We start from the raw sequence: 56,732 nt of genomic DNA, 5'->3' as shown, positions 1-56,732 counted from the left end.
GCCAGGTAGCCGGAGGTCCGCACGAAGGCGTAGTTGTCGAGCACGTCGAGGATGCCCGCGACGGGCTGCAGGACGTCGTCCTCGCGGATCTCGAAGTCGCGGGCCTCGCCGCCACCGGAACCCGTGCCACCGTCGCGGTCACGCCCACGACGACGCTCACGGAAGCGACGGCCCCGGCGACCGCGGCCGCCTTCCTCGTCGTCGCCACCACGATCACGGTCGTCGCGCGGGCCACGATTGCCGCCCGCGTTGCCGTTCTGGTTCTGGTTGCGCTCGCCGCGCTCGTTCTGGTTGCGGTCGTTCTGATTACGCTCGCCACCGGCATTGCGCTCGCCACCGGAATTGCGGTCGTTGCGCTCGCGACGACGCTCGCCCTGCTCGCCACCCTCGGCCTGCTTGGGCTCCTCGGTGCGAGTCTCGGTGCGATTCTCGGCGGGGGCGTTCTCGCCGCCACCGGAACGAGCCTGGTCACGACCGCGACGCTGCCTGCCACGGCCACGCTGACCGCTCTCGCGACCGGACTCCTCGCCCGCCTCGGCGGGGGCTTCGGTCTTGGCCTCGACCGGCTTGGTCGCGGCGGTCTCGGTCTCGGCCTGCTTGGTCTCGGCGGCCTTGGTCTCGACCGGCTTCACCTCGGCCGTCTTCGCCTCTGCCGTCTTGGATTCGGCGGCGGGCTTCTCGGCCTTGGCCGGGCGCTCCCGCTTGGCGGGGGCCTCGGCGGCGGCAGGCGCGTCGGCCGTCACGGCGGCGGCTTCGGCAGGCTTGGCACCCTTGGCAGGCGCTCCGGCCTGGTTTTCTTTGATTGCGGCGATGAGATCGCCCTTGCGCATACCGGAGGTGCCTCGGATACCGAGTTCCCCAGCGAGCGCACGCAACTGCGGCAACAGCATTCCAGTCAGCCCCGATCGTGCGACGTCGGTGTGTTCGCTCATTTTCGAAATCTGTCCGGATTCACTTTCGCGGCCGCCCGAATTCGTCGGGTCGGTATCCACCCCGGGTGTCGCGAGCAGGTCCGTTTCTGTCACGGAAATCCTTTCCTTCCCTCGAATGCCGTGTGCTGAGTCGAGGGTTCGTTCCGCAGACCCGGCAACATATGCCGAGCTCGGATTATGCGTCCCACAGGACGCGTGTGCCGTACTACCCGCCCCGCCGGACCGGAGGCTTCGCCACCAGAAGAAAGTGGTAAGGGGAGCGATTGCCCTGATGAAGCACCGGCGTCTGATGCGCACGATGTACGGACCACCCCAGAATAGCCGCCTACCACGAACAACGGCAAGGCAGGCACGCCGTCAGTCGATCGACACCCCGTCGGCGATACCGGGCTCGACCACGCGCAAACCGTCTTTCTCAGCCAGTTCGCGCAGGTCAGCGGGGAATTCCGTGGTCGCAAGCGCGAGGATGGTCGGGCCCGCACCCGAGACCGTCGCGGCGATTCCGGCGTCACGCAGCCGCTCGATCCAGGCGGTGGTGAGCGGTAGCGCGGGGGCACGCTGGGTCTGGTGCAACCGGTCGGCGGTGGCGGGCATCAGCAGGTCGGGACGCTCGGTCAGCGCGACGACGGCCAAAGCCGCCCGGCTCACGTTGAACGCCGCGTCGCCGTGGGGCACCTGCTCGGGCAGCAGCCCGCGCGTATGCGCCGTGGACGAACGCTCCTGCGGAATCAGCACCACCGGACGCAGCGCCCGCGCGGGATCCAGGCGCACAGCCCGGTAGGCGCGGGCCTCGGCGTCGGTCTCGGTCCACGAGACGACGACACCGCCGAGCACGCTGGCGGCGGCGTTGTCGGGATGGCCCTCGAACTCCGAGGCCAGCTGTACCAGCCGGTCACCGTCGAGGCGAAGCGCCGGATCGAACTTCGCGGCGAGTCCGGCACCGGCGGCCAGGCCACCGACCACGGCCGACGCGCTGGAACCGAGTCCGCGTGAATGCGGAATCACGTTGCGGCACACGACATCGAGGCCGTCGGCCCAGACGCCGAGCGATTCGAGGCCGCGCTCGATGGCGCGGACGACCAGATGGGTCGGCCCCCACGGCACGTCGTCGGCGCCCTCACCCTCCACCCGGATCGCGAGACCGGATTCGGTGGTACGCACGACGATTTCGTCGAAGATGCCCAATGCCATTCCGAGACAATCGAATCCGGGTCCGAGATTGGCGGTGGAGGCCGGAACGCGCACGGTCGCTTCGAGACCGGCGGGCAGGGTCGCTGTCATCAGCGTCGGCTCACGTGCGGTCAACTCAGGCCAGCTCGAGTTCGCGGGCGATGGCGACCGGATCCACCGCGATCGGCTTGACCTCGGGCATTCCGGCCAGCGCGTTGTCGGGGTCCTTGAGGCCGTTGCCGGTGACGGTGCACACGACGGTCAGGCCCGAATCCAGCCAGCCCTCCTTGCGCGCGGCAAGCAGACCGGCCACGCTCGCGGCCGACGCGGGCTCGACGAACACGCCCTCGGTCGCGGCGACGAGACGGTAGGCGGCGAGGATCTCCTCGTCGGTGGCGGCGCGGAAGGCACCACCGGACTGCTCCTTGGCCTCCATCGCACCGTTCCACGAGGCGGGTGCGCCGATGCGGATCGCGGTGGCGACGGTCTCGGGGTCCTTCACCGGAGCACCGTTGACCAGCGGCGCGGCACCGGCGGCCTGCACACCGAGCATGCGCGGCAGCACCGAGGTGATGCCGTCGGCGTGGTATTCGCGGTATCCGCGCCAGTAGGCGGTGATGTTGCCCGCGTTGCCGACGGGCAGCACGTGCACATCGGGCGCCTTGCCGAGCACATCGCAGATTTCGAAGGAGGCGGTCTTCTGCCCCTCGATGCGGGCGGGGTTCACCGAGTTCACCAGTCCGACCTGCGGAAATTCGGCGGTCACCTTGCGGGCCAGCTCGAGGCAGTCGTCGAAGTTGCCCTCGACCTGGATGATCTTGGCGCCGAGCATCACGGCCTGGGCCAGCTTGCCCATCGCGATCTTGCCCTGCGGGATCAGCACGGCGCATTCCATGCCGGCGCGGGTGGCGTAGGCGGCGGCCGAGGCCGAAGTGTTGCCGGTCGACGCGCACAGCACGGCCTTCTGACCGCGGTACTTGGCGTCGGTCATGGCCATGGTCATGCCGCGGTCCTTGAACGAACCGGTCGGGTTGGCGCCCTCGACCTTCAGGTACACCTCGCACCCGGTGAGTTCGGACAGGTGCGTGGCGGGGACCAGCGGAGTACCGCCCTCGAACAGGGTCACCGGCTCCCAATCGGCCGCACCGGCGAGGCGGTCGCGGTACGCCGCGATCAGGCCGGGCCAGCGCGAGTGCACACCGGCCTGGGGCGCGATGCCAGTGGAGTTCATGATTCTTCGGTGCCTTCCAGTCTGAGAACGCTGGTCACAGCGGTGACGGAATCCATTTCCGCCAGTACCGCGACAGTATCGGCCAGCGACGACTCCACCGCATGGTGGGTGACGACCACGAGCCGGGCGCCGTCGCCGTGACCCTGCTGACGCACGGTGGAGATGCTCACCCCGTGCTGGGCAAAAGTGTCGGCGACCGCGGCGAGCACGCCGGGACGGTCCTCCACCTGCAGGTTCACGTGGTAGCGGGTGGGGGTGTCACCGATCGGCGCGATCGGCAGCTCAGCATAAACCGATTCGCCGGGTGCGCGACCACCGTAGAACTTGTTGCGGGCCGCCATCACCAGGTCGCCCAGCACCGCCGAGGCGGTCGGCGCGCCGCCCGCGCCCTGCCCGTAGAACATCAGGCGACCGGCGTTGTCGGCCTCCACGACCACGGCGTTGAACGCGCCGTTGACCGAGGCGAGGGGGTGCTTGCGCGGGATGAGCGCCGGGTACACGCGCACGGAGACGCGGTCCTTGCCGCCTTCGGCCGCGCTCGGCTCGCCGGGGACGCGCTCGCAGATGGCGAGCAGCTTCACCGTGCAGCCGACGGCCGAGGCGGTCTCGAGGTCTTCGGCGGTGATCTTGGAGATGCCCTCGCGGTACACATCGGCGGCGGTGACGCGGGTGTGGAACGCCAGCGAGGCCAGGATCGCGGCCTTGGCGGCGGCGTCGTAGCCCTCCACGTCGGCGGTGGGGTCGGCCTCGGCGTAACCCAGGTCGGTGGCCTCGGCGAGCACGTCGTCGTAGGCGGCGCCGGTCTCGTCCATCGCGGAGAGGATGAAGTTGGTCGTGCCGTTCACGATGCCGACGACCTTGTTCACCCGGTCACCCGAGAGCGACTGGATCAGCGGACGCACCACCGGGATCGCGCCGGCGACCGCGGCCTCGAAGTACAGGTCGGCGCGGCTGCTCTCGGCGGCGGCGGCCAGTTCGCCGGTGTAGTCGGCCAGCAGCGCCTTGTTGGCGGTGACCACGGACTTGCCGGCGGCGAGGGCGTCGCCGATGAGCTTGCGGGCCGGGTCGATACCGCCCATGACCTCGACCACCAGGTCCACATCGTCGCGGGCCAGCAGCGCCTCGGCGTCGGTGGTGAGCAGCTCGGCGGGCAGCCCGCGGTCCTTGGACAGGTCGCGCACGGCGACACCGCGCAGCACCAGCGGCGCGCCGACGCGCGAGCGCAGGTCGTCGGCGTGATCGCGCAGTACGCGCACCACCTCGGTGCCGACGGTGCCCATGCCGAGCACGGCTACGCCGAGCGGGCGCCCCGCGTCGTTGGTGCCGTTCATCCTTCTACCTCCAGGCTGAGCAGGTCCGCCACCGTTTCCCGGCGCAGAATCAGTCGCGACTCCCCGTCGCGCACCGCGACCACGGCGGGCCGGGTGAGCAGGTTGTAGCGACTCGACATCGAATAGCAGTACGCCCCCGTCGCCGCGACCGCGACCAGGTCGCCCGGTCCGGCGTCGGCGGGCATCCACGTGTCGCGGATGACGATATCGCCGCTCTCGCAATGCTTTCCGACCACGCGCGCGACCACGGCGTGCGCGTCGGAGCTCCGCGAGACCAGACGGCAATCGTAATCGGCCTGGTAGAGCGCGGGGCGGATATTGTCGCTCATCCCGCCGTCGACGCTCACGTACCGGCGCCGCGCGCCACCGTCGAGCTCGACGTCCTTGATGGTGCCGACCTCGTAGAGGGTGACGGTGCCCGGTCCGGCGATGGCGCGGCCGGGCTCGACCGCGATGATCGGCTCGGGCAGCCCGGCGCGGGTGGCCTCGGCGGCGACCAGGTCGCGCAGCTTGGCGGCGAACTCGTCGAGCTCGGGCGGGTTGTCGCTGGGCAGGTAGGCGATGCCGAGGCCGCCGCCCAGGTCGAGGGTGGAGATCTGGGCGGTGCGTTCCACACCGAACTTGTCGATCGCCTCGCGCAGCAGTCCGAGCATGCGGCGGGCGGCGATCTCGAAGCCGTCGAGCTCGAAGATCTGCGAGCCGATGTGGCTGTGCAGGCCGACCAGGCGCAGGTTGTCGGCCTCGAAGACGCGCGCCAGGGCTTCCATCGCGTCGCCACCGGCGATCGAGAAACCGAACTTCTGGTCCTCGTGGGCGGTGGAGATGTACTCGTGGGTATGCGCTTCGACGCCGACGGTCACGCGGACCAGCACGTCCTGCACCACGCCCGCCGCACCGGCGACGGCTTCCAGGCGTTCGATCTCGTAGAGCGAGTCCACGACCACGTGGCCGACGCCCGCCGCGACGGCGGCTTCCAGCTCGGGGACGGACTTGTTGTTGCCGTGCAACGCGATTCGCTCCGCGGGGAAGCCCGCGTTGAGCGCGATGGCCAACTCGCCACCGGAGCACACGTCGAGCGAAAGGCCCTCGTCGCGGATCCAGCGGGCGATCTCGCCGCACAGGAACGCCTTCGACGCGTAGTGCACGCGCGCGGCGGTGCCGAACGCGGCGACCATGTCGCGGCAGCGCGAACGGAAGTCGTCTTCGTCGATCACGAACAGCGGGGTGCCGTACTGCGCGGCCAGCTCGGTGACGGGAATGCCCGCCAACCGGACCACGCCGTCGTCACCGCGCGAGGCATTGCGCGGCCACACGTGCTCGGGCAGGTCGATCATCTCGCGCGGATCGGTCGGCCGCTCGCCGAGCGTCGGGGCGTGCGGGATCTCGGCGTGCCGAGGCCCGGCGGGGTGTGCACTCATCGAGCGTCCTTCCTGAAAAAGTCTGCGGAGCTCACATGCGCTCCGGTGCGCTCACGCCTAGCAGGGCCAGGCCGTTGGCCAGCACCTGACGGGTCGCCTTCACCAGTTCGAGGCGGGCGGCGTTGAGCGGGCTGACGGCGTCGTCGCCCTTGGGCAGCACGCGCATGTCGTCGTCGGACTGGAACGGGTGGTACACCCCGGCCAGTTCTTCGAGGTAGCGGGCGATCCGATGCGGTTCGCGGGTCTCGGCGGCGGTGGCGACCACGCGCGGGAAATCACCGAGGGTACGGATCAGGTCGCCCTCGCGACCGGACGTCATCAGTGCGAAATCCGGTGTCACAGTGGCGAATTCGGGGTACTTGGCGGCATTGCCGATGATGCTGTTGGTGCGCGAGTGCGCGTACTGCACGTAGTACACCGGGTTCTCGCTGCTGGCCTTGGTCCACAGGTCCAGGTCGATGTCGATGCTCGAGTTCACCGAGGACCGCACCAGCGAGTAGCGGGCCGCGTCGACACCGATCTGCTCGACCAGGTCGTTGAGCGTCACCACGGTGCCCGCGCGCTTGCTCATCTTCACGGCCTGACCGTCCTTGACCAGGTTCACCATCTGCCCGATCAGCACCTCGACGGTGTCGGGATCGTCGCCGAAGGCGGCCGCGGCGGCCTTCAACCGGCCGATGTAGCCGTGGTGGTCGGCGCCGAGCATGTAGATGGCCAGGTCGAAGCCGCGCGAGCGCTTGTTCTGGAAGTAGGCGATGTCGCCGGCGATGTAGGCGGCGGTGCCGTCGCTCTTGAGGACCACCCGGTCCTTGTCGTCACCGAACTCGGTGGAGGCGATCCACCACGCGCCGTCCTTCTCGTACAGGTTGCCCGAGTTCTTGAGCTGCTCGACCGCACGCTCGACGGCGCCCGAGGCGAACAGTTCGCTCTCGTTGAAGTACACGTCGAAGTCGGTGCCGAAATCGTGCAGGTCCTGCTTGATCTGGGCGAACATCTGCTGCACGCCCTCGCGCCGGAACAGCTCGTGCCGCTGGTCGGCGGGCAGGGTGAGCGCATCGGGATGCGCGGCGACGATGCTCGCGGCGATCTCCTGGATGTACTCGCCCGCGTAGCCGTCCTCGGGGGTCGGCTCGCCGAGCGCGGCGGCGACCAGCGACTTCGCGAACCGGTCGATCTGGGCGCCGTTGTCGTTGAAGTAGTACTCGCGCGTCACGTCGGCGCCCTCGGCGGCCAGGATGCGGCCGAGCGCGTCACCGACCGCGGCCCAGCGGGTGCCACCGAGGTGGACGGGACCGGTCGGGTTGGCGGAGACGAATTCGAGGTTGATCTTGGTGCCGGTCAGCGCCGAGCCGGTGCCGTACTTGTCGGCCGCGGTCAGGATCTGGGTGACGATCGCGCCCTGCGCCGACGCGGCCAGGCGGATGTTCAGGAAGCCGGGGCCCGCCACTTCGGCGACCTCGACACCTTCGGTGGCCGACAACGCCTCGGCCAGCCAGCCGGCCAGCTCACGGGGATTCGTTCCCACCCGCTTGGCCACCTGCATCGCCACATTCGTGGCATAGTCGCCGTGTTCGGGGTTGCGCGGACGCTCCACTGTGACCTGCTCGGGCAGGACCGACGAGTCCAGTCCACGTTCGACAAGCACCTTCGCCGCGGTGGTGCGAAGGAGATCTGCAAGGTCAGCTGGAGTCACGAGTCTCTATCCTATTGGCTGGGCGCCTCGCAACCACGACCGCCCGCCACGAACGCACCGATCCATACGTCGAAAGAGCTAACCGAGCGATGCCGAGCAGGACAAGCGCAACATCAGCCAAGGCCGTCCGGGCCGCGGGGAAGTCGTCTCCGTCCCGCAAGCCGGGCAAGGGCAAACTCCCGCACAAGAAGCGTGAAGTGCCCTGGGGCCTGCTCGGCGGCGGCGTGGTCATCGTCGCGCTGATCGGCCTGCTGGCCTACAGCATCGTGCCCAAGTACATGGACCAGGCCGCGATCCGCGAAGCGCAGACCGACCTGTCCGAGTGGGCGCCCAGCGAGCAGAACCAGGACCCGGCGGCCAAGATCGAGGGCGTGGTGAAGCAGGAGTATCCGGCGGCACTGCACGTCACCGAGACACAGCGCGTCGCCTACGACAAGTCGCCCGCCTACGGTGGCCCGCACGATGTGGCCTGGGCCAACTGCACCGGCACGGTGTACGCCAAGCCGATCCGCATGGAGAACGCGGTGCACTCGCTCGAGCACGGTGCGGTGTGGATCACCTACAACCCCGACAAGGTCGACGCGGCCGGGGTGGAGAAGCTGTCGAACTTCGTCAAGGACCGGCCGTACACGATGATGTCGCCGTACCCGGCCCTCGACACCCCCATCGCGCTGCAGTCGTGGGGCCACCAGCTGAAGCTGGACTCGGCCGAGGACGCGCGCATCAAGCAGTTCATCTCCGCGCTGCGCACCAACCCGTACGCGCACCCCGAGGTCGGCGCCAGCTGCTCGAACCCGATCTTCGACGCCAACAACCCGCCGCCGTTCGACTCCTCGCCCTACGGCCCCGACGCCATCCCGATGGACGGCACCGGCGCCAACCAGGACGCGAGCGAACTCGGCGGACTCGGTTCGGGTGTCCCCGGTCTGCCGGGCATCCCGATGCCGGGCGCCCCGGCCGGTCAGTGATGAGTGAGACCACCGACGAACCCACCGGCAGGCGTCCTGCCGGTGCGGTGCTCGTACTCGGCGCGATCGGCCTGCTCCTGCTCGGTGCCGTAGCGGGTGTGCTGCTGCGGATGCCGCTGGAGAAGGCCGAGTCGGCCGCACCCGGGCCGGTCGACATCGGTTTCAACCAGGACATGTCGGTGCACCACGCCCAAGCCGTCGACATGGCCGGCATCGCGCTGATCGGTTCCACCGACAACGATGTGCGCCGCCTGGCCTACGACATCATGACCACCCAGTCGAACCAGATCGGCCGCATGCAGGGCTGGTTGCAGCTGTGGGACGCACCGAGCCAGAGCGTCGAGGGTTTCATGGGCTGGATGAGCGACACCGGCGGACACGGTCACGGCGCGAGTCCGACGACCGAACACCACGGCCCGGTGTCCGCGATGCCCGGCATGGCGAGCCAGGAGGAGATGACGGCCCTGCGCCAGGCCACCGGCCCGGCCCTGGACACGATGTTCCTGCAACTGATGCTGCGCCACCACCAGGGCGGCGTCCCCATGCTCGACTACGCCGCCGAACAGGCCTCGACCACCGCGGTCCGCTCCCTCGCGGCCACCATGTCGAAAACCCAATCCGGCGAATCGACCCTGATGACCACCATGCTCACCACCCGAGGCGCCACCCCCCTCCCCCTCGGCTGACCCCGGTGCCGGACCGGGATCAACCCCCCGGTCCGGCACCGTTTTTGGCGCACCGCACCCGATGCGATACGCTGTCGCTGCCCGATCGCCCCACCGGCGACCGGCATCTATCCCGCCCTCGTAGCTCAGGGGATAGAGCGTCTGCCTCCGGAGCAGAAGGCCGCAGGTTCGAATCCTGCCGAGGGCACATCGCGTTCAAGGCCCCGTCCGTTCGGTCGGGGCCTTGTTCGTTCGTCGCAGTTGTTCATCTGGTTGTACGCACGGTTCCACAGGTTTCGGGGCCTGTCCCCGGTGACAGCAGGAGCGGGCATGACTGATCCATCAGACGGGTTCGGACAACAGCCCCAGCCGGGGCAACCTCAGCAGGGGCAACCGCAGGCTGGGCAGCCGCAGGGCGGGCAACCGCAACCCGGGCAGCCGCAGGCGGGGCAGCCGCAGGGCGGGCATCCGCAAGCCGGGCAGCCGCAGGCGGGGTATCCGGGGGCGGGTGGTCCGCCGCCCGGCGGGTTCGGGGCGCAGGCGGGGCCGCCGCCGAAGAAGAAGCGGACGGGGCTGTTCATCGGGTTGGGGGTGCTGGCGCTGGTTGTGCTGGGGCTTCTTGCGGCGGGGGTGGTGCTCACCGTGCAGGGGCGCACGCCGCTGGCCTCGGACGACAAGAAGATCGAGGTGGCGATTCGCGACTTCTACGACACCCTGGACTCCGACGGGTTCATCGCGGCGTCCGAACTCGCGTGCGCGGCCGACCGCGCCGAGATCGAGAACCTCACCCCGGAGCAGCGCAGACAGTTCGACACCGCGACGGTGTCGGTGCGCATCGATGACGTGCGCGACATCGTCATCACCGGCGACGACGCGGAAGCCACCGTTGTCGGTCAGCTGACCCTCTCGGTCGAAGGCGAGGAGCCCGACACCGAGGACAGCACCGAGGAACACCTCACCAAAGAAGACGGCACCTGGAAGATCTGCTCGGCCCCGGCCAACAAGCACTGACATTGCGATCACCGTGATCGCAACCCTGGGCACACCCGCCGCGCACCGGCATCATCATTGGCGAGGCGGGCGTGGCTGAGAGGTTTAGGCGACGGTCTGCAAAGCCGTTCACGTGGGTTCGATTCCCGCCGCTCGCTCTATGCGGAACGCGGCCCGGTTCGTGACATGATCGAAAACATGTCACGAACCGGACCGCTACCCCGAGACCCGATCGCCGAGGCACACCGGCAATGGATCGAGCACGGCTGGGGATCGGTCGCCGACGGCATGGCCCTCGTCACCTCCCTGGTCCGGGCCCAGCAGATCGTGATGGCCCGCGTCGACGAGGCCCTCAAACCCTCGGGACTCACCTTCTCCCGCTACGAACTGCTGCAACTGCTCAGTTTCAGCCGCACGGGCGCACTGCCGATGGCCAAAGCCAGCGCGCGCCTGCAGGTGCACCCCACCAGCGTCACCAATACGGTCGATCGGCTGGAAGCGGCCGGACTTGTCGAGCGCGTGCCGCATCCGAGCGACCGCCGCGCCACCCTCATCGAAATCACCGCTGCCGGAAGGAAATCCGTCGCCGAGGCGACCGAGGCGTTGAACGCGCAAGTGTTCGCCGAGCCGGGCCTGGCTCCGGGCGAGAGCAAACAACTGCTCGAGCTGCTCGCCCGGTTCCGCCATGCCGCCGGGGATTTCGACGACACGGCAAACCTCGCATTCCACGCGACCTGAGGGACAGAGCCGCGAATCGCGGGCCGACTCGCTTGGCAGGTAGCGCGAAAAGGTCCACCATGTAGCGCATGGTGCTGGTCCTCGGGGTGTCGGCAGGTGCGGGTGGTGCCCGCGCCGTGCTCAACCACACCGACCAACCGCATCTACCGCCGCTCGATCGGGTGCGCATCCCGCGCCGCGCGGGCGCCTCGGTGGAGGAATCGGTACTCGCGGCGATCCGCCGGATGCGGGTGGCGGCCCTCGCCCGCGACGAGTGCGTCACGGCCACCGTCGTCACCTGCCGCAGCGACCTGCACGGCGACGCCATCCGCGCGGCAGCGGGCCCCTCGGTGACCATCGTCGACGAACCGCTCGCCCAGCTGCGCTACCTGCGTTTCACCGGCCTGCTGCCCGACACCGATTCGGTGATGCTCTACGACCTCGGCAGTTCCGGCCTCACCGTCACCCACGCCGACTGCCGCACCGACACCATCCTCGCCAGTCAGCGCAGCACCGTCCTCAGCGGCGACGGCTACGACGCGCTGCTGCGCTGGCAACTGGCGCGAGGCGGCGTCGCGACCGACCGCCGCACCACCCGCACCCACCGCGAAATGCTCAGCCGCGCAAGAGTTGTCACCGCTACCGACGCCGACACCGGCGAACGCGCCGTGGTCACCCGCAGCGATCTGGCCGCGTTGTGCGAAGCGGGACTGCATCATTCGGCATCGTTCGTGCGGAAGATGATCGAGGACACCGGCGTACGGCCCGGTGCGCTCGTCCTGCTCGGTGGATGCGTGCGCAACCCGGCACTGCGGCACGCCGTGGGTCAGCTGGTCGACCTGCCGATCGTGTACGACCCTGAGCCGGAATATGTTTCGGCACGCGGCGCGGTGCTGCTCGCCGCACGGAAACCCTCGCGCCTGCGCATGCCACGGTTGCGGGCGGGCGCGACGGCCGACCCGGTCGCACGGTCCGGGCCCGGTCGGCGCAAATTCCTCGCCGCCGTCGCGGTGACCGCGACCCTGGGCGGCGCGGTCGCCGGGCTGCTCGGCACCGATGACCGGGCGGACGAGAAGACCCCGCCCACGCCCGCCCAGTTCATCGACGGCTCGCTACCCGCGAAATAACTAGCTGTTGGTGAAGTTCGGCGGCCGCTTCTCGGTGAAGGCGGCCATGCCTTCCTTCTGATCGTCGGTCGCGAACAGCGAGTGGAACGCCCGGCGCTCGAACAGCAGGCCTTCGGCCAGGCTGGTCTCGAAGGACCGGTTCACCGCGGCCTTGGCGAGCATGGCCGCGGGCAGCGACATGCTCGCGATGGTCTGGGCCGCCTCGAGCGCGGTATCGAGCAGCTGGTCGGCGGGCACGATGCGCGATACGACACCGGCCCGCTCGGCCTCCTCGACGCCCATGTTGCGGCCGGTGAGGATGAGGTCCATCGCCTTGGCCTTGCCGACCGCGCGGGTGAGCCGCTGCGAACCGCCCATGCCGGGGATGACACCGAGCTTGATCTCGGGTTGACCGAACTTGGCGGTGTCGGCCGCGATCAGGATGTCGCACATCATCGCCACCTCACAGCCACCGCCGAGCGCGTAACCGGCGACGGCGGCGATGGTCGGCTTGCGGAAGTTCGCCAGGCGGTCCCAGCCGGCGAAGGTGTCGGCCAGGAACATGTCCATGTAGGACTTGGTCGCCATCTCCTTGATGTCGGCACCGGCGGCGAACGCCTTCTCCGAACCGGTGAGGACGACGGCGCCGATCGAATCGTCGCGCTCGAGCTCGTCGAGCGCGGCGGTGATGTCCGCGAGCACCTGCGCGTTGAGGGCGTTGAGGGCCTTGGGACGGTTCAGCGTGATCCAGCCGACCCCGCCCTTGCCGTCGCTGCCGCCCTTGCGTTCCAACAGAATCGTCTCGAACTCGCTCATGGTCTGCAGACGATACCGAGCGGCGCCGCTACCGGACTACACGGGCAAACCGAGTTCACGCTCGCCGAGCGGGGCGAAGTAGGCGTCGACGTGGGCGTCGGTGACCTCGGCGAGGGTCGCGGGCGACCAGCGTGGCGTGCGGTCCTTGTCGATCACCTGGGCGCGGATGCCCTCGGCCAGGTCGTGGGTGCTCAGCGCGGCCACGGTGATCCGGAATTCGACGTTGAGAGCGGCGGCCAGGCTGAGCCGACGGGCGTTGCGCAGGGCGCGCAGCGTCGCCTTCACCGCGACCGGCGACTTGGCGAGGATGTCCTCGGCGGCCTTGGTCGCCTCGGGGAGGTCGGCCGCGCGCAGGGCCGCGATGATCTCTTCGACCGTGTCGGCGCGGTAGCAGCGATCGATCCAGTCGGCGTGGGCGGCCAGCTCGGATTCGGGTGCGGGCGTGGCGAATCGCGCGATGGCCTCGTCGGCGGGAGTGGTGCGCAGGGCGTCGAGGAGCGCGGGCAGGTCGGCCGAGGGCACGACGGTGTCGGCGAAACCGGCGACGATCGCGTCACCCGCGCCCATCCGCGCGGTGGTGAGGGCGACGTGGGTGCCCAGCTCGCCGGGCGTGTGCGAGAGCAGGTAGGTGCCGCCGACATCGGGCACGAAACCGATGCCCGCTTCCGGCATGCCGATCTGCGAGCGTTCGGTGACGATGCGATGGCTGCCGTGCGCCGAGACGCCGACGCCACCGCCCATCACGATGCCGTCCATGATCGCCACATACGGCTTGGGGTAGCTGTCGATCATCTCGTTGAGCAGGTATTCGTCGCGCCAGAACGCGGCCGCCGCGGTGTCGAGCGGGGCGGGCGCGCCGGGGCCGCCGTCGTTGATCGCCTTGGCGTCGCGATGGATGGCGACGATATCGCCGCCCGCGCACAGGCCACGTTCACCCGCACCGACGATGGCGACGGTGTCGACGGCCGGGTCGGTCGCCCAGGCACGCAGGGCATCGGTGACGGCCAGGCTCATCGCGTGGTTGAGCGCGTTGATGGCCCTCGGCCGGTTCAGCGTGATCAGACCGAGCCGGTCGCGGACCTCGAACAACACTTCGGCTTCACCCATGTCCGTCACCATAAAGTCGGATGTCCGAGTACCCGCAGCCGCGAGGTGCGAGTTGTGACCCATTCCACGGCGGTGCGTGGGGCAGAATCGGCGCATGGGCACCGACAACTTCGCACGGATATCCCGGCTGCGCGCGCTGATCGACCATGCGAACACCGGTGCGGGCGAACGCGCGACCGCCCAGCGCATGCTCGACCGGCTGTTGCGAAAAACCGGTGGCGGCAACGCTTCTCGGCCTTCCGACCGGGTCTACGGTGAGCGGCACCACCGGCCGGGCAGGCACGCGACAACGGCCGCCATCGTGGAGTCGGTGCGCGAGGACATCTCCTTCGCGCGCACCTTCGCCCCCGGTGCGCCCGGTGAGGTGATCGTGCACAGCCCACTGGCCGCGGCGCCGGCCGAACTCACGGTCGCGGTGACCACTCCCTTCGCCGACCAGATCGTCGTCACGATCGACGACATCCCGCCGCAGTGGGGCTGGGAATCCGACGAGTTCGACCGCATCGTCGCCACCCGCGACCTGCGCGCCCTCGCCGACGAACTGGCCGAGATCATCGACGCCTACAACCACTACGGCCCCGACGTGGGCCCACGCTTCTTCCGCACCATCCGCGCCCAGCAGACAACCCTCATCCGCTGATCTACCCGCCGCCGTGGAAGGTGGCCCGGTACGCCGAGGGGCTGGTGCCAAGTGTTCGCGCGAAGTGCTGACGCAGGGAGGCGCCGGTGCCGAACCCGGCCCGCTCGGCGATCTGGTCGACGGTGAGTGTGGTCTGTTCGAGCAACTGCCTCGCCCTGATCAGCCGCTGTGCGGCGAGCCAGGCCCCCGGCGACATCCCGGTCTCGCGTCGGAATCGGCGGGTGAAAGTCCGCGGACTCATGGCGGCGCGCTCGGCGAGGACGCGCAGGGTGAGCGGTCGATCCAAGTGGTTCAGTGCCCATGCCCGGGCGCGGCTGGTCGTCGACTCGTCCTCGGCCGGGAGCGGTAGGTCGATGAACTGGGCTTGGCCGCCTTCGCGATAGGGCGGCACAACCGTGCGCCTGGCGACGTCACCGGCGACGGCCGCGCCGTGGTCGGTGCGGATCAGATGCAGGCACAGGTCGATGCCCGCCGCTTCGCCCGCCGCGGTGAAGATGCCGTCGTCCTCGGTGAACAGCACGGCGGCGTCGATACACACTGCTGGGAAGGCCGCGCGGAACCGGTCGGCGGACAGCCAGTGGGTCGTCGCGCGGCGCCCGTCGAGCAGGCCTGCGCGGGCGAGCACGAAGGCGCCCGTGCAGATCGACGCTATCCGGCGCCCCGCCGCGCGGGCCAGGCGCAGCTGCTCGGCGATCTCGTCCTGCGCGGGGTCGCTGACCTCGTCGAGTTCGTGCGAGGCCGGAACGACGATGGTGTCGGCGGTGGCGAGCGTCGCGCTGCCGTGCTCGACGGCGACGGCGAAATCGGCGTCCGTGCGCACGAGGCCCGGTTCGATCGCGCAGGTCAGCACCTCGTAGAGGCGCTCACCGTCGGCGGAGCGGGCCGAGCCGAAGATCTGGTGCACGATGCCCAGCTCCATCGGCATCACCCCGGTGCGAGCCAGGACCGCGACCCGATGGACAGCCATGGCCCGATCCTTTCACATATCGGCTTTCCGGCCACTGGTGCGCGTGTGCCGGACTCGGCAGCCTGAGAAGGACGAACGAGCTACCGAAAGGACTGCGACCGATGCGAGTGCTGTGGGTGTTCGCCCATCCGGAACCGCGATCGCTGACCGCCCAGCTGCGCACCGCCGGGATCGCCGCACTGCGCGAGGCCGAGCACGAGGTGATCGAATCCGATCTCTACGCCATGAACTGGAACCCCGTGGTGACGGCCGGGGACTTCGCGCATGACGGCGTCGAGCGGCTGGACGTGGCCGATGAATCCGAAGCGGCCCTGCGCACCGGGCGGCTGGCCGCCGACATTCGCGCCGAGCACGCGAAGCTGGCCTGGGCCGACACCGTGGTGCTGCATTTCCCGCTGTGGTGGTACGGGATGCCCGCGATCATGAAGGGCTGGCTGGACCGCGTGCTGGTGCAGGGTTACGCGTACGGGGTGCGTGATCCCGAGTCCGGTCGCACCCGCCGCTACGGTGACGGCGGCCTGGCAGGCAAGCGCGCCACGGCGGTGGTTTCGGTCGGCGCCCATGCCGGGCTGGGACCGCGCGGCATCCACGGCGACCTCACGGAAGTCCTCTTCCCCCTGCTCCACGGCACTTTTTTCTACACCGGCATGGAGGTGATCGAGCCGGTGATCATCCCCGGCACCAACCGGGTGAGCCACGAACGCTTCGCCGCCATCACCGCCGACCTGCGCGCCCGGCTGCTCGCCCTACCGACGACACCGCCCATCCCCTACCGCCACCAGGACAGCGGCGACTACGACGCCGACTGGAACCTGCGCCCGGCCGAGCACCCGGGCGGGTCCGGCCTCGGGATCCACCGCCTCGACAGCGAATCCCGTTGGACCGCAGCGGCTTCCTAGCCGAGCCCCTGGGCGAAGCCGCCGTCGACGACGAGTTCGGTGCCCGTGGTGAAGGTGGCGTCCACCGCCAGGTACAGCGCCGCGGCAGCCACCTCCTCGACCGTGCCCGGACGCGCCATCGGCGTCGTCGCCTCGCCGTCGCGGATGAACTCGGCGCGCTGCTCCTCGGTCAGCTCGGCGACACCCATGCTCGGCGTGAGGATGAATCCCGGAGCCACCGCATTGACCCGGATACCACGCGGAAGCAACTCGGCGGCAAGCACTTTCGAGAACGCACGCACTGCTTCCTTCGCCGCCGAATACGCGCTGAGCCCGGGGAAGATCCGGTCGTTGGACACCGTCGTGTACACGATGGCACCGTGGTCGCGGATCAGGGGCGCCAACCGCTGGGTGGTGAAGAACGCGCCCTTGGCATTCACGTCGAAGACGCGATCCCACTGCGCCACAGTCGCTTCCGGGAGGGTTTTGAATTCCGCGATGCCGTGGTTGACGAAGAGGTAATCGATGCCGCCGAAGCGTTCCTCGACGATCCGGCCGAGTTCATCGATGTCGTCGGGATCTGTCGCATCGGATCGAACGATATGGGCGGCGTCGGAATCCAATGTCGCCCTTGCCTTTTCGATACCGGTCTCGCTGCGGCCGGTGAGCACGACGTCGGCGCCCCGCGCGACGAGCGCCTCGACGATAGCCAGGCCCATGCCATGGGTGCCACCGGTGACGACGGCCGTCTTGCCCGCCAATGTTTTCGGAGCTGCTGTTTCAGTCATGCCACGACGGTAAAGTTTTACGTTGACGTGAAGGTCAAGGCAGTGAGGCGGGCATCACATGCGGATCGGCGAACTGGCGCACAGAACGGGACTGAGCACCCGCGCGTTGCGCTATTACGAGGAACAGGGTTTGCTGCGCCCACGTCGACAGCCCAGCGGCTACCGGGAATTCGACGAATCCGCCGTCGAGGCGGTGCGGCGCATCCGCCTTCTGCTGTCCGCGGGATTGCCCACCAGGGTGATCGTCGAGGTGCTGCCCTGCATGACCGCAGCAGGCACCTATCTCGCGCCGACCTGCCCGGAGATGGCCGACGACCTGCGCACCGAACTTGACCGGATGCGGCGCGACATCGCCGAACGCGAGGCGGCGACCGAGATCCTGGCATCGATCCTGGCAAAGGCGCCGCATGAGCAGCTTGCTGGGTGAATCAGCTGGGACGTTTCGGCCCGACGACGGTGGCGATCAGGCCGCCGGTCAGGACGATTGCGCCGACGGCCAGGACGGCGCTGGCGACGGCGGGGCCGCCTGACGTGTTGTCGGCGACCACCTGACCGACGCCGATCGCGATGCACGCGGAACCGCCGAGGACGAGGACCGGTTCGCGCCGGAGCAGGTAGGCGCCGAGAAAGATCACGCCGACGAAGCCGGTGAGCATGGGACGCCAAAGAGATTCGCCGAGGGTCACCGATTGCGCGCCTGTTGTCGCGATCAGTCCACCGAGCAGGAATCCGGCCCAGTCGAGGACGAGCAGCCGCGCCCACGCGAGCCCGAACCAGACGGCCCCGAAGACCATGAGCGCGATGCCCTGCCACAGCCAGCGGTGCGGCCCGCCGGTGAGCTCGACGATCGTGGCCACGCCGAAACCGGCGATCGCGACCATCCCGAGCAGGCTCGGCACCATCAGGTAGCCGAGCGTCGCCACCAGTAGCCCCGCGCACAGCGCCGCGATCTCGGCATCGCCACCGCGCTCACCGAACGCGATCGCCACTGTTCCGCTGGTCGCCATGGCCGCCAGCACCAGCAGCGCCGACGCGAGCCTGGTTCGTACGGCCGTGGCGATGGGCACGCGGCGGAACAGGCCGGGCCGTCCACCTGCCAGCACCACGGCGCCACCGAGCGAACATCCGGTGACGACGGCGAGCAACACCACTCGCCCGGTGTCGGCGACATCGGCCCACGCCCGGTCGAGGAAGAGCCCGAGACCCGCCGCGACGAGCCCCGCACCGAGGTAGGCGACGATCTCGGCGAGCACCCGCCCGGTCGGCGCGCGACCCGCCCGCTCCTGTTCCTCGACAGCTCGCAGCACCGCGTCGCGCTGGTCACCACTGATGACCCCGCCCGCGACCAGCCGCTCCAACGCCACGCCCACCCCGTGTTCGCGAACCATCCGTCGAGTATGTCGGCCGAGTGCCCGAACCGGCCCCTTTCGCCGTGACGCCGTTCACAGTAGGATTAGTTTGATGTCCTAGTATCGGGCGTTCTACAAAATGGCGGAGGAAGTCATGAGCACCTCATTGCACGTTCCTGTCCATCCGGTGCGGTTCGTGACTTCGGCCGCCCTGTTCGACGGGCACGACGCGGCGATCAACATCATGCGGCGCATCCTGCAGGCCCAAGGCGCGGAAGTGATCCATCTCGGACACAACCGGTCGGTGCGCGAGATCGTCGACGCGGTGGTCGAGGAGGACGTGCAGGGTGTCGCGGTGAGCTCGTATCAGGGCGGGCACATCGAGTTCTTCGAGTACCTGGCCGAGGCGCTGCGCGAGGCCGGGGCGGGCGACGTGCGCATCTTCGGTGGTGGTGGCGGTGTGATCGTCCCCGAGGAGATCGAACGCCTCGCCCGCTGCGGCGTGCGCATCTTCTCCCCCGAGGACGGCCAGCGCCTCGGCCTGCCCGGCATGATCAACGAGCTCATCCGGCTGTGCGATGTGGACCGAGCCACCGTCGCCCCCGATCTGAACGCCCTCTACACCGGCGACCGAATCGCCCTGGCCCGCACCATCACTTGTCTGCAGCAGGGCGCTCTGCCCGAAACCGATCGCGCCGCGATCCTCGCCGCGGCGGACGCGCGCGAAGTACCGGTCCTCGGCATCACCGGCACCGGTGGCTCCGGAAAGTCCTCGCTCACCGACGAATTGGTGCGCCGGTTGCGTACCGACCAGCAGGACAAGCTGCGTGTCGCGGTGCTCGCCGTCGACCCGACCCGGCGCCGCGCCGGTGGCGCCCTGCTCGGTGACCGCATCCGCATGAACGCGCTCGACGGCGAACACGTGTACTTCCGTTCGCTGGCCACGCGCGGCAATCACGAACTGCCCGACGACATCGACACCATGATCGCCGCGTGCCGGGCAGCGGGCTTCGACCTGGTGATCCTCGAGACGCCGGGCATCGGCCAGGGTGACGCCGGCATCGTCGACCACGTGGATGTGGCGCTGTATGTGATGACGCCGGAGTTCGGTGCCGCCTCCCAGCTCGAGAAGATCGACATGCTCGACTACGCCGATGTGGTCGCGGTGAACAAGTACGAGCGCCGCGGCGCGGCCGACGCGGTGCGCGATGTGGCGCGCCAATTGATCCGCAACCGTGCGGAATTCGGTTCCGACCCCGCCGATATGCCAGTGTTCGGCACCAGCGCGGCGACCTTCGACGACGACGGTGTCACCGCGCTCTACCAGCATCTGCTCACCCGGCTGACCGAGCACGGCCTCACGGTGGAGCCGGGCGCGCTGCCCCGCGTGGAGACGAAGGTGTCGACCAGGTTCGCCCAGCTCATCCCGCCGTCACGGGTGCGCTACCTGGCCGAGATCGCCGAGACCGTGCGCGCCTACCACCAGGACACAGCACGGGAAATGACTGCGGCACAACGTGTTCAGCGGTTGCGTGCGGTACATGAGGAACTGCCCGACGACACCGCCGTCGGCGACCTACTGGAGGCGGCCACCGGTGATCTGTCGCCCGCCTCGGCAGCCCTGCTGGACGAATGGCCCGCGCTGGCCGAGAGTTATCGGGGCGAGGAGCAGGTGGTGCGGGTACGCGACCGGGAGATCCGCACCCCGTTGCGACGCGAATCGCTCTCCGGCACAAGTGTTCCCCGGGTAGCGCTGCCCCGCTACACCGACGCGGGCGAACTGTTGCGTTTCCTGCGCGAGGAGAACCTGCCTGGCCGATTCCCCTTCACCGCGGGCGTTTTCCCGTTCAAGCGCGACAACGAGGACCCCACCCGCATGTTCGCGGGCGAGGGCGATCCGGCGCGCACGAACCGGCGGTTCAAAGCACTCAGCGCCCACACCGACGCCACTCGCCTCTCGACGGCCTTCGACTCGGTGACCCTCTACGGCCACGAACCGGCGCAGCGGCCCGATATCTACGGCAAGGTCGGCACCTCGGGTGTCTCGGTGGCGACGATCGACGACATGCGCACCCTGTTCGACGGTTTCGACCTGTGTGAACCGACGACGTCGGTGTCGATGACCATCAACGGCCCGGCTCCGACGATCCTCGCCTTCTTCCTCAACGCGGCGATCGACCAGGCTGTGCGACGCTTCACCGAATCCGAACGCCGGGAACCGACAGAGCAGGAGGCCGCCGAGATCAGGGCGCGCACGCTGTCCACCGTGCGCGGCACCGTGCAGGCCGACATCCTCAAGGAGGACCAGGGCCAGAACACCTGCCTGTTCTCCACCGAGTTCAGTCTGCGGATGATGGCCGATGTGCAGGAGTGGTTCGTCCGCAACAATGTGCGCAATTTCTATTCGGTGTCCATCTCCGGCTATCACATCGCCGAGGCCGGTGCCAATCCGATCAGCCAGCTCGCCTTCACCCTGGCCAACGGATTCACCTACGTGGAAACGTATTTGGCGCGCGGACTGGCGATCGACGAATTCGCGCCGAACCTGTCGTTCTTCTTCTCCAACGGGATGGACCCGGAGTATTCGGTCATCGGACGGGTGGCACGGCGCATCTGGGCCGTCGCCATGCGCGACCGGTACGGCGCGGGTGAACGCGCCCAGAAACTGAAGTACCACATCCAGACTTCCGGTCGATCGCTGCACGCCCAGGAAATGCAGTTCAACGACATCCGCACCACCCTGCAGGCGCTGATCGCGGTCTACGACAATTGCAACAGCCTGCACACCAACGCTTTCGACGAAGCCGTCACCACTCCCACCGAGGAATCGGTGCGCCGGGCGCTGGCGATTCAGCTCATCATCGCCAAGGAATGGGGCCTGGCGGTGAACGAGAATCCGCTGCAGGGCAGTTTCATCATCGACGAGCTCACCGACCTGGTCGAAGAGGCGGTACTGCTGGAATTCGAGCGGATCAGCGAACGCGGCGGCGTGCTCGGCGCCATGGAGACCGGTTACCAGCGCGGCCGCATCCAGGACGAGTCGATGCGCTACGAGCAGCGCAAACACGACGGAACGCTGCCGATCATCGGGGTGAACACCTTCCGCGGCCCCGAAAGCGAGGCCGCGGCGCCGACGGTGGAATTGGCCCGCGCCACCGAGGACGAGAAACGGTCCCAGCTCGAGCGGGTGCAGCAGTTCCGCGCCGAGCACGCCGAGGAATCACATCGCGCGCTCGCCCGCCTGGCTGAGGTCGCCCACACCGACGGCAATATTTTCGAGGTGCTGATGGACGCGGCACGGGTATGCACTTTGCAGCAGGTCACCGATACCTTTTTCGCCGTCGGCGGACAGTATCGGCGGACTGTCTGAGGCGACCGAATGCGACCATCGCCGCAGCCGACGTGTGACAATTCCCGGAGCAATGCCGGCGCGGCGATGGGACGTACATGGATCTGACCGGGCTCGACATCATCGATGCGCATATCCACCAGTGGGATCCGCATACGACACCTCGGCTGTTCAGCAAGCACGCCAAGCTGCTGCGATATGTGCCGCTGCCGGTCGACCTGGCCGCGAAATTGACCCCGCGCCGCGACCTCCAGTTCGTCGGCGATCCCACGGCCTACCTCGGCCCGTATCTGCCCGCCGACTACCGCACCGACCAGGGCGGGATCGCGGTGCGCGGGCTCGTGCACGTAGAGGCCGAGTGGACCGGTTCGGCGCCCGACGAGACGCGGTGGGTGGCCAGCCTGCCGTTCGGGGTCGATACACCCGCTCTCGCCGCGATCGTCGGGGCGGCCGACCCCGCCGCCGCGGATCTCGGCCCCACGCTCGACGCGCATCAGTCGGCCTCGCCGCTGCTGCGCGGGATCCGGGCCAACGTGGCCCACCATCCCGATGCGGGGGTGAAATCGTTCGCCGCGCACGACGGACTGCTCACCGCGCCCGCCTTCCTCGACGGTTTCGGTCAGCTCGCCGAGCGCGGGCTCGGTTTCGACGCCTGGCTGTACTCGGGTCAGCTGCCCGAGGTGACGGCGCTGGCCGAACGCTTTCCCGAGGTGACGATCGTCCTCGACCACCTCGCCACCCCCGCGGGCGTCTTCGGTCCGGTCGGCAAACACACCGGCAGGACCGCGGGCGAGCGACGCGACATCTTCGACCGCTGGCGCGACGACATCACCGATCTGGCCGCCCAGCCCAATGTGGTCGCCAAGGTGAGCGGCCTGATGATGCCGGTACTCGGCCACCCGGTCCCGCCGCGCGGGTTGTCGACCCAGGTGTCGGTGCTCGTCGACCGGCTGAGTCCGATGCTCGCCCACGCCCTGTCGGTGTTCGGCCCCGACCGGCTGATCTGGGGCTCGAACTTCCCCGTCGACAAGCCGATCACCAGCCTCCCCGTGGCCGTCGACGCCGTCGCGACCGCACTCACCAAGGCCGGTGCGTCGACCGAGGACCTGCGGAAGATATTCGGCGGTAACGCGGTTCGCGTTTACCGCATCGACCTGGGGTGACGGGTTTTGTCGGGGCCCCGGTTTAGCATCACGGAATGAAGACGACCGGCACGTTCGAACTCACCGCCTTCGACCCGACCGATCTGCAGCCGCAACCGCCGATCAGCACCGGCCTGCCGGTCGGCATCGCCCACATGACCAAGGTCTACGCGGGCGACATCACGGGCACCTCGGCCACGCTGTTCACCTCGGCGTTCGACATGTCGACGGGTGCGGGCACCTACATCGCCATGGAGTCCTTCGAGGGCAGCCTGGCTGGCAGGTCCGGTACGTTCAACTTCGTCCATTCCGCCACCACCGGCGGCACCGATCGGACCGACGAGTTCTTCCACATCGTCCCCGGTAGCGGCACCGGCGAACTCACCGGCATCACCGGCACCGGCGCCCTCTACGTCGACACCACCGGCGGCCACCACATCTGGTTCGAGTACGACCTGCCCTGAGGACGGTGGTTCCGGTCGCCTCTCTCGCCGTGGCACCCGCTGAACTCAGCTGTCGAATTCGGCGTAGAGGGAACGTAATTCGCGGAGGCCGGTGGCGGCGGTCTGCTCGTCTTCGGCCGACATGCGTAGGGCACGGCGCAAGGCCATGGCGTCGAGGTCCTCGATGACGGGGTGGAATTCGATGCGTGGTAGGTCGGGGAGGGCGAGGCGGTCACCGTAGGGGTCGTCGGAATCAGCTCTGCGAGTGGACCTTTCGACCCCACCGATGAGGGTGTCGAGGTCGAGTCCGCGCAGGGTGAGGATTTCACCCGGCTGCTCGTCGAGGCGTTCGGCGAGCAGGTAGCAGACGGCGGCCACATGCTTGCACGGCCAGCCCATGTCCGGGCAGGTGCAGGAGAAGTCCAGTTCGGCGGCGGTGGTCGGCAGCAGGTGTGGGCCGAGCGCGGGTGGTAGTGCGCCCGAAGCGATTTCGGCGAGCATCCCCGGCGCTTCGCGGATCTCGGCCAGCAGGAGCTCGATCTCTTCCTCGCGCAGCGGCCGCACCGACAACACGGAGGTGAACGGGCTCGGCTGGCTACCCTGCACCTCGGCCGTGACCGCACCGCGCTCCACGCGATAGTTCACCACCTGCCCGACCCGCGCGTAGGTGCGCCCGCGCGAGAGCCTGCCCGCGTCGGCCACCTTCTCCACCGCCTCGAGCAGCGACTTTCCCCACCACGTGCGACCGAAACCACCGCGCGCCTGCGCACCACCGCGCACCGGCTTGCGCGGACCGAACTGACTGAAATCGGCCATCAGTCACCCACCGCCTCGGCCCCGAGGGTGAACAGTTCACGCAACTCGTCGGTGCCGAGTTCGGTGATCCAGTTCTCCCCCGCCCCGACGGCCAGGTCGGCCAACGCCTTCTTGCCGCTGATCATTTCGTCGATGCGCTCCTCGATGGTGTCGACGCAGACGAGTTTGCGCACCTGCACCGCACGCTGCTGGCCGATGCGGAACGCACGGTCGGTGGCCTGGTTCTCCACGGCCGGGTTCCACCAGCGGTCCAGGTGGATCACGTGATTGGCGGCGGTCAGGTTCAGCCCTGTCCCGCCCGCTTTGAGCGAGAGCAGCATCAACGGCGGGCCGCCCTCGGCTTGGAATCCGGTGACCATGTCGTCGCGACGCTGCTTGCTCACCCCGCCGTGCAGGAACGGGATGGGTGTGCCGAACCGTTCGGTGAGGAACGGCAGGATCAGGTCGCCGAACTCACGGAATTGGGTGAACAGCAGGGCCTTCTCGCCGTCGGCGAGGACGGCGTCGAGGATGTCCTCCACCAGGGCGAGCTTGCCCGAGCGATGCCCGCCGCGGCGCATGATGGGCGAGGCGTCGCCGAGGAAATGCGCGGGATGATTGCAGACCTGCTTGAGTCTGGTCAGCGCGCCGAGCACCGCACCCTTGCGCGCCATGCCCTTGGCGTCTTTGAGCTTCTCCAGCATGTCGTCGACCACGGCCTGATACAGCGCGGCCTGCTCGACGGTGAGGTTGGCGCGCACCGTCATCTCGAGCTTCTCGGGCAGATCGCTGATGACCGCCGGATCGGTTTTGAGCCTGCGCAGCACGAACGGTTCGGTGATGAGCCGCAACCGGTCGATGGCGTGCTGGTCGCGTTCGCGTTCGATGGGCACCGCGAAGCGGGCGCGGAAGGACTGCGGGCTGCCGAGCAGCTTGGGCATAGCGAAATCGAACAGGGCACGCAGTTCTTCCAGCCGGTTCTCCACCGGCGTTCCGGTGAGCGCCAAGCGATGCCGGGCCCGCAAGGCGCGGGCAGCCCGTGATTGCCTGGTGGTCGCGTTCTTGATGTGCTGGGCCTCGTCGAGAACCACCCGCGCCCAGTGCTGTTCGCTCAGCAACGCCGCATCGCGCGCCAGCAGGGCATAGGTGGTGACGACCAGATCCGCGTCCGCGACCGCGGCGGCGAAATCCGCGCCCTTGCGCCGATCGGTGCCGTGGTGCACGAGGACGCGCAGGTCCGGGGCGAACCGTTCGGTCTCGCGCTGCCAGTTGCCGACCACCGACATGGGGCATACCAGCAGCGTCGGCCCTACCGGACCGACGGCCTCGCGTTCGTGCACGAGCAGCGCGAGTACCTGCACGGTCTTGCCGAGACCCATGTCGTCGGCCAGGATCGCGCCGCAATCGAGCCGGCTCATGGTGGCCAGCCAGCTAAGGCCGCGCTCCTGATAGGGGCGGAGCTGGGCTTTCAGGCCGATCGGCACCGGAACGGGCTCGGGATGGCCGTGTCCGGTGAACAGTTCGGCCGCCCAGCCGTCGGCGGTGACCTCGGTGACCGGCACATTGTCGACCCGTTCGGCGGCGAGTTCGCCGATCATGTCGGCCAGGGTGACAGGGGTGTCGTCGGCGTGCAGCGCCACGTACCGGGCGGCGGCCGCCAGCGCGCGATGGTCGGCCTGCACCCATTCACCGCGCAGCTGGACGAGATCGGATTTGCTGCGCACCAGACGTTCCATCTCGGCCGGGGTGAGCACCATGTCCCCGAGCGCCAATTCCCAACGGTAGGAAAGCAATCCGCTCAGACCGACGGTGGATTCGGCGGCGGCCGGGCTGCTCACCCGCAGGCGCATGCTCGGTTCGGCGATGTTCCAGGCGCGCGGCAGCAGCAGGCGAATCCCGGCCTCCTGTAGCGCATGCGCGCCGTGGGCGACCAGGTCGGCGACCACCTGGGTCGGCAGCAGGAGGTCGAGTCCGCGCGGGTCGGTCGGCAGGTCACGCAGACGCGGGTAGGCCTTGCGGGCCTGGCCCAGCTTCTCGGCGGCAGTGCGCACCAAGACCGGATCATCATCGAGCACAACGGGTTTCGGTGCGTCGTCGACCGGACGCAGACACACCTGCAGTCGCCACAGCGCCACCGAGTCGTCGTCGGTGGTGAATTCGCCGTCGGGTTCGCACAGGCGAAGGACCAGCTCGGGTTCGTCGGCGGCGTATCCCTCGCGCCACTGCGACAGGGTTTCGGCCAGCCGGTAGGAGCCCTCGTCGAGCGGGGTGTCGCTCATCAGCGCCGCCAGCAGCGGGTGCGTCATCGAACGGTGGCTCAGGTATTCGCGGGCGATCGGGTCGGTGAGTTCGGTGACCAGGTCCTCGAGCACCCCGGCGGGCGACCCGGCCACCCGTAACGCGGCGGGCATGGCCGTGGCCAGCTCGGCGAGCCACGCCCGCTGACGTTGCCCGCCGACCAGCCGCCACCGCACCCACCACTGCCCGTCGGCGCGATCCACCTGCGGCACCACCCGACCGGCCCGCACCCAACGCTCGATGCCACGGGCGACGTGCGCGAGGAAACGCAGGTCGCCGGAGATGTGCTCGCGGGGCAGCCTGCTGCGCAGCACGACGGCGGCCGTCGGCGGCGCGAGCGCGTGCGCGCGGACCTCGGCTCCACCCGCTGCGCCCGCCTCGTCGACGACGAGCACCTCGGCGCGGTGCCGGAACCGCGCGCGCTCGAGAATGTCGCCGAGCACCGAACCCACCGCAACGGGTTGCCCGTCGTGCCACAGCAGCAGGCCCGAACCGGGGGACCACAGACCGTGCAGCATGGTTGCCATCCAAGCAGGAGCCACCGACACCCCGCGCTCGGCCATCGCTCTGGATTTCTGGGCTCCCACGGAACATACTTGGATATTCCCTGGTCACGGCCGGAAGATCACCGGCGACAACTGCATACTCACCCAGGCGAACCGGCCACGAACCGGCTCGGCCGATGAACCCCCTGAATGCGTGCGGAGGGCAGCGATGACGATTCTGCTCCAGGTTCTCGAGCAGAGCTACACCCCCACCACCCCGTGGGAGCGGCGCAAGTTCACGTTCGTCGATGCCGGGAAGATCGTCGGCATGCGCCTGGACGGTCAGTCCGGCGTATGGATCGATCTGTCCCGGCCCGGTGAATCCCAGCGGTTGGCCCACACGGCCGACCCGCGCGATTCCATCACCTTCCTGCTCACCGTGTTCGCCAAGATCGCCGAGTGCGAGGACCGGGGTGGTTCGTGGTTGATCGGCCACGACGGCACCCACATCTCCTCGATCGCGGCCACCCGGTTCCCGCCACATGCCGCCGAGCTCGCGGCAGACGACATCCTGGCGCGCGCCTGGTTGTAGTACGGCGAAGTTGTCGGTGGGGTCGGCTACAACCTGTGCATGGGGAGACTCGCGTGGCTGGTCCTGCTGGTGCTCGCGTGCACGGGTTGCGGGGTGCTGGCGCCCGAACCGGTCGCGCCCGCGCCGGGTAGTCCGACGCGGGCAGAGGTGAACGCGCTGCTCGATCAGGTGCGCGTGATCGATGCGCGACCGCACCCCGGCGGGTACGAACGTGGATGCAAAGCCGGGCAGGGTTGTGTGTTCGGTCCGGCCTGGTCCGACGACACCGACGCGCCCGGCGGTCACGACGGCTGCGACACCCGCAACAACGTGCTGGCCGCCCAGCTGCGCGATGTGGTTCGCCGGGGTCGCTGCGTGGTGGTGGAGGGCGTGCTCACCGACCCCTACACCGGCACCGATATCGCTTTCCGCAAGTCCGAGGGCGGCGACATCCAGATCGACCACGTCTATCCGCTCGCCGCCGCGTGGGACATGGGCGCACACGCTTGGCCACCGGAACGCCGTCTGCGCTTCGCCAACGACCTCTCGGTCAATCTGCTGGCCACGGGCAAGGCGACCAATCAGTCCAAAGGCGACGACACGCCTGGCGAATGGCTGCCACCCGCCCGGCCCAACCACTGCTTCTACGCCGCCAAGTACCTCACCGTCGCCGTCGCCTACGACTTACCGATCACCGCCGCCGACAACGCCGCCCTCCACGACATCGACCGCACGTGTCCTTGATGGATGCCGGCGCTGTCAGGCGCCCGTCACCACCGGACGCTTCGGGTCGTTGGACCACTGCGACCAGGACCCCGGGTAGAGGGCCGCGTCGATCCCGGCGATGGCCAGGGCCGCGATTTCGTGCGCAGCGGTGACGCCGGAACCGCAGTAGACCGCGACCGGTCCGTCACCGAACTCGGCGAAGCGCTCGCGCAATTCCTCGACGGTGCGGAAATGCCCTGTGGGGTACAGGTTTTCAGCGGTCGGTGCGCTGACAGCGCCGGGAATGTGACCGGCCTGCGGATCGACCGGTTCCACCTCGCCTCGGAAACGTTCGCCCGCGCGGGCATCGAGCAAGACACCCGACCATTTCGCGGCGGCGTCCGCATCGATCACGGGCAGCGCGCCGGGGCGAACGACCAGGTCACCGGGGGTCGGGTCGGGTTCGGCACCGGTCGCGAGTTCCGCGCCGGACGCGGTCCAGGCGGGCAGCCCACCGTCGAGAATGCGCACGTTGTCGACACCGGCCCAGCGCAACAGCCACCACGCGCGGGCCGCCGCCATGCCGCCGGTCGCGTCGTAGACGACCACGGGCTCATCAGTGCCGAGCCCCCAGCTGCGGGCGCACTTCTCGAAGGTTCCGGGGTCGGGCAAAGGGTGTCTGCCACGGGCCGGTGACGGTGCGGCGGCCAGTTCGGTCTCCAGGTCGACGAACACCGCGCCCGGAATGTGCCCGTCGAGATAGTGCTGCGGACCGTCCGGATCCCCGAGCGCCCACCGCACGTCCAACAGGTGAATCTTGTTCGCCGCCAGCTCCTCCCGAAGCTCGGCCGCCGAAATCAGCACCGCACCCACGCCAACTCCTCACTCCCGGTCCGTCCCCCGCCGCCACCCTACGCACTCCCCGACCACCCACACCCGAAACGGCACCCCACGCATCGGAGGGAAGCTGGACAGACGATCACCACGTTCCGGTGGCGGCAACGGCCGAGAGCCGCACGCCACCAGAGCGTGGTGATCGAGCGGCCGGCACCGCGGGCCGGATCAGGCCAGTTTCGCGCTACTGGCCGGTGACGCTCCCAGACCCGTCGGGCAGGATTTGCCGAATGTCGCAGGTCTCCACCAGTTCGTCGCCCGATGTCACCGAGAAACCGGCCGGGATAGGTCAGCCGCTCGGTGCGGGCGCGGTGACCGCGCTGGTCGGGTTCACCAGTTCCTTCGCGGTGGTGCTGAGCGGGTTGCGGGCAGTGGGGGCGAGTCCGGCACAGGCGGCGTCGGGTCTGCTCGTGCTGTGTTTCACGCAGGGCATCGGCATCCTGCTGCTGAGTTTCCGGTACCGGATTCCGATCACCCTTGCCTGGTCGACACCCGGCGCGGCGCTGCTGGTGAGCACTGGCCTGGTAGCCGGTGGATGGCCCGGCGCGGTCGCGGCGTTCGCTGTGACGGGCGTGCTGATCGTCGTCACCGGCCTGTGGCAGCGGCTCGGTTCGCTGGTCGCGGCGATTCCGGTGCCGATCGCGCAGGCCATGCTCGCCGGCGTGCTCGTTCCGCTGTGCCTGGCTCCGGTACAGGCGTTGCGTACCTCGCCCACCGTGGTGGTTCCGGTGATCGTGGTGTGGCTGGTTCTGCAACGGTACGCACCGAAGTGGGCGGTGCTCGTGGCCTTCGCGACGGCGGCCGTCGGCACCGGCATCGACATCGTGGTCGCCGACCGGCACCTCGACCTGTCCGCCATGATCCCCACCGTGGAACTGACTGCCCCACAATGGCATTGGCAGGCGATCATCGGCATCGCCGTTCCGCTCTACATCGTCACGATGGCTTCGCAGAACATCCCCGGCGTCGCCGTGATGCGTTCTTTCGACTACCAGGTGCCGTGGCGGCCTGCCATGCTCGTCACCGGGATCGGCACCGTCCTCGGTGCCCCGGCGGGCGGTCACGCCATCAACCTCGCCGCCATCAGCGCCGCGCTCGCCGCCGCCCCGAGCGCGAGCCCGGACCCGAAGCGCCGCTGGATCGCCGCGGCCACCGCGGGCGCCTCCTACCTGGTCCTCGGCCTGGCCTCCGCCGCCCTGGTCACCCTCATCGCCGCCGCCCCCGCGGGCACCCTCGAAACCGTCGCGGGCCTGGCACTGCTCGCCACGCTCGCCGCTTCCCTCTCCGCCGCGCTCACCGATCCGGGCGACCGCCTCGCCGCCCTGGTCACCTTCCTGGTGGCCGCCTCCGGCACCACGCTGCTCGGGATCGGCGGCGCCTTCTGGGCGCTCCTCGCCGGCCTCATCGTCCGCCGCATACTCCCAGCTCAGAAGTAGGTGCGCTGAGGTCGATCCGGACCTCACCGTCTGACCCGCGCGCTCAGCCTCCAGTCCGGGTCAGGTGAATCCGGAACCCACAGCCTGACCCGCAAGTTCCGTCGATCTCAGTCCGGGTCGGCGAGGCGGTCGAGGAGGGGTGCGGTGCGTGGTCCGACCAGTTCGCGCATGACGAGCGCCATGTTCGTGCGTTCGACGCCGGGGATCTTCAGGATGGCGCCCGCGATGCGGTAGAGGTCGTCGGCGTCGCGGGCCACGATGCGGACGGTGAGGTCGGTTTCGCCGGTCATGCCGCAGACCTCGGTGACCTCCGGAACGTCGGCGAGCTCGTCGACCACCGCATCCAACTGGTGCTGATCGACGACCACCGCGACGAAGGCTGCCAGCGGGTAGCCGAGAGCACGCGGTTCCACGCGGCGCTCGAAACTGCCGAGCACCCCACCGCTGTCCCAGCGCGCGAGTCGCGCCTGCACCGTATTGCGTGACAGCCCGAGGCGGGCGGCCAGTTCCACCCCGGTGGCCCGGGGGCTGGCGATCAGTTCGCGCAGCAATCGCGCGTCGGTCGCGTCGAGGGTCACGGCGGGTTCGCGACTGGTCATACAACGCAGTATGACAGCGTGTCACCCCAGCACAACGTGCATTCTGCTCAGTCACGTGTCGTTCACTTGCGCAGGCGGCGGTATCGTGGATGCTGTGTGATACACATCGCACTCAGCGATCAGTCGTACCCGCATCGGCCCACAAGGCGCGGTGGAGAGGAGGCGATCTCGATGCCGGAGAAGCAGACCTACCCGGTCCAGTTGATCCAGCCGGACGGACGTCGCGTATTCGATCGTGAGCACGGCGCGCTGGTCGCCGATATCGATGCCGAACGATTGCGGGGCCTCTACCGGGACCTCGTCGTGACCCGCCGGATCGATCTCGAGGCGACCGCACTGCAACGCCAGGGTCAGCTCGGCCTGTGGCCTCCCATGCTCGGCCAGGAAGCGGCGCAGGTCGGTTCGGTGCACGCACTGCACCCCGACGACTACATCTTCTGCTCGTACCGCGAGACCGCGGTGGCGTACTGCCGTGGCGTACCGCCCGAGCAGCTGACGCGACTGTGGCGCGGAGTGGCCCACCACTGCTGGGATCCCGACGCGGTGAACATGACCAACGCCAATATCGTCGTCGGCTCACAGGGCCTGCACGCCACGGGTTACGCCTACGCCGCCCACCTCGACGGCGCCGATATCGCCACCATCACCTACTTCGGCGACGGCGCGACCAGTCAGGGCGATATCGCCGAGGCGCTCGGCTTCGCCGCCACCTGGAGCGCACCGGTGGTGTTCTTCTGCCAGAACAACCAGTGGGCGATCAGCGAACCGGTCACCGTGCAGAGTCACGTGCCGCTCGTGCGCCGGGCCGACGGGTACGGCATTCCCGGTGTGCAGGTGGACGGCAACGATGTGCTGGCCGTGCTCGCCGTCACCCGCCAGGCGGTCGAACGTGCCCGCAGCGGCGGCGGCCCCACCTTCATCGAGGCGATCACCTACCGGATGGGCCCGCACACCACCGCCGACGATCCGAGCAGGTACCGCACGGCCGCCGATATCGAGTACTGGGAGCGGCGCGATCCGATCGAGCGGGTGCGGCTGCTGCTCGAACGCGAAGGCCTACTCGACGACGAGTTCGCCCGCTCGGTCGCGCGCGCGGCCGACGAGGTCGCCGACCGGGTGCGCACCGCGACACTCCAGATGCCCGACCCCGACCCCCTCCACATGCTCGACCACGTCTACGCGACCGAGCACCCACTGATCACCGAAGAGGCACAACAGTTCTCGGCCTACCTCGCCGAAGGAGCGCAGTCATGATCACCACCTTCGCCGCCGCTCTCAACACCGGTCTGCGCCGCGCCATGGAAGACGAGCCGAAGGTGGTGTTGCTCGGCGAGGACATCGGCAAGCTGGGTGGTGTGTTCCGGGTGACCGACACGCTCCAGAAGGATTTCGGTGACAATCGCGTCATCGATACGCCCCTGGCCGAATCCGGCATCGTGGGAACGGCTTTCGGAATGGCCTTGCGCGGTTACCGGCCGGTGGTGGAGATCCAGTTCGACGGTTTCGTCTACCCCGCGTTCGACCAGATCGTGTCGCAGGTCGCCAAGATCCACTACCGGACGGGCGGAAAGGTCAAGGCGCCGTTGACGATCCGCATTCCGTTCGGTGGCGGTATCGGTGCCGTCGAACACCATTCGGAGTCACCGGAGGTGTATTTCGCGCATACCGCCGGCCTGCGTGTGGTGTCGCCCAGTACGCCTGCCGACGCGTATCACATGCTCCGACAGGCTATTTCGCTCGACGACCCCGTGGTCTTCTTCGAGCCCAAGCGGCGGTACTGGGACAAGGCGGACGTGGACTTCCACAGCGAACCCGACCTGCCACTGCACAAGGCGCGTGTGCTCACCGAGGGCACCGATGCCACCGTCCTCGCCTACGGCGGCACCGTCTCCACCGCGCTCACCGCCGCGAAAATCGCTGGTGAGGAAGGAAACTCGATCGAGGTGATCGATCTGCGCAGCCTGTCGCCACTTGATGTCGACACCATCGCCGAATCCGTCGACAAGACCGGACGGCTGGTAATCGTGCACGAGGCACCGGTGTTCGCCGGACTCGGCGCCGAGATCGCGGCGCGGATCACCGAGCGCTGCTTCTACCACCTCGAGGCGCCCGTGCTGCGTGTAGGCGGCTACGACATCCCCTATCCCCCGGCTAAGCTCGAAAAGCACCATCTGCCTGATCCCGACCGCATCCTCGCCGCGGTCGACCGATGCCTAGCCGCATGACGACGAAAGGTGCGCCCGTGCCGCAACCAGCTGGCGACGACGGACACGTGCTCGAATTCCGTCTCCCCGACCTGGGTGAGGGCCTCGCCGACGGCGACCTGGTGTCGTGGGCCGTCGACGTGGGAGACACGGTGGAACTGAACCAGACCATCGCTGAGGTGGAGACCGCCAAGGCGGTGGTCGCGCTGCCGTCGCCGTTCTCCGGAACGGTCGTCGAATTGCTTGCCTCGCCCGGCGATACGGTGCCGGTGGGCGCCCCGCTGATCCGGGTGCGCAACGATCTCGAGGTCACCGACCCGCCCACCGCCGAGGACCGCAGGGACGTGCTGGTCGGGTACGGGCCCGAGGCCGAAGCCACGTCGCGACGGCGCAAGCCCACACCGTCGATGGCATCCACCACGCCGAGCACGCACCGGGCCGCTGCCACACCCGCGGCCCGGAAACTGGCCAAGGAGCTCGGGATAGACCTGTGGTACGTCGCGGGTTCGGGACCCGAGGGTGCGGTCACCGTCGAGGACGTGCGCTCGGCCGTGCCGGTCACCGGGCCGCGGGCCAAGCCGGGGGCCGAGCTCGCCGCCGCCGCCCAGCAGAACGGGCACGACGCGGGTCTCATCGAGTCGAGGGCCCGCGAGGAACGCACGCCCGTCACCGGAATCCGCAAGCGCACCGCCGCCGCGATGCTGGCCAGCGCCCGCACCATTCCGCAGGCGAGCGCATTCGTCACCGTCGACTGCACGGCCTCGATGGAACTGCTCGACCACCTGCGCACCACGAAGTCGTTCGAAGGACTCACGCTCACCCCGCTGGCCCTGGTCGCGCGCGCCGCACTGGCCGCCATCGCCGAACACCCCGGCGTCAATGCCGCCTGGGACGAGCAGAATCAGCAGATCGTCACCAAGCACTACGTGAACCTGGGCATCGCGGTCGCCTCCGACCGTGGGCTGCTCGTCCCGAACCTCAAAGACGCGCAAACCCTCAGCCTGCGCGAACTGTGCCGCGAGATCAGCTGGGCCGCCGACACCGCCCGCTCCGGCAACGCCACCCCCGCCGACCTCCTCGGCGGCACCTTCACCATCACCAACGTCGGCGTCTTCGGCGTCGACACCGGCGTCCCCCTCGTCAACCCCGGCGAAGCCGCCATCCTCTGCCTCGGCTCGATCCGCAAGCGCCCCTGGGTATTCCGCGACGAACTAGCCGTCCGCTGGACAACCACCCTCGGCCTCAGCTTCGACCACCGCATGATCGACGGCGAACTGGGCGCCCGCTTCCTCGCCACCACCGCCACCTTCCTCGAGGACCCTCTGACCCTCCTCAGCCGCGTCTGACCCGGCCGACCTGCCACGTTCCGTGTGCGACGGCGAACGGCCTCCGATCCGGGGCAGTCCCGGCAAGGTGGGCCGTATAGGTTCGTCGGTGGTGCGACCGCACCGGAACCGCACGAAGGGGGCAGCATGGGGTATCCGTATGGGCCACAACAGAGTTACCCACACGCAGGAAACCCAGCTCACCCGGCGCCCGGCTACCCGCATCCCGGTCAACCTTCACCGGCCCACGCAGTGCCCGCCCATACCGCACCGGGCTACTCTGCGCGTGGCTACGGTATGCACGGTCAGCCTGGGCCGAGTGGGCCAGGACAGGGCGCACAGGGCTATGGCGTTCCCGGCCACGGCGCTCCGCGAAGCTCCGGCGGTGGGGCGACAGCGATCATCGGTGCTGTTCTCACCGTGCTGGTTTCACTCACGACGGTGGTCGGCGCGGTAATGACATACAGCCACCCTGGTGCGTTCGAATGCGTAGGCAAAATGGTCGCGCAACCCGACGACAGTTTCCGATGTGACGAGGAATCGCTTGCCGCGGAGGCGCTGTTCTACATCGTGGTCTGCGCCGTGGTAAGTGTGCTGCTGCTCATCGGCGCGCTGTTGCTTTTCCTCCGCACCACGGCCGGGCGTGTGATCGTGATGGTCGCGACGGCGCTCAGTGCGCTCGTGGGTGTCGGGTTCTTCGTCACGGACACGATATCCGTCGGCTTGTTCCGCGGGCCCATCATCGGCTTGACTCCGGCCGTTCTGTCGATCGTGGCGCTCGGTTTCGCAGCCGCACCGTCGACCGGACGCTGGATCAGCGCAGCACGATCACAGCCCAGGTATCCCCAGCCCAACTACCGACCATACTGACCGCCGGAATATACGAACCTCGCAACGCCGAGGAAACACAGCGCGCGCTCACTGTAAAAATCGGGGGCTACAACCTGTGTATGAGCGAGGCACATCCTGTCGACACCCGGTTGCCGTTGGGTCGGCAACTGGCTTTCGGCCTGCAGCACGTCCTGATCATGTACACCGGATGTATCACCGTGCCCTTGGTGTTCGGGGCGGCGGCGGGGCTGGACAGAGCGACGATCGGGTTGTTGATCAGCGCCGACCTGCTGGTGGCGGGCATCATCACGCTGGTGCAGAGCCTGGGGGTCGGGAAGCTGGCCGGCGCGCGGCTGCCGATCGTGTGTGGGGCCACGTTCGTCGGGCTCAATCCGATGATTCTGATCGCGAAGGAGTACGGGCTCGACGCGGTGTACGGGTCGATGCTGATCGGTGGCGTGGTCGGTGTGGCGCTGGCGTGGCCGTTCGCGCGGGTGGTGCGGTTCTTTCCGCCGCTGGTCACCGGGACCGTGCTGACGGTGGTCGGTGTGTCACTGATCGGGGTGGCCGGTGGCCTGATCATCGGCAACGATCCGAAGGCGCCGAGCTTCGCGTCCCCGTCCACCATCGGGTTGGCGGCGGTGGTGGTGCTGATCGCGGTCGGGTTCGTGTGTCTCGGTCGTGGCGTGTGGTCGCAGCTGGGCGTGCTCATCGCGCTGGTCGCGGGCATCGTGATCGCGCTGCCGATGGGGCTGATTTCGACGACGGGCGTCGGTGCCGCCGACTGGATCGGCATTCCGCAACCGTTCCACTTCGGGTCACCGCAGTTCCCGGTGACCGCCGTGGTGGCGATGAGCATCGTGATGGCGGTGGTGTTCGCCGAGTCGACCGCGAGCATGCTGGCGATCAGCGAGATCACCGGAAAACCGCTCGGCAGAGGCGATCTCGCACGCGGCCTGGTCGGCGACGGCCTCTCCGGTGTGCTCGGCGGCATCTTCACCGCGTTCATCGACACCATCTTCAACCAGAACGTCGGCGCGGTCTCGACGACAAGGATCTACAGCCGGTACGTGACCGCGGTGAGCGGGGCGATCCTGGTGCTGCTCGGCCTCGTCCCCCGCATCGGTGAAGTAGTGGCGGTGATCCCGAAACCGGTGGTCGGCGGCGTGGGTCTGGTCCTGTTCGCGACGGTCGCCGTGGTCGGTGTGCGGACCTTGCTGCAAGCCGACCTCACCGACCGGGTGAACGCCACCATCGCGGCCACCGCCATCGGCATCGGTCTGCTGCCGGTCTTCACCAAGGACATGTTCGACAAGTTCCCCACCTCGGCGCAGATCCTGCTCGACAGCGGTGTCACCCTCGGCGCGGCCACCGCCTTCCTGCTGAACCTGGCTTTCAACCACACCGTCCTCGGCACCCTCGCCCGCGCCGCGAAGGCACCCGTCGAACCGGTGCGCGAGCCGGTGGCCGCAGCCTGAACCGTCCGCGATCCGATGCGCGACCGGCGGCACCGCCGTTAGGGTGCGAGCATGGAGACAGCAGGCAAGGTCGCGATCGTCACCGGCGCGGGTGCGGGCATCGGTGCCGCACTCGCCGCCCGGCTGGTCGCCGGTGACGCACGGGTCGTCGTCGCCGATCTCGACGGTGACAGCGCGGCGAAGGTGGCCGCCGAACTCGGCGACAAGGCGACAGCAGTCGGTGGCGACGTGGCCGACGAACAGGTGGTCGCGCAGCTCATCGCCACCGCCGAACGCGAATTCGGCCCGGTGGACATGTATTTCGCGAACGCCGGAATCGGCGGTGGACCCGGCCTCGACAGCACCGAGGACCAGTGGGCCGCCGCGATCGGTGTGAATGTGATGGCGCATGTGCGGGCGGCGAAGCTGCTCGTGCCTGGCTGGGTCGAACGTGGCGGAGGGTACTTCGTTTCCACCGCGTCGGCGGCGGGCCTGCTCACCCAGCTGGGTTCGGCACCGTACTCGGTGACCAAGCACGCGGCGGTCGCGTTCGCCGAATGGCTGTCGATCACCTACGGCGACAAGGGGGTTCGCGTGAGCTGCCTGTGCCCGATGGGCGTGGACACGCGGCTGCTCAGCGGCGACCTCATCCCGGAGAACCCCGACGCGGCGGCCTTCGCGATCAAGGCGGTGAAGACCGCGGGCGCGGTGCTGTCGGCCGAGGAGGTCGCCGATACCGTCATCGAGGCGATGGCCGCCGAACACTTCCTGATCCTGCCGCATCCCGAGGTGTTGCAGATGTATCGCAACAAGGGCGCCGACTACGACCGATGGATCGCGGGCATGCGCCGCTTCCAGGAAGCGTTGCGCGGGTAGGGCTGTTACTCGGTCACGAGTTCCGCGGCGGCCGCCCGCACCACCTCGGGGATCGGCACCGGCTTGCGTGTCTCGGTGTCGACGTAGACGTGCACGAAATCGCCGGTGGCCGCCAGCTCGAGACCGCCGTCGGTTTCCCGGAAGATCGCCAGGTCGTAGGTGATGCTCGACTTGCCGAGCCGGGAGATGCGCAACCCCACCTGGAGCTGGTCGGGAAAGCTGACCGAGCCGTGGAACCGGCACGAGGTCTGGGCGACCACACCGAGCGCGGGCAGCGCCGTGATGTCGGTGCCGGTGGCCCGCATGAGCCAGGCATTGACCGCGGTGTCGAAGTAGGAGTAGTAGGTCACGTTGTTGACGTGACCGTACTGGTCGTTGTCGGCCCAGCGGGTCGGCATCGGCCACAGCACGGGGTAATCCATGCCGTCATGATGCCAGCCCCGGTTCAGGCCGACGACGACAAAGCCGCTCCCCCACCCTGCCGGTGGTCACGCGGACTCACCCCGAAGTGCCGTTTGAAGGCGGTACTCAGGGCGAACGCACTGCCGTAGCCGACCTGACGGGCGATGGATTCCACGGTCGAATCGGTTTCGGCGAGCAGGTCGGCGGCCAGCGACAAACGCCATTCGGTCAGGAAGGTCATGGGCGGTTCGCCGACCAGTTCGGTGAACCGGCGCGCGAGCGCGGCCCGTGACATGCCGACCGCGTCGGCCAGCGCGACCACGGTCCACGGGTGCGCCGGGTTGTGTTGCAGCAGCCGCAGCGCCTTGCCGACCAGCGGGTCGCTGTAGGCGTGGTACCAGGCGGGCGCGTCGTCGCGGGCGAACCAGGCCCGCAGGGCGGCGATGAGCAGCAGGTCGAGGAGGCGGTCGAGGACGGCGCCCTGGGCGGGGCGGTCCCTGGTCGCCTCGTCGACGAGCAGGTCGAGCAGTCGTGAATCGAGGTCGCCACGCGGCAGTACCGCGACCTGGGGCAAGGCGCGCAGCAACCGGGTACTCACGGCACCGGCGGACTCGTAGGTCCCGGTGACCATCAGCGTCTCGCCGTCGGGGTCGGTCCCCCACTGCCGGATGCCGAGAGTCAGTGTCTCGCACAGGATTTCACCGTCTGGTGTGGTCGTCACCTGCCCCGGCTGCACGACGATCTGCGGCTCGGTCGCCGGATCGTCGGACACCGTATACGGTTGCGGCCCACGGAAGATCACCACATCACCGGCGCCGACCTGTTGCGACGAACCGGATTCGGTACTCACCCAGCCTTTGCCGCGAATCATGGCGAGCACCGTCAACGGCGCCTGATCCTGGACCCGCAGCGACCACGGCGGGTCGAGCAGCGAGCACATCAGAAACGCACCGCGTGCACGTGGGCCCTCGAGCAGACCGGCTAACGCATCCACATCTTTCACAGTAGACGACCGCGCATGTCGGCGAGCGTTCCGACGATGGTGACGCACAGCTGTGGACGGTGTACTTATCTCATGACAAAAACCGCTGCTAACCAGCCTCTTTTCCTCGTCACCGGCGCCAACGGCAAGACCGGCAGCCGCGTCGCCGCCCTCCTGGACGCGGCGGGCCACCCGGTGCGACGCGGTTCGCGCACCGCCGCGATCCCCTTCGACTGGACCGACCGCGACACCTGGGGCCCCGCCCTGGCCGGGGTCACCGCGATCTACCTCGCCTTCCAGCCCGACCTCGCCGTCCCCGGCGCACCGGACACCATTCGCGCGTTCACCGCCGCCGCCCGCGCGGCAGGCGTCGGCTCGGTGGTGTTGCTGTCCGGCCGCGGCGAACCCGAAGCCCTGGAATGCGAAGCGGCCGTTCGTGAGTCCGGGCTCGCCTGGACCGTGGTGCGCTGCAGTTTCTTCGCCCAGAACTTCAGTGAGAGCGCCTTCGTCGGCGATGTCCTCGCCGGCGTGGTCGCACTGCCCAACGGCGATGTACCCGAGCCGTTCGTGCACGCCGACGACATCGCCGAGGTGGCCGTCGCCGCCCTCACCGACGCTCGCCACGCGGGCGAGGTCTATGAACTCACCGGGCCCCGGGCGCTCACCTTCGCCGAAGGTGTCGCCGAGGTTGCCGAGGCGACCGGCCGTGAGATCGCCTTCGTCCCGCTCACCCGGCCCGAATTCGTCACCGCCCTCGGTGAACTCGGCCTCCCCGACCCCGAGGTCGCGCTGCTCGACTACCTGTTCGGCACCATCCTCGACGGCCGTAACTCCGCCACCGCCGACGGAGTCCAGCGCGCCCTCGGCCGCGCACCCCGCGACTTCACCGAATACGCCAAGGAGGCCGCCGCCACCGGAGTCTGGACCCCGCGGTAAATCCTGGACGACTGATCACCACGCTCTGGTGGCGCGGCCCTTCCGCGAAACGCCGCAACCAGAGCGTGGTGATCTTGAATTCGGGGAGGGTCCGGCAGGTGGCCGGTAGCGTCGATGGGGTGACGCCAGCGATTGATCGTCGGCTGCGGTCGGCCAGAGGGGCGGTGTTCGGCGCTTTCACGCTGAACGGGGTGCTGCTCGCGATGTGGGTGGTGCATATTCCGGCGATCACCGACCGGACCGAGGTGTCGGCCTCGACGCTCGGGATGTTCGTGTTGTTGCTCGCCGGGACGGCGCTGATCGGGATGCGGCTGGCCGGCCCCGCCGCCGACCGGCTCGGCAGCCGGACGCTGGTGGCACTGGCCGCGTCGGCGATCTCGGTGACGATCGTCGGGCCGGGCCTGGCGGCCGGGCCGGTGACCCTGGCGATCGCGTTGGCCTGCTTCGGTTTCGGCAACGGTGCGCTCGATGTGTCGATGAACGCGCAGGCGGTGCTGGTCGAACGTGCGTACGGCCGTCCGATCATGTCGGCCTTCCACGCCATGTTCTCGGCGGGCGGTTTCGTCGGCTCCCTCATCGGCGCCGCCACCCAGCGAGCAGGCATCGCCCCCGAGGTAACGCTCACCGCCGCGAGCCTTCTCGGCTTGGTCACCACCGCGGCCCTTGTCCCCCATCTCGTCTCCCACCACCGCGAGCCCGCTTCCCACCCCGAGCACTACGACGCACTTCCCGACGAAGACCTCCGACCGACATCGTCCGAGAATCTCACCGGCACTCCCGGATCGGGCATCAGCCCGGAAGCCCGGCAGCAGCGGGCGCGAGACGAGGACTCGAGCCTGAACGACGCAGAGCGGCAATCGCACCGGAACCGGAAAGTGTTGTGGCTCGGGCTGATCGCATTCGTACTGCTGCTGGCCGAAGGCGTGGCCGCCGATTGGAGCGCACTGCAGGTCCGCGAACACCTCGACGTGTCCGAGGGCGACGCGGCGTTGGCTTTCGGCGCGTTCTCCGCGACCATGACGATCGGCCGTTTCCTGGCCGACCGGGTGAGCGGGGCGATCGGGCCGGTGGCGCTGCTGCGCTACGGAAGCCTGTTGTGCGCTGCCGGTTTCGCGGTCGTGATCGTCTCACCCTGGCTGCCGATGTCGCTGGTCGGCTGGGCGATGTGCGGTCTCGGGCTCGCGGGTGGCGTACCTCAGATCTTCACGGCGGCCGGAAATCTGGGCGGGCCGAAGGCGGCCACCGAGATGTCGCGGGTCTTCACCATCGGCTACCTCGGCTTGCTCGCGGGGCCGGCGGTGATCGGCTGGCTCACCGCGATCATCCCGCTCACCGCGGCGCTGATCGTTCCCCTCGTCCTCACCCTCGCCTGCGCGGCGGCCGCCTCCGTCGTCCATCGCTGAGCGCGAGTCCTACAGGTACATACCGACCTCGGTCGTTCGCTCGGCCGTCGAGCGGATCTGAATTCCACCGTCACGATGGGCCACCAGTTCCGCGAGCGTGGCGCCGTCGGGGAAGGCGGCGGCGGCATGGTCCTGCCGGACGAGCCACCGCGTCGCCTCCTCGGGCGAGAGCCTGCCCACCTCGAGCTGCGCGAGACACCGCCCGGGCCGCACCACCGCCGGGTGCAAGCGGGACAGGTCCTCGTTGGTCGTGATCGCGAAGAGCACCTTGCGTCCCGAACCGAGCATGCCGTCGGTGAGGTTCAGCAGCCGCGAAAGTTTCTGTCCCGCCGCTTCTTTGGCTTCGCCGCGAATCAGCTCGTCGCAGTCCTCGAGCACCAGCAAGCGCCAGCGGCCGTCCTCGTCGTCACCGTCGGCACCCGCGGCCACCTCCATCAGATAGCCGGGATTGCTGAACAGTTCCTCCGGGTCGACCACGCAGTCGACCTGGCACCACGGCGCCCACGCCCGCGCGAGCGCCCGCAGGGCGGTGGTCTTCCCGGTGCCCGGCTCGCCGTGCAGCAGCACGAGCCTGCCGCGGATGTCGTCGCTGCCCAGGCTCATCAGCCGGTCGAACGCCGCCGATACCGGCGCGGTGTAGTTGTCGCGGATCTCCGGCCACGCGGGCGCGACGATCTGGCGGCGCCTGCGCGCGGGCCGCCGCACATCCATGTGCCAGAAGCCCATTTCCACCGTAGACGCGGTGTCGCGAGCCTGGGCCGCGCCCTCGGTGGCGCGCGCGAGCACCTCGACGGCGAGCTCATCGCTGGCGGCGGTCACCTCGACCGTTGCCGAGCCGCCCGCCCAGCGCACCGCCCGCAGCGACCAGCCGGCCCCGGCGGCCAGCATCGCACTGCTGTCGTCGTCGAAGACCGAGCGCAGGATCGTCGACCCCTCGGGCCGCAACGGCGCGTCGGGATGGACCCGGTCGAGGTGCGCCTGCCGGGCGAAGGGCTGCTCGCCGCGCAGGAACGGGGCGAGCGCGAGCGCGTCGATGGCGTCGCGGGTGGAATAGGTCGAATCGATGGCCGCCGACCACGGAAACGGCTCGCCCGTCTCCCGCGACGGTTCCCGGAGCTGGTCGATAGGTGTGGACACCGCGCCAATGATCGTGGTCGCGGGCCCGGAATGTCCAACGACTTCCCGGCTGTGCGCTGCGTCACCGGGCCCGGAAAATCGCTGGCACATGTTCTCGATCCGTCGCTAACGTCGGCCAGGTGACTTCCACCCAGAGCCCCCGGCCGGTCGACGAACCCACTCCGACCGCAGGGGTCAAGGAGTGGATCGGGTTGGCGGTCCTCGCCCTGCCCACCCTGCTCATCTCGATGGACATGAGCGTGCTCTACCTGGCCATCCCGCACATCAGCGAGGCGTTGCAGCCGAGCAGTTCACAGCTGTTGTGGATCCTGGACATCTACGGGTTCCTCGTCGCGGGCTTCCTCATCACGATGGGCACCCTCGGCGACCGGATCGGCAGGCGCAGGCTGTTGATGATCGGCGCGCTGGCCTTCGGCGCCGCCTCGGTGATCGCGGCCTATTCGACCAGCGCGAACATGCTCATCGGCACGCGCGCGCTGCTCGGTATCGCGGGTGCCACGCTGATGCCATCGACACTGGCCTTGATCCGCAATATGTTCCACGACGACCGCCAGCGGACCGCCGCGATCAGCGTGTGGATGACCAGTTTCATGGTCGGCATGGTGGTCGGACCGCTGGTCGGCGGGGCCATGCTGGAGAACTTCTGGTGGGGTTCGGTGTTCCTGGTCGCGGTACCCGCCATGGTGCTGCTGCTCGGCAGCGGACCGTTCCTGCTGCCCGAGTACAAGGATCCGAACCCCGGCAAGCTCGACATTCTCAGCGCCGTGCTGTCGCTGGTGTCGGTGATGGGTGTCATCTACGGCATCAAGGAGCTGGCCAAGGACGGGCTGGCCGTGGAACCCGTGGCCGTTCTGGTCGGCGCGCTGGTCCTGGGCACCGTGTTCGTGCTGCGCCAGCAACGACTCACCGACCCGCTGATCGATCTGCGACTGTTCGGCAATGTCCGGTTCAGCGGTTCGCTCGCGGCGCTGATGGTCGCCATGCTCGCGATGGGCGGCCTGTTCCTGCTGCTCGCGCAGTATCTGCAACTGGTGCTGGGACTTTCGGCGTTCGAGGCCGGACTGTGGACGGTGCCGCAGGCGGTAGCCATGGTGCTCGCGGCGGGTGCGGTGAGTGCCCTCGCGCCTCGGATTCGTCCCGCGTATCTGATGACGGGCGGCCTGGTGATCGCGATGTTCGGCTACGCGACCTTCACCCAGCTCGCGGGTGGTGACGATCTCGGCTTGATCGTCACCGGCATGGTGGTGTTCGCGCTCGGCCTGAGCCCGATGTTCGTGCTCGGCCTCGACCTGATCGTCGGTGCGGTCGACCCGGCGCGTGCCGGTGCCGCTTCCGCGATCTCGGAGACGGGGCAGGAACTGTCGACCGCGCTCGGGGTCGCGGTGATCGGCAGCATCGGCACCGCGGTCTATCGCGGGCAGATGGCCGGTGAACTACCGAGTGGCCTGCCCACCGAGCTCGCGCACACCGCCGAGGACACCCTGGCGGGAGCCCTGCACGTCGCCTCGATGCTGCCCGAATCCCTCGGCGCCGAGCTCACCACGACGGCGCGACAGGCGTATACCCATGCGCTGCAAGTGAACTCGATCGTCGGCATCGGACTCACCGCGATCGCGGCCGGACTGGTCGTCGTGCTGCTTCGCCATGTTCCGGCACCGAACGAGCGTGCCGACGAGCAGAAATGAGCCGGGGCCCCGCCGGGAGCGTGCAACTCCCCGCGGGGCCCAGGGCATCAGCCGAGGCTGAACGGCTGGCCCCACAGGCGCAGCTCGGAACGACCGAACTGGGTGGTCACCTCGACGGAAACGAAGGCACGCGCCTGGGCGTAACCAGCGCAGCCCGACAGACCCAGGGTCGAATCGGCCCAGGTGACCGAGCCCTCCGGACCGAAGAACTTGATCGCGGGGACGTAGCTCTCCTCGCCGTAGGCATCCGGGCCCTCGACCTGGAGCAGCCAGAAGGTGGTCGCCTGGCCGGGGCCGAGGGTCAGGTTGCCGCCGGAGGTCACGCCGCCGCTGCCCTTGCCCTCGTGGGTCACCGCGCCGTTGGCACCGGCATTGGCGTTGCCGCCGGAGATATCGACCTGGCAACCGACGACGTATCCGGGCGAGATCTTGACGCCCTTGTGCTCGCCGTGCACCTGCACCTCGGCCCGACCGGACGCCCACACGTTGCGATGCAAGGGAGTCGCGCCCATGGAGGGGCTGATGTTCACCGACTCGCCGACCAGGCGGATGGTCACCGGGGTGCCGTCGGGGAGGGTCTGGGTGATCTCGCCGCCGGGCAGCGGGATGAAGGTGTCGGCATGGGCGGCACCGGTGGAGAACAGGCCGAGCGCGACGGTCGCCGCCGCTGCGGCACCGGCGAGCCGGGTGGTCGCCTTCGTGAAGATGCTCATGGAGTTGTTCCTATCCGTCGAGAAGTCAGCCGATGCTGAACGGGGCACCGTAGAGGGAGGTCTTGGAGTAGTTGTCGCCGATGATCTCCACGACGGTGTAGGCGCGCGCCTGGGCGTACCCGGCGCAGCCCTGGATCTGCAGCTCCACGTCCTTGTAGCTGACGTGGTAGTTGCCCTTCTCGACGATGTCGAAGCCCTCGATGCCGACCCACTTCACCTCGCCGGGACCGAGTTTCACGCCGATCGAGCCACCGGCGTTGAAGCCGCTGGTGTTGATGCCGCCCGAGACACCCGCCGAGATCGCGTCGTCGGCGATGCTCACCTGGCAGCCGACGATGTAGCCGGTGCTCACGCGCGAAGAACCGTGCGTGGAGGAGTTGTTGGTGCCGGGCGCGCCGTTGCCGCCGACGAACGGGCGGGGCTCACCCTTCGGGGTCTCGGCCACCTCGGCCAGCACGGTTCCGCTCACCCACGCCACGCGGCCTGCGCCGTTGGCCGCCATGGACGGCGAGATCAGGGCGCTTTCCGCCACCCGCTTGATCAACACACCGGGGCCGGCCTTCTCGCCGTCGGGCAGCGGAACGAAGGTGTCCGCACTCGCCGTTCCGCCGACAACGGCCAGCGCGGCCGTGGCCAGCGCAGTGGCCGCAAGCATTTTTCGCATCGTGGATGTCCTCATCAACTGTTGTGACCGATTCGCACCGATCTTGAACAGCTCGGACTGTAGACAGGTTAGGCTCACCTATCAAGACCTTGCCCTAGCTAACTTTGAATAAGCCTAGGCTCACCTAAACATGAGCTACCCTCCTCGTGACACGGTTCCATATGAGAGAGATCCCTGATGAGAAGTCCGCGCTGGTTCGGCTGGTTGCTGACGGTGGCGCTGCTGACCGCGGCCTGTCTGCTGAGCCTGCTGGTCGGCACGAAATCGATTCCGGTCGGCGAGGTCTGGCAGGCGCTGACCAGTGCCGCGACCACGCCCGACCACGTCACCGTCACCGAATACCGGCTGCCGCGAACAGTTCTCGGGCTGCTCGCCGGGCTGGCGCTCGGCGTCGCGGGCTGCCTGATGCAGGGACTCACCCGTAACCCGCTGGCCGACCCGGGACTGCTCGGCGTGAATGCCGGTGCCGCGTTCGCGATCACGGTCGCGGTCGGGGTGCTCGGTGTGGAGGAGATCACGTCCTACGTCTGGTTCGGCTTCGCCGGCGCCGCGCTGGTGTCGGTGGTCGTGTACCGGCTCGGCACCGCGGGGCACACCGGTACCGATCCGATCCGGCTCACCCTGGCCGGAGTGGCCGCCACCGCCGTCCTCGGCGGTCTCACGCGCGGCCTGATCCTGCTCGATCCCAAGGCTTTCGACGAGATGCGGCGCTGGGACGCCGGTTCGCTCACGGGGCGTGGCTTCGACATCATCGCCGGTGCCGCGCCGTTCATCGTGGTCGGGCTGCTGATCGCCGCGGTCTGCGCGCGGTCGCTCAATGCCGTTGCGCTCGGTGATGATCTGGCCCGGTCGCTCGGCGTGCACGTCAACCGCACACGGCTGCTCACCGCGCTGGCTTTGGTGCTGTTGTGCGGTACCGCGACGGCCGCGGTCGGTCCGATCGCCTTCGTCGGTCTCGCGGTTCCGCACATCGCCCGCTGGCTGGTCGGTCCCGATCAGCGCTGGGTCTTCGCGTACTCGCTGGTGCTGGCACCGCTGCTCGTTCTCACCGCGGATGTGCTGGGCCGCATCATCATTCGCCCCGACGAAGTCCCTGCCGGGCTGGTCACGGCATTCCTCGGCGCACCCATGCTGATCTGGCTGGCACGCCGCTCGCGAGTGGGAGCTGCGGCATGAGCACGAAGATCGATTTCGGTCGCACCATGCTGGTGGTGCGCCCCGGGCGCGCGGGTCTCACAGCGAGGATCGGTGTGCGCACGCTCGTGGTGTGCGCGATCCTGCTGGCCATTGCCCTGGCGACCGCTGTATTCGCCCTGGGTAGCGGCGATTTCGAGATCCCGGCGCAGCGTGTGCTGCGCGCCCTGTTCATCGGTGACGAACGCTTCGATCGGCTGGTGGTTTTCGATTGGCGGCTGCCGCGCATCCTGCTGGCGCTCGCCCTCGGTGCGGCGCTCGGTGTGAGTGGCGCGATCCTGCAGTCGGTCACCCGCAATCCCCTGGGCAGCCCCGACATCATCGGGTTCAGCACCGGCGCCTATACCGGCGCGCTCCTGGTGATCCTGACGCTCGGCGGCGGGAGTTTCCAGACGGCGGCGGGCGCGATGGTCGGTGGCCTCGGTGCGGCGCTGGTCATCCACCTGCTCGCCTTCCGGCACAATGTGACCGGGTTCCGCCTGATCATCGTCGGTATCGGTGTGAGTGCGATGCTCGCCTCGGTCAACACCTGGTTGATCATGCGGGCGGATCTCGACGCGGCGATGTCGGCGGCGGCCTGGGGTGCGGGTTCGCTCAACGGGTTGTCGTGGCCGCAGGTCGCGCCGACCATGATCGTGCTCGCCGTGCTGGCGGTGGCCCTGATCCCGGCCGCGCCGCGCCTGCAGATCCTCGAACTCGGTGACGACACCGCCCGCGCCCTCGGGCTCGACGCGGGCAAGGCCACCGGTTGGCTGATCGCGCTCAGCGTCGGATTCACCTCCCTGGCAACGGCTGTGGCCGGACCGATCGCCTTCGTCGCCCTGGCGGCGCCGCATCTGGCGCGCAAACTCACCCGCACCCCGTCGATCGCGCTGGTCCCGGCGGCGGTGATGGGCGCGACGCTGCTGGTCACCTGCGACTGGATCGCCCAGCACGCCTTCGCCCCGACCACCATTCCGGTCGGCATCGTCACCGGTTCGATCGGCGGCCTGTACCTGGCGTATCTGCTCGTCGCCGAAGCGCGACGGAAATAGGAAGCGACATGAACGACATTCACGCCGCGCGGTTGCGCGCCGACCAGGTCCGCCTCGGGTACAAAGGCCGAACGATCAGCGACCAACTGTCCGTGGACATCCCGGACGGCAAGTTCACCGTGATCATCGGCCCGAACGCCTGCGGCAAGTCCACGCTGCTGCGCGCGCTCGCCCGCCTGCTCGCCCCGGAATCCGGCAAGGTGCTGCTCGACGGCAAGCCGGTGACCGACTATCCGGCCAAGGAACTGGCTCGCCAGATCGGCCTGCTCCCCCAGACCTCGACCGCACCCGACGGCATCCGGGTGGCCGACCTCGTCGCACGCGGGCGCTACCCGCACCAGACGCTGCTGCGGCAGTGGTCGAAGGCCGACGAGGAGGCGGTGGCGGCGGCGATGGCGGCCACCGGTGTCACCGAGCTGTCGGCCCGCCCGGTCGACGAACTGTCCGGCGGTCAACGGCAGCGGGTCTGGATCTCGATGGTGCTCGCCCAGCAGACGCCCATCATCCTGCTCGACGAGCCGACCACCTTTCTCGACATCGCCTACCAGATCCAGCTGCTCGATCTGTGCCGCGCACTCAACCGCGAATCGGAACGCACGGTCGTCGCCGTACTGCACGACCTCAATCACGCCTTCCGTTACGCCGACCACCTGATCGCCATGCGCGACGGGCGGATCGTCGCCACCGGCACCCCCGCCGACATCGTCACCGCGGACCTGGTCCACGAGGTGTTCTCGTTGCGCTGCCGCATCGTCGACGACCCGGAAACCGGGGCGCCGCTGGTGATTCCGCTGGCCGAGAACGCCGCACCGGTGCACTGAAGAAATGAGGAAAACCCCGTCCATGTTCACCAACCGTTCCTCGGGCCGGCTTCGCGCCGCCCTCGTCGTCCCGGTTCTCGCGCTGGTCGCGGTGCTCGCCGGGTGCGGTGACTCGTCGCCGAACTCCACCGATTCCGGCCCGCGCGAGGTGCCGTCCGCGAAGGGCCCCGTCAAGGTGCCCGCCGATCCGCAGCGCATCGTCGTGCTCAACGGCAACCTGGCGGGTTACCTCTACGACCTCGAGGCGCCCGTCGTCGCGGCCGACCCGCGTCTGCTCGGTGTGCCGACCAAGCCGGGCGAGTTCCCCACCGGCTGGGCCGAGGATGCCGAAGCCCAGGGAACACAAGCTGTTCCGTCCGGTGACAACATCAACCTCGAGTTCATCGCCGCCCAGCGTCCCGATCTGATCATCGGCGGTGGCCAGGGCTACCCCGGCCAGCAGTCGGTGAACGCCTACGACCAGCTCAGCGCCATCGCCCCGACCGTGCTGATGCCGACCGAGACGACCAACTGGCAGGATCAGCTGCGGTTCATCGCCGAGACCGTGGACAAGCCGGCCAATGTCGACACCTTGATCGCGAACTACCAGGCCAAGCTGTCGGAGGCCAAGAGCAAGATCAAGCCGCCCGTCGGCGCGACGACGGTGTTCCAGTCGATCAAGAGCCAGAAGCCGACCGTCTTCGTGCCGACCGCCGCGCTGCCCGCGTTGCTCGCCGAGGTCGGTTTCACGCTGGACACGCAGGTGGAGGCCAAGGCCGGTAACCCCGCCAAGGAGCAGAGCGCCGACTTCATCAGCTTCAGCCCGGAGCTGCTCAACACGGTGATCGATGCGCCGGTGCTGTTCACCATCCCGCTCAGCGGCGGCCGTTCGCTCGAGGAGTTGCGCGCCGATCCGCTCTACGCTTCGCTGCCGTCGTTCCAGGCGGGCAAGGTCTTCGAACTGCCCGCGACCAGCTCGCGTCCGGACTACCGCACCGTCATGGCGACACTCGATCTGCTCGTGGAACGTTTCCGGTGACGTCGGGACTGCTCATCGACCTCAGCCCGCTGCGGGCGTCGCGCCCCTTCCGGTGCGCGTTCGCGGCGCGGCTGGTGTCGGTGCTCGGCATCGGGTTGCTCATGGTCGCCCTGCCGTTGCAGATCTATCAGCTGACCGGATCGAGTGTGCAGGTGGCCGGTGTCGCCACCACCACCGCGGTCGCGCTGTTCGCGGGCAGTCTCGCGGGCGGTGTGGTCGCCGACCGGTACGACCGGCGGACGGTGATCCAGTGGGCGCGCAGCGCGGCCGGTATCGGCTTCCTCATCCTCGGCGTGAATGCCGTTCTGCCCGAGCCGTTCCTGTCCGCCATCTATCTCGCGGCCGTCGTCGACGGTCTCGCGGGCGGGGTGAGCGGTTCGGCGCTGATGGCCATGGTCCCGGTGCTGGTCGGACGTGAAAAGGTCGCGGCCGCAGGCGCTCTCGTCTCGCTCACCACCGACCTCGGCACGATGATCACCCCCGCGTTCGCCGGTCTGCTCGTCGCGAAAACCGGTGTGGCCACGGCCTATTTCCTCTGTGCCCTCGCGACCACCGCCACGGTCGGGCTGATCACCGCGATCGGCCCGTCGCCACCACCGCAACGCGACCTGGAGAATCCGGTGCGTGAGCTGGTGGCCGGTATCGCGTTCGCGGTGCGGCACGAGTCCATCCGGCTCATTCTGCTCACCGGGCTGATCGGGATGCTCGTCAGCGGCCCGCTGGTGCTGCTGCCCGCCTTCGCCGATGTGGAACTCGACGCGGGACCGGGCACGCTCGGCCTGCTCTACGCGGCACCCGGCGCAGGTGCGGTGCTCGGCACGTTGACCAGCGGCTGGATGGGGCGCGCGCACACCGGTCGGGCGTTGCTCATCTCGCTCGGGCTGATGCCGATCGGCGTGATCGCGGCCGGACTGTGGTCGCACGCAGCGCTGGTATTCCTCGGTTTTGCCGGATTCGGCCTGGCCAGAGCCGTGAACATGGTGCTGCGCTACACGATGCTGCAGCAGGCCGCACCCGACCACATGCGCGGACGGATGTCGGGCCTGCTGATGGTGCAGTCCGTCGCAGGCACCGCCGTCGGCTCCATGGTGGCCGGTTTCGTCGGCCAGACCTTCGAACCAGGACGCGCGCTCGTGCTCTACGGCGTCGCCGTCCTGGTACTCACCGGCCTGATGGCGCTCGTCGCCGGGCCACTGCACAGAAAGGAAAACGGTGAAGGATCGCAGTGACTATGCGGCGAACATCGCCGAGGTGCTCGCCGGGGACCACTACGCCAAGGTGCCGTACCCGATCGGCCTGCAGGAAGTGGAGGTGGTGCGGGTCGTGCCCGTCGGCGCGGCGCTGCTGCGGATCACCTTCGGCGGTCCGGACATCGCGAAGTTCCACAGCTATGTGCCGGACGAGCATGTGCGCCTGATCTTCCCGGGCGAGGACGGTGTGCTCCGGTTGCCGAAACTCGACGGCACGATGCTCGAGTGGGGCAATCCGCGGCCGATCTCGCGGGAGTACACGGTGCGCCGCCACAGCGTCGAGGACGGCGAACTCGACATCGATTTCGTCATCCACCCCGGCGGTCTCGCCTCGGACTGGGCCGCCTCGGTGGCCCCGGGCACCAAGGTCCACATCGCCGGTCCGCCCGGTGGTGTCGTCATCCCGGAAACCTACGACGACTACCTGCTCGCCGGTGACATCACGGCGCTGCCCGCCATCGCCCGCTGGCTCGAGCGCATGCCGCGCGACACCACCGGCTGGGCCTTCATCGAGGTCGCCGGACCCGCCGAGGAGATCCCCCTCGACCCGCCCGCGGGTGTGACCGTGCGGTGGCTGCACCGGGGTGACGCGGCACCCGGCACGAGCGACATCCTCGAGCAGGCCGTCCGCGAGGTGAAAGTCGCTGCCGGACACCGGGTTTTCGCGTGGGTGGCCGGCGAGGCCGGGTGCCTGCGTGGTGTCCGCAAGATCATCCGCGACGACCTGGGCATCGGCCCCAAGGACTCGCTCATCGCCGGCTACTGGAAGCGCGGCGTCGCCGACTTCGATCGAGAGGAATGACCATGACCGACGAACAGGTGATCGCCGATGTGGCCACCGTACTGGGAGTCGAGGCGACCGAACTGAGCGCCGAGACCGATCTGCTCGACGCCGGACTCGATTCGGTGCGCATCATGTCGCTGGTGGAGAAATGGCGGTCGGCTGGTCATGCGGATATCGACTTTCCCACGCTCGCGGGCGAACCCGTCCTCGGGTCGTGGATCGAACTGCTGGCGTGAGCACCGGGGCGGCGCAACCCTTGCGCCGCCCCGGCTCCCCTGGCGCCGCCGCCTCCGGCTGCCCTGCGCCGCCTCCGGGGAAACAACTCACTCTCGGCGCGCCTGGTCGGCGTCCGAGGTGGTTCAGCTGCCGCGCATCACGCCCGGCGGGAGTTTGCGCGCGCTCCACCCGCCGGCGGCGGCCGTCCGGCACCGGGCGAGATCAGTTCCCGTGTACACCCTCGGTGAGCAGTTGCCGCAGCTCCTTGCGGCTGGTCTTGCCGACGCCGGTCTCGGGGAACTCTTCGATCACGACCACCGCGTCGGGCATCTTCCATGCCGCGACGCCGCGCTCCCGCACGAACTTGCGCACGGCGGTCAGTGTCGGCCGCTGCTCCGGATCGGCGGGCTGCACGAAGGCGCAGATACGTTGTCCCAACACAGGGTCGGGCGTTCCCACGATGACGGCGTCGCGGATGCCCGGGTGCTCGAGCAGATGCGCCTCGAGTTCCTCGGCCGAGACCTTCTCGCCGCCACGGTTGACCCAGTCGCCCGCGCGACCGGCGACGACGAGGTTGCCGTCGGGGCGGATCGACACGATGTCGCCCGTGCGGTACCAGCCGTCGGCGGTGAAGCTGCGGGCATCGGCCTCGGGATTGTCGTAGTAGCCGCGAATCGTATACGGGCCCTGGGTGATCAGGTTGCCCTGTTCGCCCGGTACCACCTCGACACCGTTGTCGTCGACGACCGCGATCTGGTCGAACTCCGACATCGGCCTGCCCTGGGTGCTCACCACCACGTCGATCGGGTCGTCGAGCCGGGTGTAGCAGACCAGGCCCTCGGCCATCCCGAACACCTGCTGCAAAGTGACGCCGAGCGCGGGGCCGATCCGGCGCGCCAGCTCGTCCTGGCAGCGGGCGCCACCCACCTGAAGAATCCGCAGGCTCGAAAGATCGGGCGTGTCACCGGCTTCGGCACGCTCGGTCCACAGTCGCGCCACGGGCGGGACCAGACCGGTGATGGTGACGCCGAACCGCTCGATCAGCGGGAAGGCCGTCGCCGGTGTGGGATCGGGGGTCATGGCCACCGCGCCGCCTGCCCACAGCGCGCCGAGTATGCCCGGCGAGCTCATCGGGAAGTTGTGGGCAACGGGCAGCGTCGCGAGATAGACAGTGTCGCTGTCGAGTTCACAGATCTCGGCGCTGCGGCGCACGCTGTAGAGGTAGTCGTCGTGGGTGCGGGCGATGAGCTTGGGGATACCGGTGCTGCCGCCCGAGAGCTGCAGAAACGCCACGTCACCGGCCGAGGGACCCGGCAGTTCCACCGGCTCGTCCCGGAATTCGGCGATATCACGCGCGCCCTCGGGCAGTTCCTGACCCTCGTCGAGGACGAGCAGCACGTGCCGCAGGCTCGGCACGTTCTCCCGCACCGTCGCCGCGAGCGCCGCGTAGTCGAAGCGCTGATGGGTTCGGCAGGTGATGACGGCTGTCGCGGCGGCGGCCTCGGCGATCGGCACCAGCTCGGCGGCACGGTGCGCGGGCAGGCAGAACACCGGCAGGGCACCCAGCTCGAAGAGCGCGAAGATCACCTCGACGAATTCGGCCCGGTTGGGCAGTTGCACCAGCACGCGATCGCCCGGCGTGATGCCGAGGCGGGCCAGACCGGCGGCGAGCGAACGCGCGCGGTGATGAAGTTCGGCGTAAGACCAGCTGTTGGCAGTGTCGAGGACCGCGATCCGGTCCGGTGCGGCGGCAGCCCGTGCGGCGAGGACTTCGCCGAAAGTCTCTCCGGTCCAGAGGTTCTGGGCGCGATAGCGGTCGGCCAGGTCGGCGGGCCAGGGGGTGAAGCCGGCGAGGGCGGGTTCGGTCAAGTCGAGCACCTCTTTCGAGCAGGCGGTTCGGTGTTTCGGCCAAAAGTTATGAGGGAAGCTAACCAAATAACTGTCAGTCAGGTTAGGCTAACCTCATGTTTAATGGTGATTCTCGCGGTCGGGTCGTCGTCGTGACCGGCGCGGCCGGGGGCATCGGCGCCGCGATCGCCGCGCGGTTCGCTGCCGAGGATCGGGTTGTCTCGTTGTGGGACCTCGATCCCGCGGTGCACGACACTGCCGCGGCCCTCGCTACCGCACGCACGGCGGCCGTGCACGGCGTCACCATCGACATCACCGATGCCGATGCGGTGCGCGCGGCGTTCGATCGCCTGACTTCCGAACACGGCCGCGTCGAGGTGCTGGCGCACGCCGCCGGGCTGATGGTGGGCGGGACAGCCCTCGACCTGGATGCGGACGACTGGGCACGGTGCCTGACCGTCAACGCCACCGGAACCATGCTGGTCACCCAGCGCGCGGCCGCCGACATGGCCGCCGTCGGATGCGGATCCATCGTCGTGGTCACCTCCAACGCGGCGGCCACACCGAGAGTCGGTATGGCCGCGTACGGCGCCGCCAAGGCCGCCGCGACCGCGTTCACCAGGTCGCTTGCCCTGCAGGTCGCGCCGCTGGGCGTGCGGGTCAACCTGGTCTCCCCCGGCTCCACCGACACAGCCATGTTGCGCGACATGTTCGGCGGCACACCGCTGGACGACGCCGCCGAGACCGCGCTGCTCGACGGTGATCCCGCCGCCTACCGGCTGGGGATCCCGTTGCGGCGCATCGCCACTCCCGCCGACATCGCGGGCGCAGTCCACTTTCTGGCGTCCGAAGACGCCCGCCACATCACCATGCACGACCTGCGGGTCGACGGTGGCGCGACGCTCGACATGTGACCGAGAGGATGATCCCCATCAGTACCGCCAGTTCAGACCCCGCTTTTGTGCTGTCCCGTCCGCAGCGGACCGTGTCCGCGAGCGCCGGGACGGTTTTCCGCTCGGCACACGACGCGATCACCGCGCTGCGCAGTGGCCGGATCAGCCACATCGTCGGCGCACTCCCCTTCCGGCCCGGCGCACCGACAGCGTTGTGGGCACCGGAGTCGGTGACGATCACCGACGCGCCCTACGAACCCCGGATGCTCGAGCGCGAGTCGATGACCGATTCGCGGTCACTGCCGCAGTTCGCCTTCGACGCGGCGCTGCCCGCACCGGACGAGCACCGCAGGCGCGTCGCCACCGCTGTCGAACTGCTGGCCGACACCGCCCACCCCGTGCGAAAGGTCGTGCTGGCACGGGCGATTCGGGCTCGCTCGGCGACTCCCGTTCGCGCGCTGGACATCCTCGACCTGATGGTGGCTTCGGATCCGATGTCGAACGGTTTCCTGGTCGACCTGTCCGCAGCGGGTGGCCGATACCCCGGCCGCCATCTCATCGGCTCCAGTCCCGAGATCCTGGTGCGCCGCGACGGGAACCGCGTCGTGAGCTATCCGCTGGCCGGCTCGGCCCGCCGGGTACTCGACGACGGCGATGCCGACCGGGTGGCCGCCGAGACGCTGCTCGCCTCGACCAAAGACCTGGCCGAACACCGCTTCGTCACCGATCAGGTGTCGGCCGTGCTGCGTGATCGCTGCGCCCAAGTGCACACTCCCGCACCGGAACTCATGTCCACCCCGGCGATGTGGCACATCGGTACGCCGATCACCGCCGCCGTCCCGCTGGCGGGCCCGTCGGCACTCGAGCTTGCCGTAGCGCTGCACCCCACCCCGGCGATCTGCGGCACACCCACCGCCGCGGCGACCCGTCTCATCGCCGAACTCGAGGGCGAACGCGGTTTCTACGCGGGCGCCGTCGGTTGGTGCGATGCCGACGGCAACGGTGAATGGATGGTGAGCATCCGCTGTGCCGAGCTGTCCGAGCACGGCACCACGCTGCTCGCGCACGCGGGCGGCGGGATCGTCGCCGCCTCCGATCCGACCGCCGAATTGGCCGAGACCACCGGCAAATTCCAGCGCATCCTCGCACCGCTCGGTATCGCGGACCTGCCCGTCACCGTTTGCTGAGCCGACTTCCGTTCGAACGAAAGACCGTCATGCCTATCCCCCCGATCGCGCCCTATCCGATGCCGGGCGTCGACGAGTTCACCGCCGACCAGGTCGATTGGACTGCCGAACCAGGGCGTTGCGCCCTGCTGATCCACGACATGCAGCAGTACTTCCTCGACGCCTACGACCTGCACCGCGATCCCGCCCGCACCCTGATCGCCAATATCGCCCTGTTGCGCGACCGCTGCCACGAGCTCGACATCCCGGTGATCTACACGATGCAGCCCGGCAATCAGCACCCGTCGCGACGCGGCATTCTGGCCGACTTCTGGGGCAGCGGGATGGCCGAGGGCGCCGACACGCAGGTGATCAATGCCCTCGCGCCCGAACCACAGGACATCCAGGTG

The 56,732-nt window shown here is 68.8% G+C and carries 54 protein-coding genes and 2 tRNA genes (2 of these 56 only partly in view); 35 read left to right on the top strand and 21 right to left on the bottom strand.

Annotated features, from left to right (window positions below; all coding sequences use genetic code 11):
• The 6 genes from rho to argS form a co-directional block, all read right to left on the bottom strand.
• A protein-coding gene (gene rho / locus NCO8_RS19730) for a transcription termination factor Rho (protein WP_067641546.1) crosses the window boundary here: on the bottom strand, positions 1–1,025 show its beginning. Its footprint begins 1,069 nt before the window's first position; only the first 1,025 of its 2,094 coding nucleotides appear in the window; it begins with the start codon at positions 1,023–1,025; its stop codon lies beyond the left edge, outside the window.
• A 264-nt stretch (positions 1,026–1,289) separates the two neighbouring features.
• Entirely contained in the window at positions 1,290–2,213 is a 924-nt protein-coding gene (thrB, locus tag NCO8_RS19725; protein WP_067641655.1) for a homoserine kinase, read from the bottom strand.
• Positions 2,214–2,238: 25 nt separating this feature from the next.
• Positions 2,239–3,333: a threonine synthase gene (thrC, locus tag NCO8_RS19720; protein WP_067641544.1), complete on the bottom strand. Its 1,095-nt coding sequence runs from the start codon at positions 3,331–3,333 to the stop codon at positions 2,239–2,241.
• On the bottom strand, positions 3,330–4,664 hold the full coding sequence (locus NCO8_RS19715; RefSeq protein ID WP_067641542.1) for a homoserine dehydrogenase: 1,335 nt from the start codon (positions 4,662–4,664) through the stop codon (positions 3,330–3,332). The genes thrC and NCO8_RS19715 overlap by 4 nt, the downstream gene beginning before the upstream one ends.
• Positions 4,661–6,082 (bottom strand): diaminopimelate decarboxylase, encoded by a 1,422-nt coding sequence (gene lysA / locus NCO8_RS19710; protein ID WP_067641540.1) that lies wholly within the window; start codon positions 6,080–6,082, stop codon positions 4,661–4,663. The genes NCO8_RS19715 and lysA overlap by 4 nt, the downstream gene beginning before the upstream one ends.
• 31 nt (positions 6,083–6,113) lie before the next feature.
• A complete protein-coding gene (argS, locus tag NCO8_RS19705; protein WP_067641538.1) occupies positions 6,114–7,775 on the bottom strand; it encodes an arginine--tRNA ligase in 1,662 nt (553 codons plus the stop codon).
• Positions 7,776–7,864: 89 nt separating this feature from the next.
• On the opposite strand from argS, the gene NCO8_RS19700 reads away from it, so the two are divergent.
• The 7 genes from NCO8_RS19700 (at position 7,865) to NCO8_RS19670 (ending at position 12,242) form a co-directional block, all read left to right on the top strand.
• Positions 7,865–8,743: a thioredoxin-like domain-containing protein gene (locus NCO8_RS19700; RefSeq protein ID WP_067490475.1), complete on the top strand. Its 879-nt coding sequence runs from the start codon at positions 7,865–7,867 to the stop codon at positions 8,741–8,743.
• The gene (locus tag NCO8_RS19695) at positions 8,743–9,429 is read left to right on the top strand and encodes a DUF305 domain-containing protein (protein ID WP_067641536.1); all 687 of its coding nucleotides are present in this window, start codon (positions 8,743–8,745) and stop codon (positions 9,427–9,429) included. The genes NCO8_RS19700 and NCO8_RS19695 overlap by 1 nt, the downstream gene beginning before the upstream one ends.
• Positions 9,430–9,543: 114 nt before the next feature.
• Positions 9,544–9,616, top strand: a tRNA-Arg gene (locus NCO8_RS19690).
• Between the two features lie 122 nt (positions 9,617–9,738).
• A complete protein-coding gene (locus NCO8_RS31435) occupies positions 9,739–10,419 on the top strand; it encodes an Rv0361 family membrane protein (protein WP_067641534.1) in 681 nt (226 codons plus the stop codon).
• Positions 10,420–10,484: 65 nt separating this feature from the next.
• Positions 10,485–10,556: transfer RNA gene (locus tag NCO8_RS19680), tRNA-Cys, on the top strand.
• Between the two features lie 40 nt (positions 10,557–10,596).
• Positions 10,597–11,136 (top strand): MarR family winged helix-turn-helix transcriptional regulator, encoded by a 540-nt coding sequence (locus NCO8_RS19675; RefSeq protein ID WP_067641532.1) that lies wholly within the window; start codon positions 10,597–10,599, stop codon positions 11,134–11,136.
• Between the two features lie 68 nt (positions 11,137–11,204).
• Complete coding sequence (locus NCO8_RS19670; RefSeq protein WP_067641530.1) at positions 11,205–12,242, top strand: acetate and sugar kinases/Hsc70/actin family protein; 1,038 nt, start codon at positions 11,205–11,207, stop codon at positions 12,240–12,242.
• On the opposite strand, the gene NCO8_RS19665 is transcribed toward NCO8_RS19670, so the two are convergent.
• Positions 12,243–13,037, bottom strand: coding sequence for an enoyl-CoA hydratase (locus tag NCO8_RS19665; protein ID WP_067641528.1), 795 nt, complete (start codon positions 13,035–13,037; stop codon positions 12,243–12,245). It abuts the gene before it with no gap.
• Positions 13,038–13,073: 36 nt separating this feature from the next.
• Positions 13,074–14,144 (bottom strand): enoyl-CoA hydratase/isomerase family protein, encoded by a 1,071-nt coding sequence (locus NCO8_RS19660; protein ID WP_157104982.1) that lies wholly within the window; start codon positions 14,142–14,144, stop codon positions 13,074–13,076.
• Positions 14,145–14,238: 94 nt separating this feature from the next.
• Here NCO8_RS19660 and NCO8_RS19655 point away from each other — a divergent pair, with 94 nt between their 5' ends.
• Positions 14,239–14,784, top strand: coding sequence for a hypothetical protein (locus NCO8_RS19655; RefSeq protein WP_067490492.1), 546 nt, complete (start codon positions 14,239–14,241; stop codon positions 14,782–14,784).
• Position 14,785: 1 nt separating this feature from the next.
• On the opposite strand, the gene NCO8_RS19650 is transcribed toward NCO8_RS19655, so the two are convergent.
• A complete protein-coding gene (locus NCO8_RS19650) occupies positions 14,786–15,751 on the bottom strand; it encodes a GlxA family transcriptional regulator (RefSeq protein ID WP_067641526.1) in 966 nt (321 codons plus the stop codon).
• Positions 15,752–15,852: 101 nt separating this feature from the next.
• Here NCO8_RS19650 and NCO8_RS19645 point away from each other — a divergent pair, with 101 nt between their 5' ends.
• On the top strand, positions 15,853–16,650 hold the full coding sequence (locus NCO8_RS19645; protein WP_067641524.1) for an NAD(P)H-dependent oxidoreductase: 798 nt from the start codon (positions 15,853–15,855) through the stop codon (positions 16,648–16,650).
• Here the strand turns inward: NCO8_RS19645 and NCO8_RS19640 are convergent.
• Entirely contained in the window at positions 16,647–17,417 is a 771-nt protein-coding gene (locus NCO8_RS19640) for an SDR family NAD(P)-dependent oxidoreductase (protein ID WP_067641522.1), read from the bottom strand. The genes NCO8_RS19645 and NCO8_RS19640 overlap by 4 nt on opposite strands.
• A 58-nt stretch (positions 17,418–17,475) precedes the next feature.
• Between NCO8_RS19640 and NCO8_RS19635 the strand changes: the two genes are divergently transcribed.
• Positions 17,476–17,844: a MerR family transcriptional regulator gene (locus NCO8_RS19635; protein WP_067641520.1), complete on the top strand. Its 369-nt coding sequence runs from the start codon at positions 17,476–17,478 to the stop codon at positions 17,842–17,844.
• A gap of 1 nt (position 17,845) precedes the next feature.
• Here the strand turns inward: NCO8_RS19635 and NCO8_RS19630 are convergent, their stop codons facing one another.
• Positions 17,846–18,805 (bottom strand): DUF2157 domain-containing protein, encoded by a 960-nt coding sequence (locus NCO8_RS19630; RefSeq protein ID WP_067641518.1) that lies wholly within the window; start codon positions 18,803–18,805, stop codon positions 17,846–17,848.
• A 115-nt stretch (positions 18,806–18,920) separates the two neighbouring features.
• Between NCO8_RS19630 and icmF the strand changes: the two genes are divergently transcribed.
• The 3 genes from icmF to NCO8_RS19615 all read left to right on the top strand — a co-directional run bounded on the left by icmF (position 18,921) and on the right by NCO8_RS19615 (position 23,721).
• On the top strand, positions 18,921–22,136 hold the full coding sequence (gene icmF / locus NCO8_RS19625) for a fused isobutyryl-CoA mutase/GTPase IcmF (RefSeq protein WP_245655430.1): 3,216 nt from the start codon (positions 18,921–18,923) through the stop codon (positions 22,134–22,136).
• 77 nt (positions 22,137–22,213) lie between these two features.
• On the top strand, positions 22,214–23,278 hold the full coding sequence (locus tag NCO8_RS19620; RefSeq protein ID WP_067641514.1) for an amidohydrolase family protein: 1,065 nt from the start codon (positions 22,214–22,216) through the stop codon (positions 23,276–23,278).
• A gap of 35 nt (positions 23,279–23,313) precedes the next feature.
• A complete protein-coding gene (locus NCO8_RS19615) occupies positions 23,314–23,721 on the top strand; it encodes a DUF3224 domain-containing protein (protein WP_067641512.1) in 408 nt (135 codons plus the stop codon).
• A 45-nt stretch (positions 23,722–23,766) separates the two neighbouring features.
• Here NCO8_RS19615 and NCO8_RS19610 read toward each other — a convergent pair whose 3' ends face one another.
• Both NCO8_RS19610 and NCO8_RS19605 read right to left on the bottom strand, forming a co-directional pair.
• Entirely contained in the window at positions 23,767–24,516 is a 750-nt protein-coding gene (locus NCO8_RS19610) for an SWIM zinc finger family protein (protein WP_067641510.1), read from the bottom strand.
• The gene (locus NCO8_RS19605) at positions 24,516–27,311 is read right to left on the bottom strand and encodes a DEAD/DEAH box helicase (RefSeq protein ID WP_439951686.1); all 2,796 of its coding nucleotides are present in this window, start codon (positions 27,309–27,311) and stop codon (positions 24,516–24,518) included. Before NCO8_RS19605 ends, NCO8_RS19610 begins: the two co-directional genes overlap by 1 nt.
• A 196-nt stretch (positions 27,312–27,507) precedes the next feature.
• On the opposite strand from NCO8_RS19605, the gene NCO8_RS19600 reads away from it, so the two are divergent.
• Positions 27,508–27,870: a hypothetical protein gene (locus NCO8_RS19600; protein WP_067490527.1), complete on the top strand. Its 363-nt coding sequence runs from the start codon at positions 27,508–27,510 to the stop codon at positions 27,868–27,870.
• 39 nt (positions 27,871–27,909) lie between these two features.
• Complete coding sequence (locus NCO8_RS19595) at positions 27,910–28,593, top strand: HNH endonuclease family protein (protein WP_067641506.1); 684 nt, start codon at positions 27,910–27,912, stop codon at positions 28,591–28,593.
• Positions 28,594–28,608: 15 nt separating this feature from the next.
• Here the strand turns inward: NCO8_RS19595 and NCO8_RS19590 are convergent, their stop codons facing one another.
• Complete coding sequence (locus tag NCO8_RS19590) at positions 28,609–29,427, bottom strand: sulfurtransferase (RefSeq protein WP_067641504.1); 819 nt, start codon at positions 29,425–29,427, stop codon at positions 28,609–28,611.
• A gap of 251 nt (positions 29,428–29,678) precedes the next feature.
• On the opposite strand from NCO8_RS19590, the gene NCO8_RS19585 reads away from it, so the two are divergent.
• Positions 29,679–30,884, top strand: a complete 1,206-nt coding sequence (locus NCO8_RS19585; protein WP_067641502.1) for a benzoate/H(+) symporter BenE family transporter — start codon at positions 29,679–29,681, stop codon at positions 30,882–30,884.
• Positions 30,885–30,991: 107 nt separating this feature from the next.
• Here the strand turns inward: NCO8_RS19585 and NCO8_RS19580 are convergent, their stop codons facing one another.
• A complete protein-coding gene (locus NCO8_RS19580) occupies positions 30,992–31,483 on the bottom strand; it encodes an Lrp/AsnC family transcriptional regulator (RefSeq protein ID WP_067641500.1) in 492 nt (163 codons plus the stop codon).
• 171 nt (positions 31,484–31,654) lie between these two features.
• On the opposite strand from NCO8_RS19580, the gene pdhA reads away from it, so the two are divergent.
• The 6 genes from pdhA (at position 31,655) to NCO8_RS19550 (ending at position 38,176) form a co-directional block, all read left to right on the top strand.
• Complete coding sequence (pdhA, locus tag NCO8_RS19575; RefSeq protein WP_067641498.1) at positions 31,655–32,737, top strand: pyruvate dehydrogenase (acetyl-transferring) E1 component subunit alpha; 1,083 nt, start codon at positions 31,655–31,657, stop codon at positions 32,735–32,737.
• Positions 32,734–33,708 (top strand): alpha-ketoacid dehydrogenase subunit beta, encoded by a 975-nt coding sequence (locus NCO8_RS19570; protein ID WP_067641496.1) that lies wholly within the window; start codon positions 32,734–32,736, stop codon positions 33,706–33,708. Before pdhA ends, NCO8_RS19570 begins: the two co-directional genes overlap by 4 nt.
• 17 nt (positions 33,709–33,725) lie before the next feature.
• Positions 33,726–35,033, top strand: a complete 1,308-nt coding sequence (locus tag NCO8_RS19565; protein ID WP_245655429.1) for a dihydrolipoamide acetyltransferase family protein — start codon at positions 33,726–33,728, stop codon at positions 35,031–35,033.
• Positions 35,034–35,510: 477 nt separating this feature from the next.
• Positions 35,511–35,882: a hypothetical protein gene (locus NCO8_RS19560; protein WP_067641492.1), complete on the top strand. Its 372-nt coding sequence runs from the start codon at positions 35,511–35,513 to the stop codon at positions 35,880–35,882.
• 80 nt (positions 35,883–35,962) lie between these two features.
• Positions 35,963–37,321, top strand: coding sequence for a uracil-xanthine permease family protein (locus NCO8_RS19555; RefSeq protein WP_067641490.1), 1,359 nt, complete (start codon positions 35,963–35,965; stop codon positions 37,319–37,321).
• A 51-nt stretch (positions 37,322–37,372) separates the two neighbouring features.
• The gene (locus NCO8_RS19550; protein WP_067641488.1) at positions 37,373–38,176 is read left to right on the top strand and encodes an SDR family oxidoreductase; all 804 of its coding nucleotides are present in this window, start codon (positions 37,373–37,375) and stop codon (positions 38,174–38,176) included.
• Positions 38,177–38,181: 5 nt separating this feature from the next.
• On the opposite strand, the gene NCO8_RS19545 is transcribed toward NCO8_RS19550, so the two are convergent.
• Together NCO8_RS19545 and NCO8_RS19540 are read right to left on the bottom strand one after the other, a co-directional pair.
• Positions 38,182–38,598, bottom strand: a complete 417-nt coding sequence (locus NCO8_RS19545; protein WP_067490558.1) for an acyl-CoA thioesterase — start codon at positions 38,596–38,598, stop codon at positions 38,182–38,184.
• Between the two features lie 23 nt (positions 38,599–38,621).
• Entirely contained in the window at positions 38,622–39,572 is a 951-nt protein-coding gene (locus NCO8_RS19540) for an AraC family transcriptional regulator (protein ID WP_067641486.1), read from the bottom strand.
• Between the two features lie 81 nt (positions 39,573–39,653).
• On the opposite strand from NCO8_RS19540, the gene NCO8_RS19535 reads away from it, so the two are divergent.
• Together NCO8_RS19535 and NCO8_RS19530 are read left to right on the top strand one after the other, a co-directional pair.
• Complete coding sequence (locus NCO8_RS19535; protein ID WP_067641483.1) at positions 39,654–40,496, top strand: NAD(P)H-binding protein; 843 nt, start codon at positions 39,654–39,656, stop codon at positions 40,494–40,496.
• A 119-nt stretch (positions 40,497–40,615) separates the two neighbouring features.
• Entirely contained in the window at positions 40,616–41,899 is a 1,284-nt protein-coding gene (locus tag NCO8_RS19530; protein WP_245655428.1) for an MFS transporter, read from the top strand.
• A 9-nt stretch (positions 41,900–41,908) separates the two neighbouring features.
• Here NCO8_RS19530 and NCO8_RS19525 read toward each other — a convergent pair whose 3' ends face one another.
• On the bottom strand, positions 41,909–43,036 hold the full coding sequence (locus NCO8_RS19525) for a DUF5925 domain-containing protein (protein WP_245655427.1): 1,128 nt from the start codon (positions 43,034–43,036) through the stop codon (positions 41,909–41,911).
• Between the two features lie 119 nt (positions 43,037–43,155).
• Between NCO8_RS19525 and NCO8_RS19520 the strand changes: the two genes are divergently transcribed.
• Entirely contained in the window at positions 43,156–44,721 is a 1,566-nt protein-coding gene (locus NCO8_RS19520) for an MFS transporter (protein WP_067641481.1), read from the top strand.
• A 47-nt stretch (positions 44,722–44,768) separates the two neighbouring features.
• On the opposite strand, the gene NCO8_RS19515 is transcribed toward NCO8_RS19520, so the two are convergent.
• A complete protein-coding gene (locus NCO8_RS19515) occupies positions 44,769–45,434 on the bottom strand; it encodes an MspA family porin (protein ID WP_067641479.1) in 666 nt (221 codons plus the stop codon).
• Positions 45,435–45,459: 25 nt separating this feature from the next.
• Entirely contained in the window at positions 45,460–46,089 is a 630-nt protein-coding gene (locus NCO8_RS19510; RefSeq protein WP_245655426.1) for an MspA family porin, read from the bottom strand.
• Between the two features lie 186 nt (positions 46,090–46,275).
• Here NCO8_RS19510 and NCO8_RS19505 point away from each other — a divergent pair, with 186 nt between their 5' ends.
• From NCO8_RS19505 to NCO8_RS19475, 7 genes are read left to right on the top strand one after another with little or no spacing between them, the layout of a single operon-like run.
• Positions 46,276–47,274: a FecCD family ABC transporter permease gene (locus tag NCO8_RS19505; protein WP_067641475.1), complete on the top strand. Its 999-nt coding sequence runs from the start codon at positions 46,276–46,278 to the stop codon at positions 47,272–47,274.
• Complete coding sequence (locus NCO8_RS19500) at positions 47,271–48,326, top strand: FecCD family ABC transporter permease (RefSeq protein ID WP_067641473.1); 1,056 nt, start codon at positions 47,271–47,273, stop codon at positions 48,324–48,326. The genes NCO8_RS19505 and NCO8_RS19500 overlap by 4 nt, the downstream gene beginning before the upstream one ends.
• 8 nt (positions 48,327–48,334) lie before the next feature.
• Positions 48,335–49,147, top strand: a complete 813-nt coding sequence (locus NCO8_RS19495) for an ABC transporter ATP-binding protein (protein ID WP_067641471.1) — start codon at positions 48,335–48,337, stop codon at positions 49,145–49,147.
• Between the two features lie 22 nt (positions 49,148–49,169).
• Positions 49,170–50,165, top strand: coding sequence for an ABC transporter substrate-binding protein (locus NCO8_RS19490; RefSeq protein WP_084457297.1), 996 nt, complete (start codon positions 49,170–49,172; stop codon positions 50,163–50,165).
• The gene (gene entS, locus NCO8_RS19485) at positions 50,162–51,394 is read left to right on the top strand and encodes an enterobactin transporter EntS (protein ID WP_067641468.1); all 1,233 of its coding nucleotides are present in this window, start codon (positions 50,162–50,164) and stop codon (positions 51,392–51,394) included. The genes NCO8_RS19490 and entS overlap by 4 nt, the downstream gene beginning before the upstream one ends.
• Positions 51,378–52,217, top strand: coding sequence for a siderophore-interacting protein (locus NCO8_RS19480; RefSeq protein ID WP_067641466.1), 840 nt, complete (start codon positions 51,378–51,380; stop codon positions 52,215–52,217). The genes entS and NCO8_RS19480 overlap by 17 nt, the downstream gene beginning before the upstream one ends.
• A gap of 2 nt (positions 52,218–52,219) precedes the next feature.
• Positions 52,220–52,435: a phosphopantetheine-binding protein gene (locus NCO8_RS19475; RefSeq protein ID WP_067641464.1), complete on the top strand. Its 216-nt coding sequence runs from the start codon at positions 52,220–52,222 to the stop codon at positions 52,433–52,435.
• 202 nt (positions 52,436–52,637) lie between these two features.
• Here the strand turns inward: NCO8_RS19475 and NCO8_RS19470 are convergent, their stop codons facing one another.
• Positions 52,638–54,293 (bottom strand): (2,3-dihydroxybenzoyl)adenylate synthase, encoded by a 1,656-nt coding sequence (locus tag NCO8_RS19470; protein WP_084457296.1) that lies wholly within the window; start codon positions 54,291–54,293, stop codon positions 52,638–52,640.
• Between the two features lie 86 nt (positions 54,294–54,379).
• Here NCO8_RS19470 and NCO8_RS19465 point away from each other — a divergent pair, with 86 nt between their 5' ends.
• The 3 genes in view from NCO8_RS19465 to NCO8_RS19455 are tightly spaced (at most 29 nt apart) and all read left to right on the top strand, a layout consistent with a single transcriptional unit that may run on beyond the window.
• Complete coding sequence (locus tag NCO8_RS19465) at positions 54,380–55,177, top strand: SDR family oxidoreductase (protein WP_067641462.1); 798 nt, start codon at positions 54,380–54,382, stop codon at positions 55,175–55,177.
• Positions 55,174–56,343 (top strand): isochorismate synthase, encoded by a 1,170-nt coding sequence (locus tag NCO8_RS19460; RefSeq protein WP_245655425.1) that lies wholly within the window; start codon positions 55,174–55,176, stop codon positions 56,341–56,343. Before NCO8_RS19465 ends, NCO8_RS19460 begins: the two co-directional genes overlap by 4 nt.
• A gap of 29 nt (positions 56,344–56,372) precedes the next feature.
• Positions 56,373–56,732: the 5' portion of an isochorismatase family protein gene (locus NCO8_RS19455; RefSeq protein WP_067490608.1), read on the top strand. It continues 297 nt past the right edge of the window; 360 of the gene's 657 nt are visible here — the first part of the coding sequence; its start codon is at positions 56,373–56,375; the stop codon falls past the right edge of the window.

The organism is Nocardia coubleae NBRC 108252, assembly GCF_001612805.1.
In the GTDB taxonomy this organism is placed as follows: Bacteria; Actinomycetota; Actinomycetes; order Mycobacteriales; family Mycobacteriaceae; genus Nocardia; species Nocardia coubleae.
The sequence above is the reverse complement of the archived record's forward strand: the minus strand, read 5'-3'. Positions and strand labels throughout refer to the sequence as shown.

Bases quoted from the DNA above. Each gene is read 5' to 3' on its own strand.
- NCO8_RS19655 (WP_067490492.1), top strand. From the start codon at position 14,239: ATGGGCACCGACAACTTCGCACGGATATCCCGGCTGCGCGCGCTGATC.
- NCO8_RS19490 (WP_084457297.1), top strand. From the start codon at position 49,170: ATGTTCACCAACCGTTCCTCGGGCCGGCTTCGCGCCGCCCTCGTCGTC.
- NCO8_RS19715 (WP_067641542.1), bottom strand. From the start codon at position 4,664: ATGAACGGCACCAACGACGCGGGGCGCCCGCTCGGCGTAGCCGTGCTC.
- NCO8_RS19500 (WP_067641473.1), top strand. From the start codon at position 47,271: ATGAGCACGAAGATCGATTTCGGTCGCACCATGCTGGTGGTGCGCCCC.
- NCO8_RS19545 (WP_067490558.1), bottom strand. From the start codon at position 38,598: ATGGATTACCCCGTGCTGTGGCCGATGCCGACCCGCTGGGCCGACAAC.
- NCO8_RS19465 (WP_067641462.1), top strand. From the start codon at position 54,380: ATGTTTAATGGTGATTCTCGCGGTCGGGTCGTCGTCGTGACCGGCGCG.
- pdhA (WP_067641498.1), top strand. From the start codon at position 31,655: ATGCCGGAGAAGCAGACCTACCCGGTCCAGTTGATCCAGCCGGACGGA.
- NCO8_RS19650 (WP_067641526.1), bottom strand. From the start codon at position 15,751: ATGGCTGTCCATCGGGTCGCGGTCCTGGCTCGCACCGGGGTGATGCCG.
- NCO8_RS19620 (WP_067641514.1), top strand. From the start codon at position 22,214: ATGGATCTGACCGGGCTCGACATCATCGATGCGCATATCCACCAGTGG.
- NCO8_RS19515 (WP_067641479.1), bottom strand. From the start codon at position 45,434: ATGAGCATCTTCACGAAGGCGACCACCCGGCTCGCCGGTGCCGCAGCG.
- NCO8_RS19695 (WP_067641536.1), top strand. From the start codon at position 8,743: ATGAGTGAGACCACCGACGAACCCACCGGCAGGCGTCCTGCCGGTGCG.
- NCO8_RS19605 (WP_439951686.1), bottom strand. From the start codon at position 27,311: ATGCTGCACGGTCTGTGGTCCCCCGGTTCGGGCCTGCTGCTGTGGCAC.
- NCO8_RS19665 (WP_067641528.1), bottom strand. From the start codon at position 13,037: ATGAGCGAGTTCGAGACGATTCTGTTGGAACGCAAGGGCGGCAGCGAC.
- NCO8_RS19495 (WP_067641471.1), top strand. From the start codon at position 48,335: ATGAACGACATTCACGCCGCGCGGTTGCGCGCCGACCAGGTCCGCCTC.
- NCO8_RS19615 (WP_067641512.1), top strand. From the start codon at position 23,314: ATGAAGACGACCGGCACGTTCGAACTCACCGCCTTCGACCCGACCGAT.
- NCO8_RS19645 (WP_067641524.1), top strand. From the start codon at position 15,853: ATGCGAGTGCTGTGGGTGTTCGCCCATCCGGAACCGCGATCGCTGACC.
- NCO8_RS19610 (WP_067641510.1), bottom strand. From the start codon at position 24,516: ATGGCCGATTTCAGTCAGTTCGGTCCGCGCAAGCCGGTGCGCGGTGGT.
- NCO8_RS19675 (WP_067641532.1), top strand. From the start codon at position 10,597: ATGTCACGAACCGGACCGCTACCCCGAGACCCGATCGCCGAGGCACAC.
- NCO8_RS19580 (WP_067641500.1), bottom strand. From the start codon at position 31,483: ATGACCAGTCGCGAACCCGCCGTGACCCTCGACGCGACCGACGCGCGA.
- NCO8_RS19585 (WP_067641502.1), top strand. From the start codon at position 29,679: ATGTCGCAGGTCTCCACCAGTTCGTCGCCCGATGTCACCGAGAAACCG.
- NCO8_RS19475 (WP_067641464.1), top strand. From the start codon at position 52,220: ATGACCGACGAACAGGTGATCGCCGATGTGGCCACCGTACTGGGAGTC.
- NCO8_RS31435 (WP_067641534.1), top strand. From the start codon at position 9,739: ATGACTGATCCATCAGACGGGTTCGGACAACAGCCCCAGCCGGGGCAA.
- NCO8_RS19535 (WP_067641483.1), top strand. From the start codon at position 39,654: ATGACAAAAACCGCTGCTAACCAGCCTCTTTTCCTCGTCACCGGCGCC.
- NCO8_RS19560 (WP_067641492.1), top strand. From the start codon at position 35,511: ATGGTCGCGCAACCCGACGACAGTTTCCGATGTGACGAGGAATCGCTT.
- NCO8_RS19635 (WP_067641520.1), top strand. From the start codon at position 17,476: ATGCGGATCGGCGAACTGGCGCACAGAACGGGACTGAGCACCCGCGCG.
- thrC (WP_067641544.1), bottom strand. From the start codon at position 3,333: ATGAACTCCACTGGCATCGCGCCCCAGGCCGGTGTGCACTCGCGCTGG.
- NCO8_RS19670 (WP_067641530.1), top strand. From the start codon at position 11,205: ATGGTGCTGGTCCTCGGGGTGTCGGCAGGTGCGGGTGGTGCCCGCGCC.
- NCO8_RS19570 (WP_067641496.1), top strand. From the start codon at position 32,734: ATGATCACCACCTTCGCCGCCGCTCTCAACACCGGTCTGCGCCGCGCC.
- thrB (WP_067641655.1), bottom strand. From the start codon at position 2,213: ATGACAGCGACCCTGCCCGCCGGTCTCGAAGCGACCGTGCGCGTTCCG.
- NCO8_RS19600 (WP_067490527.1), top strand. From the start codon at position 27,508: ATGACGATTCTGCTCCAGGTTCTCGAGCAGAGCTACACCCCCACCACC.
- NCO8_RS19700 (WP_067490475.1), top strand. From the start codon at position 7,865: ATGCCGAGCAGGACAAGCGCAACATCAGCCAAGGCCGTCCGGGCCGCG.
- NCO8_RS19595 (WP_067641506.1), top strand. From the start codon at position 27,910: ATGGGGAGACTCGCGTGGCTGGTCCTGCTGGTGCTCGCGTGCACGGGT.
- NCO8_RS19505 (WP_067641475.1), top strand. From the start codon at position 46,276: ATGAGAAGTCCGCGCTGGTTCGGCTGGTTGCTGACGGTGGCGCTGCTG.
- NCO8_RS19550 (WP_067641488.1), top strand. From the start codon at position 37,373: ATGGAGACAGCAGGCAAGGTCGCGATCGTCACCGGCGCGGGTGCGGGC.
- NCO8_RS19660 (WP_157104982.1), bottom strand. From the start codon at position 14,144: ATGGGTGAAGCCGAAGTGTTGTTCGAGGTCCGCGACCGGCTCGGTCTG.
- NCO8_RS19640 (WP_067641522.1), bottom strand. From the start codon at position 17,417: ATGACTGAAACAGCAGCTCCGAAAACATTGGCGGGCAAGACGGCCGTC.
- NCO8_RS19630 (WP_067641518.1), bottom strand. From the start codon at position 18,805: ATGGTTCGCGAACACGGGGTGGGCGTGGCGTTGGAGCGGCTGGTCGCG.
- icmF (WP_245655430.1), top strand. From the start codon at position 18,921: ATGAGCACCTCATTGCACGTTCCTGTCCATCCGGTGCGGTTCGTGACT.
- NCO8_RS19555 (WP_067641490.1), top strand. From the start codon at position 35,963: ATGAGCGAGGCACATCCTGTCGACACCCGGTTGCCGTTGGGTCGGCAA.
- lysA (WP_067641540.1), bottom strand. From the start codon at position 6,082: ATGAGTGCACACCCCGCCGGGCCTCGGCACGCCGAGATCCCGCACGCC.
- NCO8_RS19510 (WP_245655426.1), bottom strand. From the start codon at position 46,089: ATGCTTGCGGCCACTGCGCTGGCCACGGCCGCGCTGGCCGTTGTCGGC.